This is a genomic window from Metapseudomonas boanensis (genome assembly GCF_042232855.1).
Classification (GTDB): Bacteria; Pseudomonadota; Gammaproteobacteria; order Pseudomonadales; family Pseudomonadaceae; genus Metapseudomonas; species Metapseudomonas boanensis.
The window spans coordinates 4,886,617-4,943,067 of the sequence record NZ_CP113889.1; the positions used below are offsets into that span (position 1 = coordinate 4,886,617).

52 protein-coding genes and 4 pseudogenes (2 of these 56 cut by a window edge) are annotated in these 56,451 nt (G+C 63.7%); 26 read left to right on the top strand and 30 right to left on the bottom strand.

Features of this window, described 5'->3' with window-relative positions:
• The 10 genes from OXH74_RS22815 to msuE form a co-directional block, all read right to left on the bottom strand.
• Positions 1–144: the beginning of an LLM class flavin-dependent oxidoreductase gene (locus OXH74_RS22815; RefSeq protein ID WP_375738991.1), read on the bottom strand. 1,230 nt of this gene lie to the left of the window's left edge; 144 of the gene's 1,374 nt are visible here — the first part of the coding sequence; it begins with the start codon at positions 142–144; the stop codon falls past the left edge of the window.
• A 9-nt stretch (positions 145–153) separates the two neighbouring features.
• Positions 154–1,377 carry an SfnB family sulfur acquisition oxidoreductase gene (locus OXH74_RS22820; protein WP_375738992.1) on the bottom strand — a complete coding sequence of 408 codons (1,224 nt, stop codon included), beginning with the start codon at positions 1,375–1,377 and terminating at the stop codon, positions 154–156.
• Between the two features lie 178 nt (positions 1,378–1,555).
• Positions 1,556–2,302, bottom strand: coding sequence for an ABC transporter ATP-binding protein (locus OXH74_RS22825; protein ID WP_375738993.1), 747 nt, complete (start codon positions 2,300–2,302; stop codon positions 1,556–1,558).
• Positions 2,303–2,357: 55 nt separating this feature from the next.
• Positions 2,358–3,683 carry an ABC transporter substrate-binding protein gene (locus tag OXH74_RS22830; protein WP_375738994.1) on the bottom strand — a complete coding sequence of 442 codons (1,326 nt, stop codon included), beginning with the start codon at positions 3,681–3,683 and terminating at the stop codon, positions 2,358–2,360.
• Between the two features lie 60 nt (positions 3,684–3,743).
• On the bottom strand, positions 3,744–4,811 hold the full coding sequence (locus OXH74_RS22835; RefSeq protein ID WP_375738995.1) for a branched-chain amino acid ABC transporter permease: 1,068 nt from the start codon (positions 4,809–4,811) through the stop codon (positions 3,744–3,746).
• 12 nt (positions 4,812–4,823) lie between these two features.
• Positions 4,824–5,705 (bottom strand): branched-chain amino acid ABC transporter permease, encoded by an 882-nt coding sequence (locus OXH74_RS22840; RefSeq protein ID WP_375738996.1) that lies wholly within the window; start codon positions 5,703–5,705, stop codon positions 4,824–4,826.
• 72 nt (positions 5,706–5,777) lie between these two features.
• Positions 5,778–6,551, bottom strand: a complete 774-nt coding sequence (locus OXH74_RS22845) for an ABC transporter ATP-binding protein (RefSeq protein ID WP_375738997.1) — start codon at positions 6,549–6,551, stop codon at positions 5,778–5,780.
• A 10-nt stretch (positions 6,552–6,561) separates the two neighbouring features.
• On the bottom strand, positions 6,562–7,692 hold the full coding sequence (locus OXH74_RS22850) for an AMP-binding protein (protein WP_375738998.1): 1,131 nt from the start codon (positions 7,690–7,692) through the stop codon (positions 6,562–6,564).
• A 10-nt stretch (positions 7,693–7,702) separates the two neighbouring features.
• Complete coding sequence (sfnG, locus tag OXH74_RS22855; protein WP_375741667.1) at positions 7,703–8,803, bottom strand: dimethylsulfone monooxygenase SfnG; 1,101 nt, start codon at positions 8,801–8,803, stop codon at positions 7,703–7,705.
• A gap of 21 nt (positions 8,804–8,824) precedes the next feature.
• Positions 8,825–9,379, bottom strand: coding sequence for an FMN reductase (gene msuE / locus OXH74_RS22860; protein WP_044875258.1), 555 nt, complete (start codon positions 9,377–9,379; stop codon positions 8,825–8,827).
• Between the two features lie 369 nt (positions 9,380–9,748).
• Between msuE and OXH74_RS22865 the strand changes: the two genes are divergently transcribed.
• The 4 genes from OXH74_RS22865 (at position 9,749) to OXH74_RS22880 (ending at position 14,373) form a co-directional block, all read left to right on the top strand.
• Positions 9,749–10,990 (top strand): acyl-CoA dehydrogenase family protein, encoded by a 1,242-nt coding sequence (locus OXH74_RS22865; RefSeq protein WP_375738999.1) that lies wholly within the window; start codon positions 9,749–9,751, stop codon positions 10,988–10,990.
• Between the two features lie 298 nt (positions 10,991–11,288).
• Positions 11,289–12,110 (top strand): transporter substrate-binding domain-containing protein, encoded by an 822-nt coding sequence (locus OXH74_RS22870; RefSeq protein ID WP_375739000.1) that lies wholly within the window; start codon positions 11,289–11,291, stop codon positions 12,108–12,110.
• Positions 12,107–12,943, top strand: coding sequence for an amino acid ABC transporter permease (locus tag OXH74_RS22875; protein WP_375739001.1), 837 nt, complete (start codon positions 12,107–12,109; stop codon positions 12,941–12,943). Before OXH74_RS22870 ends, OXH74_RS22875 begins: the two co-directional genes overlap by 4 nt.
• Positions 12,944–12,996: 53 nt before the next feature.
• Entirely contained in the window at positions 12,997–14,373 is a 1,377-nt protein-coding gene (locus OXH74_RS22880; protein WP_375739002.1) for an LLM class flavin-dependent oxidoreductase, read from the top strand.
• Between the two features lie 324 nt (positions 14,374–14,697).
• Here OXH74_RS22880 and OXH74_RS22885 read toward each other — a convergent pair.
• Positions 14,698–16,085 (bottom strand): annotated as a pseudogene (locus tag OXH74_RS22885) (IS4 family transposase).
• Positions 16,086–16,307: 222 nt separating this feature from the next.
• Between OXH74_RS22885 and OXH74_RS22890 the strand changes: the two are divergent.
• Together OXH74_RS22890 and OXH74_RS22895 are read left to right on the top strand one after the other, a co-directional pair.
• A pseudogene (locus OXH74_RS22890) lies at positions 16,308–17,053 on the top strand (transposase); the annotation flags it as partial.
• Positions 17,054–17,311: 258 nt separating this feature from the next.
• Positions 17,312–17,707, top strand: a complete 396-nt coding sequence (locus tag OXH74_RS22895) for a hypothetical protein (protein ID WP_375739003.1) — start codon at positions 17,312–17,314, stop codon at positions 17,705–17,707.
• A 416-nt stretch (positions 17,708–18,123) separates the two neighbouring features.
• Here OXH74_RS22895 and OXH74_RS22900 read toward each other — a convergent pair whose 3' ends face one another.
• Complete coding sequence (locus tag OXH74_RS22900) at positions 18,124–18,438, bottom strand: hypothetical protein (protein ID WP_375739004.1); 315 nt, start codon at positions 18,436–18,438, stop codon at positions 18,124–18,126.
• Positions 18,439–18,722: 284 nt separating this feature from the next.
• On the opposite strand from OXH74_RS22900, the gene OXH74_RS22905 reads away from it, so the two are divergent.
• Both OXH74_RS22905 and OXH74_RS22910 read left to right on the top strand, forming a co-directional pair.
• Positions 18,723–20,483, top strand: coding sequence for a SulP family inorganic anion transporter (locus OXH74_RS22905; RefSeq protein WP_375739005.1), 1,761 nt, complete (start codon positions 18,723–18,725; stop codon positions 20,481–20,483).
• A 102-nt stretch (positions 20,484–20,585) separates the two neighbouring features.
• A complete protein-coding gene (locus tag OXH74_RS22910; protein WP_375739006.1) occupies positions 20,586–21,296 on the top strand; it encodes an rRNA pseudouridine synthase in 711 nt (236 codons plus the stop codon).
• Between the two features lie 111 nt (positions 21,297–21,407).
• On the opposite strand, the gene OXH74_RS22915 is transcribed toward OXH74_RS22910, so the two are convergent.
• Positions 21,408–21,764 carry a BON domain-containing protein gene (locus OXH74_RS22915; protein WP_215375160.1) on the bottom strand — a complete coding sequence of 119 codons (357 nt, stop codon included), beginning with the start codon at positions 21,762–21,764 and terminating at the stop codon, positions 21,408–21,410.
• A gap of 510 nt (positions 21,765–22,274) precedes the next feature.
• Positions 22,275–23,126, bottom strand: coding sequence for a CAP domain-containing protein (locus tag OXH74_RS22920; RefSeq protein WP_215375157.1), 852 nt, complete (start codon positions 23,124–23,126; stop codon positions 22,275–22,277).
• A 326-nt stretch (positions 23,127–23,452) separates the two neighbouring features.
• On the opposite strand from OXH74_RS22920, the gene OXH74_RS22925 reads away from it, so the two are divergent.
• Positions 23,453–25,405 carry an alkaline phosphatase D family protein gene (locus OXH74_RS22925; protein ID WP_375739007.1) on the top strand — a complete coding sequence of 651 codons (1,953 nt, stop codon included), beginning with the start codon at positions 23,453–23,455 and terminating at the stop codon, positions 25,403–25,405.
• 10 nt (positions 25,406–25,415) lie between these two features.
• On the opposite strand, the gene OXH74_RS22930 is transcribed toward OXH74_RS22925, so the two are convergent.
• Genes OXH74_RS22930 through OXH74_RS22940 form a run of 3 tightly spaced genes read right to left on the bottom strand, consistent with a single transcriptional unit; the run spans position 25,416 to position 29,626 of the window.
• On the bottom strand, positions 25,416–26,492 hold the full coding sequence (locus OXH74_RS22930; protein WP_375739008.1) for a lipocalin-like domain-containing protein: 1,077 nt from the start codon (positions 26,490–26,492) through the stop codon (positions 25,416–25,418).
• Positions 26,482–28,956, bottom strand: a complete 2,475-nt coding sequence (locus OXH74_RS22935; RefSeq protein ID WP_375739009.1) for an FtsX-like permease family protein — start codon at positions 28,954–28,956, stop codon at positions 26,482–26,484. Before OXH74_RS22935 ends, OXH74_RS22930 begins: the two co-directional genes overlap by 11 nt.
• 1 nt (position 28,957) lies before the next feature.
• Positions 28,958–29,626 (bottom strand): ABC transporter ATP-binding protein, encoded by a 669-nt coding sequence (locus OXH74_RS22940; protein WP_375739010.1) that lies wholly within the window; start codon positions 29,624–29,626, stop codon positions 28,958–28,960.
• Positions 29,627–29,791: 165 nt separating this feature from the next.
• Between OXH74_RS22940 and OXH74_RS22945 the strand changes: the two genes are divergently transcribed.
• The gene (locus OXH74_RS22945) at positions 29,792–30,496 is read left to right on the top strand and encodes a DUF2459 domain-containing protein (protein ID WP_375739011.1); all 705 of its coding nucleotides are present in this window, start codon (positions 29,792–29,794) and stop codon (positions 30,494–30,496) included.
• A gap of 62 nt (positions 30,497–30,558) precedes the next feature.
• Here OXH74_RS22945 and OXH74_RS22950 read toward each other — a convergent pair whose 3' ends face one another.
• Both OXH74_RS22950 and OXH74_RS22955 read right to left on the bottom strand, forming a co-directional pair.
• Positions 30,559–31,035, bottom strand: coding sequence for a YbhB/YbcL family Raf kinase inhibitor-like protein (locus OXH74_RS22950; protein WP_375739012.1), 477 nt, complete (start codon positions 31,033–31,035; stop codon positions 30,559–30,561).
• 139 nt (positions 31,036–31,174) lie between these two features.
• Positions 31,175–32,095, bottom strand: coding sequence for a LysR substrate-binding domain-containing protein (locus tag OXH74_RS22955; RefSeq protein WP_375739013.1), 921 nt, complete (start codon positions 32,093–32,095; stop codon positions 31,175–31,177).
• Between the two features lie 136 nt (positions 32,096–32,231).
• Between OXH74_RS22955 and OXH74_RS22960 the strand changes: the two genes are divergently transcribed.
• The 9 genes and pseudogenes from OXH74_RS22960 (at position 32,232) to OXH74_RS23000 (ending at position 38,018) form a co-directional block, all read left to right on the top strand.
• A complete protein-coding gene (locus OXH74_RS22960) occupies positions 32,232–32,963 on the top strand; it encodes an SDR family NAD(P)-dependent oxidoreductase (protein ID WP_375739014.1) in 732 nt (243 codons plus the stop codon).
• A gap of 53 nt (positions 32,964–33,016) precedes the next feature.
• Positions 33,017–33,223 (top strand): 4-oxalocrotonate tautomerase family protein, encoded by a 207-nt coding sequence (locus OXH74_RS22965; protein WP_215375130.1) that lies wholly within the window; start codon positions 33,017–33,019, stop codon positions 33,221–33,223.
• Between the two features lie 10 nt (positions 33,224–33,233).
• A pseudogene (locus tag OXH74_RS22970) lies at positions 33,234–33,479 on the top strand (alpha/beta fold hydrolase); the annotation flags it as partial.
• A 263-nt stretch (positions 33,480–33,742) separates the two neighbouring features.
• Positions 33,743–34,447, top strand: coding sequence for a YebC/PmpR family DNA-binding transcriptional regulator (locus OXH74_RS22975; RefSeq protein WP_215375124.1), 705 nt, complete (start codon positions 33,743–33,745; stop codon positions 34,445–34,447).
• Positions 34,425–34,676 (top strand): hypothetical protein, encoded by a 252-nt coding sequence (locus tag OXH74_RS22980; RefSeq protein WP_375739015.1) that lies wholly within the window; start codon positions 34,425–34,427, stop codon positions 34,674–34,676. Before OXH74_RS22975 ends, OXH74_RS22980 begins: the two co-directional genes overlap by 23 nt.
• A gap of 333 nt (positions 34,677–35,009) precedes the next feature.
• Entirely contained in the window at positions 35,010–35,429 is a 420-nt protein-coding gene (locus OXH74_RS22985; protein ID WP_215375118.1) for a rubrerythrin family protein, read from the top strand.
• Positions 35,430–35,513: 84 nt separating this feature from the next.
• Entirely contained in the window at positions 35,514–36,857 is a 1,344-nt protein-coding gene (locus OXH74_RS22990) for a (Fe-S)-binding protein (RefSeq protein WP_375739016.1), read from the top strand.
• A 17-nt stretch (positions 36,858–36,874) separates the two neighbouring features.
• On the top strand, positions 36,875–37,456 hold the full coding sequence (locus OXH74_RS22995; protein ID WP_375739017.1) for a DUF3501 family protein: 582 nt from the start codon (positions 36,875–36,877) through the stop codon (positions 37,454–37,456).
• Between the two features lie 70 nt (positions 37,457–37,526).
• Positions 37,527–38,018, top strand: a complete 492-nt coding sequence (locus OXH74_RS23000; protein WP_375741668.1) for a thiol-disulfide oxidoreductase DCC family protein — start codon at positions 37,527–37,529, stop codon at positions 38,016–38,018.
• A gap of 42 nt (positions 38,019–38,060) precedes the next feature.
• On the opposite strand, the gene OXH74_RS23005 is transcribed toward OXH74_RS23000, so the two are convergent.
• A complete protein-coding gene (locus OXH74_RS23005; protein WP_375739018.1) occupies positions 38,061–39,617 on the bottom strand; it encodes an alkaline phosphatase D family protein in 1,557 nt (518 codons plus the stop codon).
• Positions 39,618–39,848: 231 nt separating this feature from the next.
• On the opposite strand from OXH74_RS23005, the gene OXH74_RS23010 reads away from it, so the two are divergent.
• Positions 39,849–40,280 carry a group II truncated hemoglobin gene (locus tag OXH74_RS23010; RefSeq protein ID WP_375739019.1) on the top strand — a complete coding sequence of 144 codons (432 nt, stop codon included), beginning with the start codon at positions 39,849–39,851 and terminating at the stop codon, positions 40,278–40,280.
• A 95-nt stretch (positions 40,281–40,375) separates the two neighbouring features.
• The gene (locus tag OXH74_RS23015; RefSeq protein WP_375739020.1) at positions 40,376–41,353 is read left to right on the top strand and encodes a GGDEF domain-containing protein; all 978 of its coding nucleotides are present in this window, start codon (positions 40,376–40,378) and stop codon (positions 41,351–41,353) included.
• A 44-nt stretch (positions 41,354–41,397) separates the two neighbouring features.
• On the opposite strand, the gene OXH74_RS23020 is transcribed toward OXH74_RS23015, so the two are convergent.
• A complete protein-coding gene (locus tag OXH74_RS23020) occupies positions 41,398–42,243 on the bottom strand; it encodes a nitrilase family protein (RefSeq protein WP_375739021.1) in 846 nt (281 codons plus the stop codon).
• A gap of 144 nt (positions 42,244–42,387) precedes the next feature.
• Entirely contained in the window at positions 42,388–43,887 is a 1,500-nt protein-coding gene (locus tag OXH74_RS23025; RefSeq protein WP_375739022.1) for a purine-cytosine permease family protein, read from the bottom strand.
• 339 nt (positions 43,888–44,226) lie between these two features.
• Between OXH74_RS23025 and OXH74_RS23030 the strand changes: the two genes are divergently transcribed.
• Positions 44,227–45,129 (top strand): LysR family transcriptional regulator, encoded by a 903-nt coding sequence (locus tag OXH74_RS23030; RefSeq protein ID WP_375739023.1) that lies wholly within the window; start codon positions 44,227–44,229, stop codon positions 45,127–45,129.
• Between the two features lie 138 nt (positions 45,130–45,267).
• Here the strand turns inward: OXH74_RS23030 and OXH74_RS23035 are convergent, their stop codons facing one another.
• The gene (locus OXH74_RS23035) at positions 45,268–46,305 is read right to left on the bottom strand and encodes an MFS transporter (RefSeq protein ID WP_375739024.1); all 1,038 of its coding nucleotides are present in this window, start codon (positions 46,303–46,305) and stop codon (positions 45,268–45,270) included.
• Between OXH74_RS23035 and OXH74_RS23040 the strand changes: the two are divergent.
• A pseudogene (locus OXH74_RS23040) lies at positions 46,258–47,061 on the top strand (LysR substrate-binding domain-containing protein); the annotation flags it as partial. The gene OXH74_RS23035 and the pseudogene OXH74_RS23040 sit on opposite strands and share 48 nt — an antisense overlap.
• A 150-nt stretch (positions 47,062–47,211) precedes the next feature.
• Here the strand turns inward: OXH74_RS23040 and OXH74_RS23045 are convergent.
• The gene (locus tag OXH74_RS23045; RefSeq protein ID WP_375739025.1) at positions 47,212–48,006 is read right to left on the bottom strand and encodes an alpha/beta fold hydrolase; all 795 of its coding nucleotides are present in this window, start codon (positions 48,004–48,006) and stop codon (positions 47,212–47,214) included.
• 339 nt (positions 48,007–48,345) lie between these two features.
• On the opposite strand from OXH74_RS23045, the gene OXH74_RS23050 reads away from it, so the two are divergent.
• The 3 genes from OXH74_RS23050 to OXH74_RS23060 all read left to right on the top strand — a co-directional run bounded on the left by OXH74_RS23050 (position 48,346) and on the right by OXH74_RS23060 (position 50,676).
• Positions 48,346–48,747, top strand: coding sequence for a hypothetical protein (locus tag OXH74_RS23050; RefSeq protein WP_375739026.1), 402 nt, complete (start codon positions 48,346–48,348; stop codon positions 48,745–48,747).
• Positions 48,748–48,910: 163 nt separating this feature from the next.
• The gene (locus OXH74_RS23055; RefSeq protein ID WP_375739027.1) at positions 48,911–49,783 is read left to right on the top strand and encodes a GNAT family N-acetyltransferase; all 873 of its coding nucleotides are present in this window, start codon (positions 48,911–48,913) and stop codon (positions 49,781–49,783) included.
• On the top strand, positions 49,783–50,676 hold the full coding sequence (locus tag OXH74_RS23060; RefSeq protein ID WP_375739028.1) for a polysaccharide deacetylase family protein: 894 nt from the start codon (positions 49,783–49,785) through the stop codon (positions 50,674–50,676). Before OXH74_RS23055 ends, OXH74_RS23060 begins: the two co-directional genes overlap by 1 nt.
• Positions 50,677–50,843: 167 nt before the next feature.
• On the opposite strand, the gene OXH74_RS23065 is transcribed toward OXH74_RS23060, so the two are convergent.
• The 6 genes from OXH74_RS23065 to OXH74_RS23090 all read right to left on the bottom strand — a co-directional run.
• Positions 50,844–51,878, bottom strand: a complete 1,035-nt coding sequence (locus OXH74_RS23065; protein ID WP_375739029.1) for a GlxA family transcriptional regulator — start codon at positions 51,876–51,878, stop codon at positions 50,844–50,846.
• Between the two features lie 622 nt (positions 51,879–52,500).
• Complete coding sequence (locus tag OXH74_RS23070) at positions 52,501–52,929, bottom strand: nuclear transport factor 2 family protein (protein WP_375739030.1); 429 nt, start codon at positions 52,927–52,929, stop codon at positions 52,501–52,503.
• 204 nt (positions 52,930–53,133) lie between these two features.
• Positions 53,134–53,637 carry a GNAT family N-acetyltransferase gene (locus OXH74_RS23075; RefSeq protein ID WP_375739031.1) on the bottom strand — a complete coding sequence of 168 codons (504 nt, stop codon included), beginning with the start codon at positions 53,635–53,637 and terminating at the stop codon, positions 53,134–53,136.
• Positions 53,638–53,915: 278 nt separating this feature from the next.
• Positions 53,916–54,971, bottom strand: coding sequence for a 3-keto-5-aminohexanoate cleavage protein (locus OXH74_RS23080; protein ID WP_375739032.1), 1,056 nt, complete (start codon positions 54,969–54,971; stop codon positions 53,916–53,918).
• 51 nt (positions 54,972–55,022) lie between these two features.
• Positions 55,023–55,871 (bottom strand): TauD/TfdA family dioxygenase, encoded by an 849-nt coding sequence (locus OXH74_RS23085; RefSeq protein ID WP_215375026.1) that lies wholly within the window; start codon positions 55,869–55,871, stop codon positions 55,023–55,025.
• Between the two features lie 321 nt (positions 55,872–56,192).
• Positions 56,193–56,451 carry the 3' end of a TIGR04211 family SH3 domain-containing protein gene (locus OXH74_RS23090; protein ID WP_375739033.1) on the bottom strand. The gene runs 410 nt beyond the window's last position, so only the last 259 of its 669 coding nucleotides appear in the window; its start codon lies off the right edge, out of view; it ends in the stop codon at positions 56,193–56,195.

The window sequence follows — 56,451 nt, forward strand, 5'->3', positions numbered from 1 at the left end:
GCGTTCCAGGGTCTTGGCCAGGTCGATCCAGTAGTGGATGTCGGTGTAGCGCGTGGCCTGATCGCGCGGGTGCCGCCACAGGCCGGGGGACAGGTGGCCGACGGTGTTCATGGCGAAGGCGTTGAGGCGAATCTGCTTGGACATGGCGCGGCCTCAGTTCCAGTCGTGGCGCGCCGGCTTGACGCCGTTCAGGGCCCAGTTACCGACCAGGTGATACTTCCAGCGCACCGGGTCGTGCAGGGTATGCACCCGGGCATTGCGCCAGTGGCGGTCGAAGTTGTGCTTGGCCAGCGAGGAGCGAGTGCCACCCAGCTCGAACAGACGGTTACTGGCCTCGATGGCCACCTCGGTGGTCAGAACCTTGGCCTTGGCCACGGCCACCGAAGCGGCGGCCACGTTGTCCTCGTCCGGCGCCGGCTTGGCCGCGTCGAGCACCCGGCCGGCGCGCTCCAGCAGCGCCTCGGCAGCCTCCTGGCGGATCTCCAGAGAACCTATCTGGATAATGGTCAGCGGGTCCTCGTTGGCCTTCTCCACCCCGGCGTCGATCCACGGGCGAGCGTGTTCGCGGACGAATGTGATGGTGTCGTCCAGCGCCGCGCGGCCGATGCCAGCGTCGATGGCGGCGGTGGTTAGCTGGGCGAAGGGACCGGCCAGGGTTGGGCTCTCGTAAGAGCGGTAGCTGGGAAACAGATTGAAGGCCGGCACGCGCAGGCCGTCGAGCAGCACGGTGCCGCTGGAAGTGGTCCGCTGGCCGATGCTGTCCCAGTCGTCGACCACCACCAGCCCCTGGGTACCACGCGGGACGAAGGCCAGCTGGGCGTGATCCTGGTCATCCAGGGCCAGCACACCGAGCCAGTGGGCGTAGAGCGAGCCGGTGCAGTAGCCCTTGCGGCCGTCGATGCGGTAGTGGTCGCCCTCCGCCACCAGGCGGGTGCGGATGTCCGCCACGTGCTTGCCGCCGGTCTCCGAGAGGGCGTTGGCGAAGCGGTTGCCCTTGAGCACCAGATCGAAGAAGAAGCGCTTCTGCGCCTCGGTGCCCTGCAGGCGGATGTCCTCCAGCAGGCAGTAGTGGTTCTGCGGAATCTGCCCGAGCGACGGATCGGCCGCCGAGACAATGGCGATCACCTGGGCCAGGGTGGCGAAGGACACCTCAGCGCCACCATACTCGCGCGGCACCGTGATACCCCACAGTCCGCTATTGGAGAAGGCGTCGACCACGTCCGCCGGCACCTCGCGGTGGCGGTCGCGCTCAGCGGCGCCTTCACGCAGCAGCGCAGCAACGCGATGGGCGACGGCGATGGCCTCGGCATCGTCGCGAATGATCTGAGCATCCGGCTGGCGGATGTCGTAGTGGGCGGATACAGCGGGAGTGGACATGGGTTCCTCAAAATTGTCAGTGCAAAGCACCAGGACCATCGCACAACCCATGCCACAACATTTATTCCTTTAAATTCAAATACTTAACAAAGAAAAGAGAGATCGAACTGTCTGCCGTCGGACAGCAGAATGTTGGACAGGTGTCGGCCCAGCAACAGTTGTCTGGTGGGCACATGACTCAGGCCCGGCGCACGGCACCCAGGTAAAAGTCGTGCAGGTCGCCACGGGCAGCCAACTCCCCGGCCGGGCCCTGGTCGACCACCCGACCACTTTCCAGCACATAGGCGTGGTGGGCATGGCGCAAGGCGACATCGATGTTCTGCTCGGCCACCAGGAAGCTCACGCCGTCACGCCGGTTCAGCTCGCCGACTATGTCGAAGATCTCCTCGACGATCTGGGGCGCCAGGCCCATCGAGGGCTCGTCCAGCAGCACCAGGCGTGGCCGCGCGATCAGCGCTCGACCTATGGCCACCATCTGCTGTTCGCCGCCTGAGGTATAGCCGGCCAAGCTCCTGCGCCGGGTCTTCAGGCGTGGGAACCAGTCGTAGATGCGCGCAAGCTCCTCGCGCAACTCGCCGCGCCCGATGCGCGGCCGGGCAAAGGCACCGGTGAGCAGGTTCTCCTCCACCGTCAGATGGGCGAAGCAGTGGCGGCCCTCCAGCACCTGCACCAGACCGGCGGACGCCAGCGCCTGGGGCGCCGAACGGGTGACGTCGCGGCCCTGGTAGCGGATGGCGCCGCGCACCACTTCACCGCGCTCGGCCCGTACCAGGCCGGCTATGGCCTTGAGCGTGGTGCTCTTCCCGGCGCCGTTGGCGCCGAGCAGGGCCACCACCTGGCCCTCCCTGACCGTCAGGGAAACGCCACGCACGGCGAGTATCACCTGCTCGTATAGCACTTCGATGTCATCGACCTGCAGGATCATGTCGGACTCCCTTGGCGGAAGACCGGGGCGGACGCCCCGGCCGGAACGGCGAGCATCAGCCCTGCTGGCTGCAGTCGCGCGGGGTGATGCCCTTTTCCTGGGCGTACTTGTGCGAGGACGCCTCGATGATCGGCCGCAGCAGCGCGCGGTCGGCCTGCACCCAGTCACTGATCAGGTTCCACTTCTGCCCATCCCACTGCTGGAAGCGCACCGCACCGCCGCCCTCGTGGTCGGAGCAGGACAGCTGCAGCGGCTGCACCAGGCCCTTGGCGCCCAGCGCCTGCAGGCGCGCGTCGTCCAGGCGCAGGTTCTCGAAGCCCCAGCGCACCTGCTCGCCGGTCAGAGGCTGCTTGCCGAACTTCTCCTGGGCGATGCGCACGGCCTCGACGTTGAGGATGCCGTTGACCACCCCAAGGTTGTAGTAGACGGTGCCGAAGCGCTTGGGATCGGCCAGGTCGCCCTGGCCCTTGTCCACCACCTGCTGCTGGATGCCCTGCAATACCGGGAAGGAAGTGCCGGACGGGTGGGTGGTGATGGCGATGAAGCCTTTGGCGGCGGCGCCCGCCGGGGCGGCATCCTCCTCCGAGTTGCTCCAGATGTTGCCGATGATGTGGTCAGCCGGGTAGCCGACCTTCTGCGCAGTCTTCAGCGCCACCGGGTTCATCACGCCCCAGCCACGCAGGATCACCCAGTCCGGCTTGATCCGGCGGATGTTCAGCCATTGCGACTGCTGCTCGTTGCCCGGGTGCGGCACCTCCAGCAGGGTCAGCTCGAAGCCGTACTTGTCAGCCAGGGTCTGCAGCACCTCGTTGGTTTCCTTGCCGTAGGGCGAGCCGTGGTAGAGGGTGACGATCTTCTTGCCCTGGAGCTGGTCGAGCCCGCCGCTCTTCTCGCCAATCCAATTGACGATGGCCGAGACCTCGGAATAGGGGTTGAGCTGCAGCGGGAAGGCGTAGGGGAACACACTGCCGTCGGTGGAATCGGTGCGCCCGTGGTTGATGGTGATCAGCGGCAGCTTGTCGGCGGTGGAGCGCTCCAGAGTGGCATAGGCGATACCCACCGAAAGCGGGTTGGTGGCGGCCGCCGGAGCGCCGTTCTGGCCCGTCTTCAGGCGCTCGTAGCACTCCACACCCTTCTCCACCACGTACTCGGTCTCGCACTCGCTCCAGGTCAGCTTGACCCCGTTCACCCCGCCGTTGGCGTTGACGTACTTGAGGTAGTCGATGAATCCGCCGAAAAAGCCGGTGCCACCGGCGGCATAGGGGCCGACCCGGTAACTCTGCAGCGGGAAGTACTGCTCGCTGGCCGCCTGGACGGTGAAGGCGGCGGCAGAGAGACCGAGCGCCAGGGCCAGGCCGCCGGCGAAAGTGCGTTTGTTCATCGTGCTAGTCCTTGTCGAAATCACTTGGCATGTGTGCGGGCCTTGGCCCATGGGGTTCGCTCAGTAGCGCAGCGGCCAGAGCCGTGCGCGCTCGCGGAATCTCTGCCAGAGGCGCGCGAGGCCCTCCGGCTCCTTGATCAGGAAGAGGATGATCAGCGTGCCGAAGACGATCTTCTGCAGGTTCTCCAGCTGGCCGGCGTCTATCAGCCCGGCCGGCAGCAGCGCGGCGAGATTCGACAGCAGCAGCGGGAACAGCACGATGAAGGCCGCGCCGAGGAAGTTGCCGAGGATGCTGCCCAGGCCGCCGATGATGATGATGAACAGGATCTGGAAGGAGCGACTGAGGTCGAAGCCGTGCGGCTCCACCGTGCCCAGGTAGGTGAAGGCCCACAGGGCGCCGGCCACGCCGAGGAAGAAGCCGCTGATGGCAAAGGCCAGTAGCTTGGTCTTGAGCAGCGGGATGCCGATCACCGCGGCGGCGGTATCCATGTCGCGCACCGCCATCCAGTTTCGCCCCAACTCGCTGCGCACCAGGTTGCCGCCGAACCAGAACAGCGCCAGCACCACGCCGAGGGTGAACAGGTAGCGCCCGGCCGGCGTTCCGAAGTCCAGACCCGCCATCCGCAGCGGCGGTGCGCTGATCACCCCGGAGGAGTTGTAGTTGGAGAACCAGCCGAACCTGGTCAGCGCCCACTGCACGAAGAACTGCGCGGCCAGGGTCGACACCAGCAGGTAGAAGCCCTTGATGCGCAGGCTCGGCAGACCGAAAACGATGGCCACCAGGGCCGCCATCAGACCGCCGAGGAGGATGCTGAGCAGCAGCGGCAGGCCTGGCACACGCAGCTCGAAGTTGTAGGTGGCGAAAGCGCCGACCGCCATGAAGGCCGCCGAACCCAGCGACAGCTGGCCGGCGTAGCCGGTCAGCAAGTTCAGCCCGAGCCCGGCCAGGGACAGCACCAGGAAGGGAATCAGGATGGCGTTGAACCAGTAGTCGCTGCCGAGCAACGGCACGCCGATGAAGGCGAATGCCAGCAGCGCGGCGAGGCCGATGCGGTCCTGACGCAGGCGAAAGAATCGGCGGTCGTCGGCATAGCGCACGCTGAACTGGCCGGCTTCGTTGTAGAGCATTGCATCGTCTCCTTACACACGCTCGATGGCGCGTTCGCCGAATAGCCCCGCCGGGCGCACCAGCAGGAACAGCAGGGCCAGCACATAGGGGAACCAGTTCTCGATGCCGCCACCGATGTAGGGTCCGAGATAGACCTCGGCGAGCTTCTCCGAGGCGCCGATCAGCAAGCCGCCGACTATGGCGCCGGTAATCGAGGTGAAGCCGCCGATGATCAGCACCGGCAGCGCCTTGAGCACCACCAGAGACAGCGAGAACTGCACGCCCAGGCGGGCGCCCCATAGCAGCCCGGCCACCAGGCCGACGAACCCAGCCACCGCCCACACCACCACCCATACCCGCTGCAGGCGGATGCCCACCGCCTGGGCGGCCAGCGGGTCATCGGCCACGGCGCGTAGCGCCAGGCCGATGCGAGTGCGGTTGAACAGCAACGACAGGGTGACCACCAGCAACGCGGCGGTGGCCGCGGCGAAGAGGTCGAACTGCGACAGCAGCATGCCGCCCAGCTCCAACGGCGCATCGCTGATGCCCAGCTCCAGGCCGTGCACCTGGGCGCCCCACAGCGCTTGGGCGGCGCCCTCGATGACGTAGGACAGGCCGAGGGTAGCCATGAACAGGGTGATAGGTGAGCGATTGACCAGCGGCCGCAGTACCGCCCGCTCGATCAGCAGGGCAAGCGCCACCATGCTCGCAAGGGTGATGGCGAAGGCGAGCCAGAACGACGCGCCGCGCTCCAGCAGGCTGACGAAGGTCAACGCGGCGAACAGCACCATGGCGCCCTGGGCGAAGTTGAACAGCCCGCTGGCCTTGTAGATCAGTACGAAGCCGATTGCGACCAGGGAGTACATCACCCCGGCCATCAAGCCGCCTATCAGTACCTCGAAGAAGAATTCCATGCGTGCGTTTCCTGTTTCCGGGCATGCCGCTCCCCTACCCGCTCCATGAAAGCGGTCGGTGACGCGGCGGGGTCAGTGGCGAGTGCCGAGGTAGGCGGCTATCACCTCGGGGTTCTGGCGTACGTCGTCGGGCGGGCCGTCGCCGATCTTGCGGCCATAGTCGAGCACCACCACGTGGTCGGAGATGCTCATCACCACGCCGATGTCGTGCTCGATCAACACCACGGTGGTGCCGAACTCGCGGTTGATGTCGAGGATGAAGCGGCTCATCTCCGCCTTCTCCTCGGTATTCATCCCGGCCATGGGCTCGTCCAGCAGCAACAGGCGCGGTTCGGCGGCCAGGGCGCGGCCCAGTTCGACGCGCTTCTGCAGGCCGTAGGGCAACTTGCCGACTATGGCGTCGCGCCAGGGCTGGATGCGCAGGAAGGCCAGCACCCGCTCCGCCGCCTCGCGCTGGTGGTCGTCCTCGCCTGGCGCGCGCCCAACGCGCAACGCCTGTTCCAGCCAGCTGGCGCGGCGCTTGAGGTTGCGCCCGGTGAGCAGGTTGTCGAGCACACTCATGCCCTTGAACAGCGCGATGTTCTGGAAGGTACGGGCGATGCCGCGACGGGCCGCGTCGTGCGGGCGCATGGCCCGGCGCGCCTGGCCGGCGAAGCGGATCACTCCGTTCTGCGGCTGGTAGACGCCATTGATCACGTTGAGCAGGGAACTCTTGCCAGCGCCGTTGGGGCCGATCAGCGCGCAGATCTCACCCTCGGCCACGGCGAAGCTGATGTCGCTGATCGCCCTGACGCCCTTGAAGGCCAGCGAGATGTTCTGCAGTTCCAACAGTGTCGTGCCGCTCACGCCGTGCTCCTCATGCCAGTTGTGGCTGACCTGATGGCCAGCCGGTGACGTCCCGCCCGCGTACTGGGTGCCAGCGCTCCGCCGCCGGCCAATTGCGCACCTCGATCCCGAGCCTGGTGAAGAAGCGCCGCGTCTCTTCGTCCAGCGGTGCGCCCACCAGCAGCGCCACGCGGGTGCGGGAAAAGCCCAGCACGTCGCGCAAGGGCCGGCGCACCAATGGCTGGCCGAGCAGACTGCTCAGGGCTCCGCCGTCCGGCTCCAGCGCCCAGTCCACCAGGCGCCGACGCAGGCTGCCGGGCAACGGCAGGCGCTGGCGCACCAGTTCATGCAGGCGGCCGTAGGTCTCGCGAGTACCGAGAACCAGGCTCGGGCCCAGCTCGCGACGGTCCTGGTCGCGGGTCTCCAGGCGCTCGGGGAAATTCAGACGGAAGCCGGCCAGCAGCCAGGGCGCGAGCAGGTAACGGGCCTGACCGCTGGCGGCGAAGGCACGTGCAGCCAAGGCGTCCTCGCGCTCCGAGAGGCGTTCACCCCGCACCAGCCGCTCGCCCTCCTGCAGCAGCTCGGCATGGCTGAAGCTCTGCTGCTCCACGCCCGCAACACGCTGGCGGTAGAACGCGAAGGCGATGTCCTCGGCACATACCGGTGGCGCGCCGTACTCGGCCTCGGCGGCCAGCAGCCGGCCATAATCCAGGGCCCCGCCGCGCACCTGCGGATCGACCAGGCCACGGCCATCGGCATAGGCCAGCCAGGTCGGCGCCAGATCGCTCTGGCGCACGCGCAGGACTTCCTCCAGCCCCTCGGCGAAGACGAAATCCGCACCCGCCTGGCGCAGTGCGGTGGCCTGCCCGGCCGCCTCCTCCAGCGGATCGAACGGCGCCGCCGTACCACCCAGCCACTGTGCCGCCAAGGCAGCCAACAGCGCCTCCGGGCGCGGCCGACTGAGGATTGCCAGTTGCGCGCCGGGGCCGAAACCTGCGGCGCGCAGCGCGCCGGCCAGGGCCAGCACCTCGGCCTGCACCTGGGCCCAGTTGCGCACCTGCCAGACGCCCAGGCGCTTGTGGCGCAAGGCGATACCGGTCGGGCGCTCACGGGCCTGGTGGGCCAGCCAGGCCGGTAGCGTGGTTGGGGTCGCGTCGCTCATCGCCGTTGCCTCAGGCCACCGCCTTCTCTGCGTGCTTCTCGGCCTCCAGCTCACGCACCAGCGGCAGCACGTGCTGGCCGAAGTACTCGACCTCCTCCTGGAAGTGCAGGAAGCCGGAGAGGATCAGGTCCACGCCCACCGCCTTGAGCGCGACGATGCGCTCGGCGATCTGCCGCGGGGTGCCGATCAGGTTGGTCTTGAAGCCGTCGTTGTACTGCACCAGGTCCTCGAAGCTGGACTTGGCCCAGTTGCCCTCGCGCTCGGGGCTGGCCGCGCCGGCGTTCTTCACCTCGGCCCCGAAGGCATTGACCGCCTCCGGATTGGCCTTGTCGATGATCTCCTGCAGCACGGCGCGGGCTTGCTCCTCGCTGTCACGGGCGATGATGAAAGCGTTCACCCCGATCTTCACCGAGTGGCCGTTGGCCGCGGCCTTGGCGCGGATGTCGTCGACCTGGGCCTTGATGCCCTCCACCGTGTTGCCGTTGGTGAAGTACCAGTCCGATACCCGCGAGGCCATGTCGCGCGCGGCGCGAGAGCTACCACCCTGGAAGATCTCCGGATGCGGCTGCTGCAGCGGCTTGGGTTTGAGCGTGTAGTCGCGGAAGCGGTAGAAGTCGCCGTTGAAGCTGAAGTTGTCCTGGGTCCAGATGCCCTTCAGTGCGCGGATGAACTCCTCGGAGCGGCGATAGCGCTCGTCGTGCTCCAGCCAGGGCTCGCCAATGGCATGGAACTCTCCCTTGAACCAGCCGGACACCACGTTGATCGCGATGCGGCCGTTGGTGAGCTGGTCGATGGTAGCCAACTGCTTGGCGGCCAGCGCCGGATTCCATGGGCCGGGCAGGATGGCGGCGATCACCTTGAGCTTCTCAGTGGCGGCCAGCAGCGCGTGACTGATGGCCACCGACTCGTGCTGGAACTCGGCGCCGTAACCGGCGGTGAAGCGGATCTGCGACAGCGCGTAGTCGAAGCCGGAACGCTCGGCGATCTGTGCCAGCTTGCGGTTGTAGTCAACGTCCCAGCTGGTGCGCTGTTCAATGTTGCTGACCACCAGACCGCCGCTGACATTGGGCACCCAGTAGGCGAATTTGATTGGTTGTTGGCTCATCTCTATGGCTCCTGTGGTGCTTGGAATTCAGGCCGCGCGAACGGCCGGGCTGCGAAAGAAGGCTTCGACCGGGTCGAGCGTTCGCTCGATGCGCTCGAACTGAGCCGCATCGTCGAGGCGGTAATCGGTGAAAGCTTCGGGGGTGGCGTACAGCCCGTACGGCAGGGTGTGCGCCTGAAAGAACGCGAACAACGGGCGCAGTTGGTGATCGATCACCAGCGCGTGACGCTCGCCGCCGCCGGTGGCGGCCAATAGCACCGGCACGCCTTTGAGGGCCTGGTAATCCACCAGGTCGAAGAAGTGCTTGAACAGGCCGGTGTAGGACGCGCGATAGACGGGGCTGCCGGCGATGATCAGGTCAGCGTTTTCCACGGCACGCAGGTGCGGCAGCAACTCCGAGGAGGCACTGTCGCGCTCCAGCGAGCCGGCCAGCACGCTGCCCAGTTGGGCGATGCGCACCCAGTGCAGGTCGATCGCCAGGCGCACCTGCAGGCGCTCTACCAGCGCCTGCAACAGGGCATGGGTACGCGATGGATCGCGCAGGCTGCCCGACACCACGACCACCTTGATTGCTTGACTCATCTCGACCTCTCGCCCATGGCGCTGCATTGCTTTGCAGAGGTCAGAGCAGCAACCGTGCCAAAGGGAAAACTCCTTTCAAATCATCGTGATAGGAGAAATCGCCAGAGAGGGTCCGATGCTCGGTGACTAACAACCTGCTGAACCACTGTTGCTAAGCCAACAGCTTTGCGCACCGGCCACCGGGAGAAATCGTCCGGGCAGCTGTCTGCAGGGCAACAGCCACCCAGCAACCTGCCCCACCAGCCACAGCTGGCCACAGCGGCCGGGCATCCCAATATGAGCGCAAGCCATTGATATACATGGCCTTTCATCGAAGGGCACGAAGATTGCCCCGGCCATAGGGTCAGCCGCCCACCAAGGAGAACCGCGATGACCGCCCAGCAGCACCTGCCCCAGCTTTCCACCGGCACCGACTACGAGTCGCTAGCCACCCGGTTTCGTCCGATCTTCGCCCGCATCGCCGAGGGTGCGCTGGAGCGCGAGCGCACCCGCAGCCTGCCCCACGAACCCATCCGTTGGCTCAAGGAGGCCGGCTTCGGTGCCGTGCGCGTGCCGCGCGAGCACGGCGGCGCCAGCGCCTCGCTGCCGCAGCTGATCCAACTGCTGATTGAGCTGGCCGAGGCCGACTCCAACATCCCGCAGGCCCTGCGTGGCCACTTCGCCTTCGTCGAGGACCGCCTCAACGCCCATGCCGAGGCCAATCAGGACACCTGGTTCAAGCGTTTCGTCGCCGGCGAGTTGGTCGGCAACGCCTGGACCGAAGTCGGCAACGTGAAGATCGGCGAGGTCATCACCCGTGTCTCTCGCCAGGGCGAACGCTGGCTGGTCAACGGCACCAAGTACTACAGCACCGGCAGCATCTTCGCCGACTGGATCGACCTCTACGCCCAGCTCGACGACACCGGCGAAGACGTGATTGCCGCGCTGCGCACCGACCAGCCGGGCGTGCAGCAGAGCGACGACTGGGACGGCTTCGGCCAGCGCACCACCGGCAGCGGCACCTCGCGCTTCGTCGATGCCGAAGTGGCCGCGGAGAACATCATCCCATTCGCCAGCCGCTTCAAGTACCAGACCGCGTTCTACCAGTTGGTGCTGCTGGCCGTACTGGCCGGCACCGGCCGCGCCGCGGTGCGTGACGTGGCCGAGCAGGTACGCCTGCGCACTCGGGTGTTCAGCCATGGCAGCGCCAGCTCGGTTGACCGCGACCCACAGGTGCAGCAGGTGGTCGGCAAGGCCTCCGCCCAGGCCTACGCTGCCGAGGCCACCGCCGTGCGTGCGGCAAAAGCCGCGCAGTGGGCCTACGAGGCGCGCTTTGAAGGAAATGCCGAGGACGAGCGCCAGGCCAACATCGCCGCTGAGCTGGAGTCGGCCCAGGGCCAGGTGGTGATCGCCGAACTGGTGCTGCGCCTGACCAGCGACCTGTTCAATGCGCTCAGCGCCTCGGCCACTAGCACCGGCAAGCTGCTCGACCGCCACTGGCGCAACGCCCGCACCGCCGCCTCCCACAATCCGCTGATCTACAAGGAGCGAATCATCGGCGACTGGGAGATCAACCGCAGCGAACCACCCTACGTCTGGCAGATCGGCGGCGGCGCCAAGCAGGCGAGCTGATATTGCTGGCCCTTGCAGGCGGTTCTGTCACCGGGAACTTCCCTGGCTGACAAGAACTGCCTGCAAACAAGGCTTGCGCATCTTGCTGCTGCCCCAGCAACGCAACAGGACTACCACGGCCCCGAAGCCCTGACCGGCAACGCCCCATCCCCTTCAGACACGCCTTCAGCCAAGCTTCACAGCACGGGCGATATAGCCGGCGGGCAGTCATTTATTCCAATAGATTATTATTAAGTAATTTTTTATTACCATTTAATCGAACGAGTGCTCAATCAACCTCGCCTATACAGGAGTTCCCTTGAAAATCCGTTCCTTGCTGCAACTCGGTTTTGCCCTTCTCACTGCCAGTTCCATCAGCTTCGCCGGCCAGACACTTGATCGCATCCAGAGCAAGGGCGAACTGGTGGGGGTGCTTATGGAGAACTATCCGCCCTTCTCTTTCCTCAACGAGCAGAACCAGTTGGACGGGTTCGATGTGGATGTGGCCAAGGCAGTGGCTGATCGCCTGGGCGTGAAGCTGAAGCTGGAAACCCCGTCTTGGGACGTGATCGCCGCTGGCCATTGGAACGGCCGCTACGACGTCTGCATTTGCTCCATGACCCCGAGCCAGGCCCGTGCCCAGGTGTTCAATTTCCCGGTGAAGTACTACGAGTCGCCTGCCGTCGTCGTGGTCAACGCGAAGGACTCCCGTATCGGCTCCGGCAAGGACCTGTCCGGCAAAAAGGTCGGCGTGATCAGTGCTTCCACCTACGAGAGCTACTTGCGCAAGGATCTGGTCATCGAAGGCGCCGAGGACAAGCCGCTGAGCTACCCCTTCGATCAGGTGGAAATCGCCCCCTACGACAATGAAACCGTGGCCTTCCAGGACCTGGCGCTCGGTACCGGTATACGCCTGGACGCGATGGTCACCAACCTGGTGACCGCCCGCGAGCGCATCGCCCAGGACCCGCGCTTCAAGATCGCCGGCGACACGCTCTACGGCGAACCCAACGTGGTGGCCACGGAGAAAGGTGATCCGGAGTGGGATGCCAAAGTCACCCAGGTGATCGGCGAGCTCCGCCAGGACGGCACCCTGGCGCGCATCTCCAACAGGTGGATCGGCGCAGACATCACCCAATGACTGCCTTCGAGCCCCAACTCCCGCCACGGATCGTGGCGGGCCCCAGCCTGATCGAGCGGCTGTTTGGTTTCCGCACCCGGCTGTACCTGACCTGGGCGGTGATGCTCACGCTGTGCGTGGCGTTCTTCCTGGGCTTCGACTTGAAGTTCTCGGTGATCGTCGACAAGTGGCGCAACCTGACCGGCCTGACCCTCGCCCCTAACGGCTTTCTCCAGGGCGCGGCACTGACGCTGTTCCTCAGCCTTTGCTCCATCGCCTGCTCCTTGGTCCTGGGCTTCGTCGCCGCGCTGGCGCGACTTTCCAGCAGCGCCGTGGCCTTCGGTATCTCCACCTTCTACGCCTCGTTCTTCCGAGGCACACCGCTGTTGATCCAGATCCTGCTGATCTACCTCGGTCTGCCGCAGCTGGGCGTGGTGCCGGGCGCCATCACGGCGGGCATCCTCGCCCTGTCGCTGAACTATGGCGCCTACCTCAGCGAGATCTTCCGCGCCGGCATCATCGGTGTGGCGCCGGGTCAGCGAGAAGCCGCCGCCGCTCTGGGCATGAGTGCGCCCCTGACCTTCTGGCGCATCGTCCTGCCCCAGGCCATGCGCACCATCATCCCGCCCACCACCAACCAGTTCATTTCCATGCTCAAGGACTCGTCCCTGGTATCGGTGATGGGAGTCTGGGAAGTGATGTTCCTCGCCCAGTCCTACGGCCGCTCCTCATACCGCTATATCGAGATGCTCACCGCTGCCGCGGTCATCTATTGGCTGCTGTCGATTGCCCTGGAACTGATCCAGGCCCGTCTGGAACGCCACTACAGCAAGGCCTATACCGAACGCCGCTGATCTTTCCCGAGGGCCCGCAATCGGGCCCGATCCGAATACCTCAAGGAATGACCATGTCCGATCCCAAGCCCCTTCTCTTTTCCCTCTACGAACAGGCGAGTGTCGGCTGCGGCGGTGCGCCCAGCCTCTGGACCCACCCGGCCGACGAGCGCCTGCGCATCAATACCCTGGACTTCTGGTCGAACCAGGCGCGCATCGCCGAGCAGGCCAACCTCGACCTGTTCTTCTTCGCCGATGTATTAGGGCTCTACGACGTCTACGGCGGCTCCGCCGATGCCGCCCTGAAGTGGGCCGTGGAGGCCCCGGCCAACGACCCCTTGCTGCACATCCCGGCCCTGGCCGCGCAAACTCGCCACCTGGCCTTTGGCGTGACTGTCAGCACCACCTACGAACACCCTTTCAGCCATGCGCGGCGCTTCAGCACCCTGGACCACCTGACCGGTGGGCGTATCGGCTGGAACATCGTCACCTCCTACCTGTCCAGCGCTGCCCACAACTTCGGCCTGGACCAGATGATCCGTCACGGCGACCGCTACGAGCGCGCCGAGGAGTTCCTCGACGTGGTCTACAAGCTCTGGGAAGGCAGTTGGGCGGACGACGCGGTTGTGGCCGACAAGTCCGGACTGCGATACGCCCGAGGCGACCGTGTCCGCCGTATCGACCACGAAGGAGCTCACTATCGGGTGGCTGGCCCCCATGTCTGCGCGCCCTCTCCACAGCGCTCGCCGGTGCTGATCCAGGCGGGCTGGTCCGAGCGCGGACGGCAGTTCGCCGCCAAGCACGCCGAACTGGTGTTCGTCGCCAAATCGAACCCCGAGGAAATCCGCGCCGGCCTGACCGATATCCGCAACCTGGCCGAAGCCCGTGGCCGCGCCCGCGACGATGTAAAGTCCCTGACCGTGCTGCGGATCGTCACCGCCCCCACCGCTATCGAGGCCCAGCGCAAATACGACGAACTGCAGAGCAACTACCACCTCAATGCCCAACTGGTGAGTTACGCCGGCGATACCGGCATCGACATCGACCGCTACGCCGACAACGAGCCCCTGACCACCCAGACCGAGGGCCTGACCTCTTACGTGATGCGCCCGGACGGCAGCGGCAAGCCGTTGACCGCTGGCGAGGTGCGCCAGCGCTTCGCCCGGGTAACCCGAGGCAGTGACCTGATCCTGGTAGGCACGCCTGCGCAAGTCGCCGACCGCATTGAGGAGCACGCGCGGATTTCCGGTACCGACGGCTACATGCTCAACCCGCTGGTGAGTCCCGGCACCCTGGAGGATTTTGCCGAACTGGTGGTGCCCGAGCTGATCAAGCGTGGCCTTTACCGCACCGAGGCGCCGCGAGGGTCGTTCCGTTCGCGACTACGAGAGGACAGTTCTGACCGCTTGCCGGACAGCGCCTACGGCGCGACTTTCCGTTTTGATCGCTGAAAACCGGCGGCGTACCCGCCGCAGTCGGTAGTCGATGCCCTGTTCCAGCCCCAGACCCAGACGCCGGCTGGCATACGCCTGAGCATATGACTATGAACGCGCGTGACTAGCGGTAAGTGAGTTAATGCGCTGCCCGAGGTGGTACGGGCAAGCCGGGTATTGGTCTCGGGCACTGGCAGAATTACCGCCCCCTCTCTGAGAGCCCGGGGGCTCTGGCAGACTGATTCGGGTCCGCTCCTGGCCGATAGCCGCCTGTCACTCATGGCAGCGCCCGGCCATGAGGGGGCATCAGAGTAGGAAAAACAGATCTGTCTCGAATGGCACTTACTTAGCCCTTTTGGGATGACCGCTCCGTTGTATTTCGGCGCGAGCCGAGTGGCGTGTGCGGGTCAGTAGGGGATAGGGTTTCGGCCTTCGTTTGAGCGCGTGGCTCCACCCGTCCGGCACGGTTGCCGACGCGTTGCTGAGCGACCAGGAGCAAGAGGCCATTCAGGTTTTCGGATTGGCTCGCCGCCTCAGCAAATGGCCGCCACGCCAGCCAGAGCTGGAGGCTGTGCTTGAAGCTCAGTTCGCGTGGCAAGCAGTCGGCCAAGGAGGCCGATTGCGCCATGATCAACCGGATCAGGTTGTGCGCCAGCAGGTACACCCAGAGCTCCTTGATGGCCATAGCCGGGGTTTTGCAGCTCAGCATCTCGAGCCCCATCGTGGCCTTGAGATTGCGCAGGTCCAACTCGACGTGCCAGCGGCTTCTGAACAGGGTCTTCAAGGCGGCCTTGGGGGTTTGGCCGGTGCAACGCAGGGTCGTGACCAGAATCTTGTCCCCCGCTTTCAACTCCCGAACTTCCAGCCGGTCAGGTACTTGCTCGTAATACGCAACGCTCATCCACGCCGGCCGTTTTCGGGGCTTTTCCAAGGCAATCAGGTGATCCCGCGTACCCAGGCGCTTGCCGCGTCGAAAGTCGGTACTGCGTCGGCGTGCGCCATATTGCTCGAACACCCCAGCGATACCGCGGCGTTGCAGCTCGCACAGCAAAAAGTAGGTTGCGTAGTAGGCATCGCCGACCAGGACATCGCCGGCATTCAGGGTATCGAGCATCGACCGCAGCAGGGTCTGCTCATCGCCCCCCCTTGCCCCGAAAACGCCCCAGTGCCGCGTTCAGTACCGCACCACTGGACAGGCAGACAATTCCTACCAGCCGGCAAATCGGAAAGCCCAGCCCCGCCTTCTGCCCACGCGATTGAGGATAGGCCGCCTGGTTGGCGGCCGTATCGGGCATCGCGACTGTCGTGCCATCCACAAGCCGCACGGGGCGGCCCATCCATTGCCAGGTCTGGGCCGCATAGGTGCTGATCAGGCGGCCGGTCGTGCGGACCAGAGCGGACACCATCTCCATGGGAAGCCGCTGACGCGCCCGACAGTAGCCACCGGTGTGCGTGCTGCACGGTTTCAAGCCTCCGAGCAGTTGCTTGATGGCCAGGTCATTGACGGCCTTCTGGCAGGAGCGATCGGCGCTTAAGGCCTGTGCCATGAACATCGACAGCGTCTCCGTTGGCGGGAACAGACGCTCGCGATGATCCGGCAGCAAGGACTCGACGCAGTCGAACAACTCGGGGCTGGTCAGCAGATTGAAGAAGGCGTAGGCATCGGTATTCGACGCTTGTCGGCGGGTGCGCTGCTGTTGATGAACGATGGCTTGACGCCTAGGATTCATGTGGGCTGCTCCTTGGGCTCGGTGTGTGTTCGCAACTATCACCGTAGACCAGGAGCAGCCTTTCTTTTTCCAATCAATCAGTTAGCCCTAAGTAAGTGCCATTCGGGACAGATCTATTTTTCCTACTCTAATCTCCCCTTTTGGCCGATTCTGCTGAAAAAGTAGCTGCCACCCGAAGCCACCGGCAGAATCACGCGCTCAGCGAGCATGGGTGCAGGCAGCATGATGGGGCGGATACCGGGGGGACAAGCAGCGCCTGTTCTACTCGTTCAATCTGGACGAGCACATCCCGCCGCAACACCTCCTGCGCAGCATCGACCAGTGCCTGGACCTCAGTGATCTGCGCGCCCACTTGGCCGACTTCTATAGCCCCATCAGGCGCCCGTCGATTGATCCGGAGTTGATGGTGCGCATGCGGGTCGTCGGTTACTGCTATGGCATTCGTTCTGAGCGACGGCTATGCGAAGAGGTGCACCTCAACCTGGCCTATCGCTGGTTCTGCCGGCTGGGGTTGGAAGATGAAGTGCCCAATCACTCGACCTTCTCGAAGAATCGCCACGGCCGCTTCCGTGACAGCGGCCTGTTCCGCTGGTTGTTCAATGAGGTGCTGCGGCGCTGCATGGCGGCTGGGCTGGTCAAGGGTGCAGGCTTCGCCGTCGACGCCAGCATCATCAAGGCGGATGCCAGCCGGCAACGTGGGGTGGCGGGAGATGAGGTCGACTGGCGCGGTGGCCGCCGCGCGAGGTGGCCCGGCCTACTTTGCCCACGCCACCAACTACCTGATCGACACCGCGCACGGCGTGAGCCTGGATGTGGAAGCCACCCCGGCGCATCGCACCGCCGAAGTCGAGTCGACCCAAACGATGGTGGAGCGCGTCGAAGCGCAATTCGACCTCACCCCGGAACGCCTGATCGGCGATACCGCCTATGGCACTGCTCCGATGCTGGCCTGGCTGGTCGAAGAGAAGGCCTGACGCAATCCGGCGTGGCGTCGACCAATCCCTGGATTTCATCCGCACTAAAGAACATGCAATGGAACAGTTCGAAGGCCGCACGTCGGGTCGCTGCCGGGTGATCTGGGCAGAATGCGGCGCTGTACTAGACTGCACCCTTGCTGCGCCGGCAGACCTGCCTGGCTGCAGTTCCGATCGTGGCATCACCAATCCCGCATCTAGTCATTCGCTGGCCAGGAGGGCCAACGTCCAAGGTGGAGAGCAAGCGTACTCATGCCATACCGAAAGCGTCTGATGGTCGCTACCGCAACGGTGGCGGCCGGCCTCATGTCCAACGCCCATGCCAGCGAATCGGCTATTCAGGCGTATTGCCTGGAGAAGTGGAGCGGCGAGGCCATGCGTGCCTATTGCCAGGAAGAACAGCGCGAAGCGGCCGAGGCCATTGCCAGCTACGGCGGCCCGGTACGCAGTCGCTGCGAGTCCGAATGGCGCGCCGATTTCCATATGGTCCTGTTCTGCATCAAAGAACAGCAACGCCTGTCCCATGCCGCCGTCGCCGATGCGGCACGGGACGAGACAACAACCCGCTGCGCACATGAATGGCCACACACATACAACCTGCAAGCGCTCTGTATCACGGAGCGGCCGGTGGACAGCGCTGCGAACTGAATTCCACCGGGCAAGAAAACATCCTGCATGTCCTCGCGAGTACCTGCACGGCATCTAGCGTCGCCGCGTCGAACGCCTGGGCCACGTTCTCTCCGTTGGCACAGTCCCGTGGCAGTGGCGCAGTTGGGAACACCTGATCCGCGACGACCTCGACCACCCATCTACGGCGTGAGTCCGGCTTGTAGCCACCGACCAACGTACCGCAGTAGCTGCAGCGACTATTCAGCTAATCTGGGGGTAGCGTTATGCATTGCCACCGATGCCTGCCCATCAGTAAACCCAATCGTCCGCTCATACCGTCGCACCAGGCCATTTCGGGATAGACGCCCTACCTTCTGGTTACTAATGAACGCCCAGCAAGGCCAGCCCACCGGAGTCATGCCATGACAATAGAAAACGATGAGCTAAACCTCGAATCACTCAGCCTGGAACCGATAGAGCCGGCCGAAGCGACTCCGTCTTCCCGTGGACCAGCCAAATTCCAGATCGATACCCGTGTGGCGGGTGATCGGCGCAAGTCCGATGATCGCCGCCAGACGATCCGGTTCGAAAAGGACCGTAGGCAAGGGGATCGACGGGCGAAGAGCGACCCGTGGGACCGTCGGGTTGATCTCTGACTCGCTGGCAGCGAGGACAGCCTGGCAACTTGCGACGGTGAAAACCGCTTCGTGGCTTTTCACCCCTACAAGTGATTTGAGTTGCGTAGTGCGGATCACGCTTTCTTGGTTCATCCCCCCGTTTTTTCGGGACTGGGGCCCGTCGCTGACGGCTCAAGGAAAAGTCATGTCGAGCTTGACATGCATGCATGACGGACAATTCTGGCTTCTTTACCGTAAACCTGGATCAACGCCGCGATGATCTGCTGGTTCGGGACGGGCTGTAGCAGCCCATCGGGTGGGAAATGATAACGACCAAGAGAGATGAGTTGCGCTCCGGTCATGTCGTGACCCTGACGGAGCCGACGTTGTGATCTGCATGCAGACCGGATGGCCCAATGCCGAAAAGCGATGATCCCATGACTGAAGAATCGGCGGCGGCAACAAATCGTGCAGCCAGCGCTCCGGTTCGTGGCTGGCGGGCGGCCTTCCCTCCGGCTCAGTGGCTCCCTGCGTACCGGGCGCGATGGCTTCCGAGAGACGCCATTGCTGGTGTTACCCTCGCGGCCTACGGCATTCCGGTATCCCTCGCCTACGCCCTGCTGGCGGGTCTTCCGCCGCAATACGGCATCTACTGCTATATGGTCGGTGGCCTGTTTTATGCCCTGTTTGGCTCTTCTCGCCAACTGGCCATCGGCCCTACATCCGCGATCTCGATGCTCATTGGCGTCACGGTCGCGGACATGGCGGGGGGCGATCCGGGACGCTGGGCCGATATTGCGGCGCTAACCGCGCTGGTCATTGCCGCCATGTGCGCGCTGGCTTGGCTGCTGCGCCTGAGTTCCCTGGTCAACTTCATCAGCGAAACCATTCTGCTTGGCTTCAAGGCTGGCGCAGCGCTGACCATTGCGATGACTCAGCTGCCCAAGCTGTTTGGGGTCCAGGGGGGCGGGGACCATTTCTTCGAGCGCATCATCGCCCTGGCCAGCCAGCTACCCGATACGAACCTCGCCGTGCTGGCGTTTGGCATCGCGGTCATTACCGTGCTGCTGCTCGGGGAAAGATTTCTGCCGGGCCGTCCGGTGGCTCTGGTTGTAGTGGCAATATCGATCATCGCCTTGTCGGTGACGCCGCTGCGCAACCTTGGCTTCACGGTTGTCGGTGCATTGCCGACCGGTTTGCCCGACTTCCACGCCCCCCAGTTGCGGTTGAAGGATGTGGACGGGGTGATTCCCCTGGCGTTCGCTTGCATGCTACTGGCCTACGTGGAAAGCGTTTCTGCGGCCCGTGCCCTGGCCCAAGCCCATGGCCAGGAAATCGATCCGCGTCAGGAGCTGCTCGGCCTGGGGGCAGCCAATCTGGGAGCGGGCTTGTTCCAGGCCTATCCGGTGGCCGGTGGTCTGTCCCAGTCCTCAGTGAATGACAAAGCCGGTGCCAGGACGCCTCTGGCATTGGTCTTCGCCTCGGTCACCATCGCTGTATGCCTGATGTTTCTGACGGGTTTGCTGGCCAACCTGCCCAATGTGGTACTCGCGGGCATCGTCCTGGTGGCCGTCAAAGGCTTGATCAACATTCGTGAACTGCTCCACGTCTGGCGCGTGAGTCGCTTCGAATTCAGCGTATCGATGGTGGCCTTCGCCGCCGTCCTGCTGCTGGGTATTCTCAAAGGGGTGATCCTGGCGGTCGTGGTGTCGCTCCTGCTGCTGATACGGCGCGGCGCTCGCCCCCATGTGGCGTTCCTCGGGCAGATCCCCGGCAGCCGGAGTTATTCCGACATGGATCGCAATCCGGACAACCTGGCCATACCAGGTGTGCTGGTGTTCCGCGTCGACGCGTCGTTGCTCTATTTCAACGTCGAGCACGTGCGCGATGTGCTCTGGCAGAAAATCCGCTCCACTCCTGGCCCGCTGAAACTGGTGGTCTGCGACCTGTCCTCGTCCCCCTACATCGACTTGGCGGGCGTGCGCATGTTTGAGGCCTTGCACGGGGAACTGCAGGCCGTGGGGATACGCTTGCGACCGGTCGCGGCCCATGCGGAGGTACGGGATATGTTGCGGGCCGAAGGACTGGAGGAACGCTTCGGCTACTTCGGTCGCAAGCTCTCCGTGGCCGATGTCATCGACGAGTTCCAGGGCAAGGCCGCAACTGAAGCCCCTCCAGATTTGCCTGAGCCTGCGTAATCCGGCCGAACATGCCTCGTCATGGTTATACGGGCAGACTCTTGGGAACGGGCCGGGCAAAGGGTTTACCATGGCGGCCTTTCTCACTCTGTGGCTGTACCCATGACCGACCCAATCCGCTTGTCCAAACGTGTTATCGAGCTGACCGGCTGTTCGCGCCGCGAGGCGGAGCTGTATATCGAGGGCGGCTGGGTGACGGTCGATGGCGTGGTGGTGGATCAGCCCCAGTTCAAGGTGGTGGATCAGGCGGTGGCCTTGTTGCCCGGCGCCACGCCTACTCCGCTGGAGCCAATGACACTGCTGCTGAACCAGCCGGCCGGCCTTACGTTCGAGGCGGCCCAGCGGCTGCTGACACTGGCGAGCCACTGGCCGCAAGACCGCGCCGAGGTGCGTCCGCTCAACAGCCACTTCTCGCGCCTGACCACCGCCCTGCCGCTCCAGTCGCAGGCCAGTGGCCTGCTGGTGCTCACCCAGGACTGGCGCACGCTGCGCAAGCTCAACGAAGACGTCGCCAAGCTGGAGCAGGAGTATGTGGTTGAAGTCAGCGGCACGCTGGCGGAGAACGGCCTGGAGCGACTCAGGCGCGGAATCAAGGTCAAGGGGGAGGAGCTGCCGCCGGTCAAGGCCAGCTGGCAGAACGAAACCAACCTGCGTTTCCCCCTGAAGAATCCCCGGCCAGGTTTGGTCGCCGCCCTGTGCGCCGCCGTTAACCTGCAGGTTGTCACCATGAAGCGCATCCGCATCGGCGGCGTTCCCATGGGCAAGATTCCTGCCGGCCAATGGCGTTACCTGGCGCCGGGTGAGCGATTCTGAGGCTGAGCGCGCTCGTGGGCCGCGATCAAACCGTTTGGCTATCCGGTCCAGGAATCCGGGAGGGTGCATCCGAGCGACGATCCACCCTCGTACGCCAATGTCACTCGATCGTCATCGCCATTCATCGTCCGACTTTGCTGACGATTGCGGCCGATTCTCGACGCTTTCCTCTGCATTGGGCGCTTCAGGGAAGCTCCCAGGAGGGACCATATGGGTCTGCAGATCGCTGGCATCGATGTCGATGACACCGTGAATCGAGCGGGCCAGGCTTATAGCCTGTTCACACTGTTTATGGGTCTTGACGCGGCCGCTCAACGCCACCATGCCCGCGTGGGTTTTGACGTTGATATGCTCGCTGCGGGTCTGTTCGGAAAATGCCAGGGTCGACTTGACCTTCGCGGTAATCCACGCGTCGTGAACAGCCATCCCGAGATCATGCGAGTAATGCTGGAAGGAGTGCATTTTCATGGCAGGATCCTCTCTTGCAGAATCAGAAGTGCATTCCGTGCCACCTACTGTGCAGCCCTTTGGGCGAGCGCCGCGGATACCTGATGCGCGTTGCTGCATCCACCAAGAAGACATGCACACAGATCGATTATAGTGCGGCCGCCTGCGGGCCGTGCGCCGCGCCTTGCTCCACCCCGCGACGCCAGCCAACCAGCCAGTCATCGTGTCCAGCTACGGGCCAAGGCCGACCAGCTGGATCGCACCATCCAACGGCTTTGTGCGATACGTGACGGTCTCCGTCATGCAGCATCCTGCCCAGAATCCAGCCACCTTGAATGTCCCAAGCTCCAGCGGCTGATGAGTATCGCTGCCAAGTCAATAGCCAAGGGCAGAAGCCCCAGGCATCCGCTCAAGTAACCGTAGAGAGACAGACGCCGGCAGGCGCTCTGTGGACGCGAATTCATTCACGATGAACCGCGCAGCGGGCCTGCAGGCCAGGCAGGCTTGGTCTCGACCTCCGAGTCCAGGTGCCTAAGGCGCCCCGAACAGCGCCGTCCAGTAGATCCCCGCATCACTCTTTGGATCGACCGCATAGGCCGCGCCCAGCTCAAGGAACTTCGGGTTCATCAGGTTGGCGCAGTGGCCAGGGCTGGCCAGCCAGCCGTCGACCACCTTGCGAGCGGTGTCCCGCCCGGCGGCGATGTTCTCGCCGATCGTCTGCCCGGTATAGCCCGCGAGCTCCGCCCGGTCGCCTGGGGTGCGGCCATCGCGGTCCCGGTGGCCGAAGAAGTTACCGTTGGCCATCGCCCGGGTATGGGCCTCGGCCGTCGTTGCCAGGGTGGCGTTCCAGGCCAGCGGAGACGCAACGGCGAAGGGCTGTGCGCCGCACTGGCGCGACTGCGCGCGTGCGGCGTTGATCAGTTCGAGTAGCTTCTGCCCTTCCGCCTGCCAGTCACCCAGGCCCGCAGCCATCAGTGGACGCGCCAGCACGATGCGCCAGCTTTCCCCCTGGCGGCTCACACCGATATCGACGAACTGTGGGTCCAGCACGACCTGGCAGAAGCTCTCCTGCAGCGCCTTCATGGCCGCCCGCGCATCGCGCGGCCCCGCCAGGCTGATCGCCTGCACGTTGACCAGCGGATACGCCGCGCGCCCAAGTGCCTCCTGCAGGTCACCGCCACCACTGGCAGGCAGGACCAGACGCGGATCGGAGGCCAGCGGTGGCAGTTCCTCGGAGGCCTGTCCCGCGCAGCGCTGGACCTGGCTGCGGTAGGCGTTTATCGACTCGACCAGCTGCGCTTCTTCGGCCGCCACGGCCGTAGCGGCAATCACCAGTCCCAGCGACAACGTGGCAAAACGCCCAACGAATGACATAACGCGCATGGAAGTCTCCCTCGACCTGACTGCGTCCATGATGCTCGATTCCGCCCCCTTCTGTGCAACGCCGTGGCACATCGAACGGAAATTTGTTTGGCGAACTCTGTGGGGCCAGCCCGGGGCCGTGGCCCGGATGCAATCCGCGATGTCCGTGCGGCTGCATTCGCTGCAGCGACTTACAAGGGGAACGCCGAATTCTTACTCGCAAATGGGCGCCGTTCGCGAGCAAGCTCGCTCCTACAAAGTTGTGCATCCCCCGTTGGGTTCGGTTCAGGTATCGACGTCAGACGCGATATCCTGATGTGCTCGTTCGATCATGGTCCATTGTCCCGATGTCCCCAGTTCTGCCGTCCGCCCAGGAAAGCCTCCCTCCCGTCCTCGCCGGCCCCATGCTGCGCCGGCTCGAAGCCCGGCGCGTGGTGCTCTGGCTGGTGGGCTCCCGTGAGCTGGCGCTGAATCTGCGGTTTTGCTTCGATGGCCACAGCACCGAGCACCGGCTCGAAGGTGATGCCTGCCGAGTGATTCCCTTGGGCCAGCACGCCTTCCTGCACCTGATCGACCTGCATCTGGACGCCCCCCTGCCCTGCGACCAACAGATCGACTATGACCTGCGTCTCGGCGACCTGGGCATCGCCCATTGGGCGCCACACCTGACCTATGGAGCCGCCCGGCAGCCCAGCTTCGTGCTGCGTTCGCGCATCGACCAGTTGCTCCACGGCTCCTGCCGCAAGCCCCACCATCCCTCTGCAGAGGGCCTGCTCTGCGCCGACCACCTGCTGGCCGCCGGCCCGGTACCGGAACAACGCCCTGCCCTGCTGATGATGAGCGGCGACCAGGTCTATGCCGACGATGTAGCCGGCCCCATGCTGCGGGCCATCCACCAGTTGATCGCGCGTTTGGGGCTATTCGGCGAGCGCCTGGAGGGCGCCGTGGTGAGCGACAGCGCGGTGCTCTATGGCCACCCGGCAAGCTACTACCACCGCGCCGACCTGCTGCCCGCCCTGGAGAGCAACGAAACCCTGCGCGAACGCTTTTTCGGCGGCGCGAGGAAGCCCATCTTCACCAGCAGCAACGCCGACAACCACCTGGTGACGCTGGCCGAGGTGCTGGCCATGTACCTGCTGGTCTGGTCGCCGGTGCCCTGGACCCTGATCGAGCCGCAAGTGCCATCGCTCGGGACCAAGGAGGAGGAGCGCTACCGACTGGAGCAGGAACGGATCGACGCCTTCCGGGCCGGCCTTGCCGGCACTGCGCGGGTCTTCGCGCACTTGCCGACGCTCATGATATTCGACGACCACGACATCACCGACGACTGGAACCTCTCCGCCCAGTGGGAGCAGACCGCCTATGGCCACCCCTTCTCCAAGCGCATCATCGGCAACGCCCTGCTGGCCTACATGCTCTGCCAGGGCTGGGGCAACAACCCGGATGCATTCACCGAAGTGCTGGACAAGGCCCAGTCGCTGGCCGCCACCGCCGAGGCCGACCACCACTTCGACAGCCGCGCGCTGGATGAACTGATCGACGAACTGCTGGTCTTCAACCGCTGGCATTACGTAATGCCCACCACGCCGGCGCTGGTGGTGCTCGACACCCGTACCCGGCGCTGGCGCAGCGAAATCAACCTGAAGCGGCCCTCCGGCCTGCTGGACTGGGAGGCCCTGACCGAGCTGCAGCACGAATTGCTGGACCAACCCTCGGCCATCATCGTCTCCCCCGCCCCCATCTTCGGGGTCAAGCTGATTGAGACGGTGCAACGGGTATTCAGCTGGTTCGGCCATCCGCTGCTGGTGGACGCGGAGAACTGGATGGCCCACCGCGGCGCGGCCCAGGTGATCCTCAACATCTTCCGCCACTCGCGAACGCCGGGTTGCTACGTGGTCCTCTCGGGTGACGTGCACTACTCCTTCGTCTACGAGGTGTCGATCCGCCACCGCAAACAGGGCCCGAAGATCTGGCAGATCACCAGCAGCGGCGTGAAGAACGAATTCCCCCGGCGGCTGCTGGATATCTTCGACCGCCTGAACCGCTGGCTCTATGCACCGCGCTCGCCGCTCAACTGGCTGACCAAGCGGCGCCGCATGCAGGTGGTGCCGCGCACTCCGGAGCACAGCAAGGCCGGCGAGCGGCTATGGAACTCCGCAGGTCTCGGCCAGGTGTTCTTCGACACCCAAGGCCGGCCAACGCGCATTTTCCAGCTGAATGCCGATGGCTCCGCGCCTACCGAGTTCCTCGAGGACCGCGACGAGTTGGCCGCTGAACATCCAATGGCGCGGCAAATCTGATTCCCCCGTCTCAATACCCGGTCATCTCCAGGTAGCCCACCCCTTGATGGCTACCGCTGAATCGAACCGGTCCCTCCCAATAGGGGAATTGCGTATCCATCCATGCATTTTCCTGAACAGACGTGGCGGTGATTTCGAATCCCTCGCTCGGGATGCGCAGCGACCATCGGGTCGGTAACTGGCGACCGGCGACCCGGCTTTGCTGGACGGGGGTCAGGACGATGTCCTGGTCATCCAGCACGCGGGACTCGCCTGTGGCGCTGATCCAGGTGCCAGCGCGATAGTGCTTGCCGTCGGCCTGGCGTAGCTGGAACAGCATGAGCTTTTCGCCGCTGTCCAGATGCAGCGAGAACCAGTCCCAGCCCTGTTGGTCGGGCGCCAGGGGCTGGCTGCTCCATTCACGATCCAGCCAGGCCAGGCCCTTGACCTGGTAGATATTGCCCTCCAGCCGAATTGTGCCGCGCGCCTGGAAGAAGGGCTGGCTGTAGTAGTAGGAGGCCTGCCCCTGTCCGGATTTGCGACTGAAGCCCTGCTCGCCGTGCAAAACCAATGGGCTGCTGCTGGCGAGCTGCAGCCGATAGTCGAAGGTACCGCCCTTGGCGTACAACTCCAGGTCGCCCAGCCCTGCGTTTGCCGCAGTTTGGCTGCTTAAGCGCCAATCATCGATCCAGGCCTTGAAGGGCGAAGCCTCGACGCCGGCCTGGCCAATTCCACCTCGGGCGAAGCGCTCCGCCGAGCGATGACCACCGGGACCGGTCAGTCCGGCATGGCCCATCCACAGGTTCTGGTTGCTCCAGCCCGGCTCAGTCGAGCCTGGCTGCAAGGCGTTGCGGAACAGGGTCCATTGCACGCCCCATGTGCGACCTTGCTCATCTTCCAGGTTGGCCGTCACGTACCACCATTCGATGCGGTAATCCGGGTGCGCGCCGTGATCGGCCGGGAAGCTGAAGGCCCTGCCCGGCGTCACCTGGGCAAACTGCGCTGCAGCGCTGCCGAGCCCGGCAAACCCTTGCTCCGAGGGTGGCTCAGCATCGCAAGCAGCCAGCAGCAGCCCCGTGAATAGCGCCACGCGCAAGCTAGGGCTCATGGGTAAAGGTCCTCAGCAACTCGGCCGGGGTGCAGCGGCCGAGTTTCCACAGCGGCCAGGCAGCCGCCAGTAGTGTGACGAGCAGGGCCATGCCCGATAGCTGCAGCAACTGCCAGGGAAAGACATGCAATGGCAGACGCCAGCCGAATGCCCGCACGTTGATCACCGCCACCAGACACCAGGCCAGGAGCAGCCCCAGCGGAACCGCAAGCAACAGCGTGAGCAGGGCCAGCAGCAGGGTCTGGCCGAGACTGAGCATTGCCAGCTGCCGCCGCCCCACTCCCAGCGCCCAGAGCGGCGCGAGTTGGTTGAGGCGTGCCTGACCGAGGGTCAGCAGACTGATGAACAGCGCCACACCGGCAACCCCAAGGGTCAGGCTGTTCAATGCGGCGGTCGCGGCGAAGGTGCGCTCGAAGACCCGGCTCGACCACGCCTTGAGCTCGCTCTGGTCGATGAGCCGGCTGCTGTCCAGGCCGAACGCCATCTGTACGGCCTGCATCAGCGCTGGCACCTCCGCGGCAGGCAGGTGCAGGCTGTAATTGCGCGGGCTGAGCCCTGGCCAGTGACGCAACAGGCCCTGCGCATTGACCAGCAGGTGACCCTTCGGGTTGCCGTAGTCGGCATAGATGCCGGCGACTTCCAGTGCCCATTCTCCCTGCGGGGTGGCCAGGCTCACCCGATCCCCCAGATGCAGGTTGAGGCGGCGCGCAAGTTGCTCGCTGAGCATCAGGGCCTCCTGCCGTGCCAACCGGTCCCAGGCATCGTGGCTGGCGCTCAGCAATGGCCAGCGGTCGCGGTAAATCGGGTGATCGAGTATGCCGCTCAACTGTGCTGGCCAACCCTCCAACCGCAGGTCGAGCCGCCAGCTCGGCAGTACCGCGCGGATCTGCGGCTGACGGATCAGCCAGTCACCAATCGCAGCCGCCTGCTGAGCGTCGCGAGGGGTCAGATAGATCTCGGCGAACAGGCGCTGGTCGAGCCAGCCGCCAAAAGTCTTGCGAAAACCCTCGGTCATGCTGCCGACGCCGATATTCGCCGCCAGCGCCAGCAGCAAGGCCATCAACGCCAACGTCAGGCCGGGCAGTTGCTGCCGGCTGTCGGCAATGAACCATTGCGCCAGCGGCCCGCGACAGCGAGGCAAAAGAGCTTCCAGCAGCAGGTTCAGGCACAACGGTAAACACAAGGCAGCGGCCAGCAGTATGACGGCGAGCAGGACTAAACCGGCGAACAGGCTGTCGCCTGCGCCGAGCGCGATCAGCGCCAGCACGCCTAGCACCCCGGCCAGGAAGGCCTCACGACGCAGCCAGAGAGCCTGGGCACGATGCCACGCCTCGGGCTGAGCCAAGGCCAGCAGCGGCAGCCGCGCGGCCTTGACCAGGCTGCTGATTCCAGCGAGCGAGGCGCCCAGCAGGCTGATGGCCACCCCGCCCAGCCACCAGGACGGGCCGAGGCTGAGCTGGCCGGCGACCTCGGCGCCATACAGTCCCCGCAGACTGGCCACCACATCAGGCAGGAGCAGGCTGGCCAACCCGTAACCGCTGAGCACGCCGGCCAAACCGCCAAGCAGGGCCAGAGCGCCAAGTTCCAGAGCCAGGGCACCGAGCAGCAGGCGCAGGCTCACCCCACAGGCACGCAACGTGCGCAATAAAGCGCGTCGCTGCTCCAGAGCCAGTCCGATAGCGGCATGCACGATGAACAACCCCACGACAAAAGCCAGCAGGCCAAGTGCGGTGAGGTTGAGATGAAAACTCTCGGTGAGCCTGCCCAGGTCGGCTGCCTCGTCACGCCGGGTGAGTACGAGGTGTTCGGCCAGATGTGGCGGCAGGTGCGGGTCGCTGCGGACGAATTCGCCCGTCAGCAGCAGCGCTGAGAGCTTTTCCGGGGCATCGAGCAGCCGCTGGGCCACGCCGATGTCCACCATCAGCACGCCGGGCGCCACTTGTGGGCGCACCTCCAGTGGTGGCAAGACCTGCCCGGACTCGCTCAGCGGCCGTGCACCGGCGACCAGCCCCAGGTCCGCCAAGGTATCGGCGGCGATCCAGGTACGCCCCGGCAGGCCGAGAAAGGCTGCAAGGTCCAGGGTGTCGAGCGCTTGCCCGGCCAGTGCAGCGCCGCTCGGCAAGGTCAGGGGATCGATGCCGATCAGTTGCAGGCGTTGCTCACCCTGCCCTTGCAGCCGCAACCGGCTCTGCAGAATTGGCGATACCGGCCAGCCGGCCTGGCGCAACTCGATAAAGGTTCGCTGGGCAATCAATCCACCGTTGCTAGCACCAAGCAGGTATTGCTCATCTCCGAACAACTGACTCGCCCTGGCATAGCTTTCCCGTGCCTGGCTGTTCAGGGCCTGCACGCCAGTCCACAGGCTGGTAGCCAGCCAAAGGCCGGTCAGCACACCGAAGAATTGCACGGGGTGCCGGCGCCAATGACTGAGCAAGCTGTGCAGCGTCCAGTAGAACACCCGCATGTCAGGCCTCGTTCCGCTCCAGCAAATGGCCGTCATGCAAGGTCACCTGCCGCTCCAGATGCGCCGCCATACGCGGGCTGTGGGTCACCATCAGCAGGCTGGTCGCACTGCCGGCGAGCAGTTCCAGCAGCAGCCCCAGCACCTCGTCACTGGTGGCCTCGTCGAGGCTGCCGGTGGGCTCGTCGGCCAAGAGCAGGGGCGGCCTGGCCGCCAATGCGCGTCCCAGGGCGACTCGTTGCTGCTGCCCGCATGAGAGTTGCTCGGGATAGCGCTCGAGCAGATCGCCGAGGCCCAGCCGCTGGACCAGTTCAGCCTGCCAGCTCGGATCATCACGCCCGGCCAGGCGCGCCTGGAAAGCCAGGTTGTCTTCGATGCGCAGGCTGGGAATCAGGTTGAACTGTTGGAACACCAGGCCGATCCCGGTGCGCCGCCAGGCCGCCAACTGGCGCTCATCGAGCGCGGCCAATTCGCGTCCGCCAATGCAGATGCTGCCAGCATCGAATCGATCGAGTCCGGCGACCAGGTGCAGCAAGGTGCTCTTGCCGCTGCCGGACTCACCCATCAGCGCAAGACTGTGCCCCCTCTCCAGCTCGAGGTCGATGCCCCGCAGCACTGCCAGCGGCCCTTGGGGCGTCGGGTAGCTTTTGCATAGACCCTGGATTTTCAGCATCGGCGAGGAGCCTTCGAGGGGGACGGGGATGTCCTTCCAGCTTAGAACCTGGCTCGGATTTGCTGGGTGTCGAGCCACGGCGACGTTGGCCTGGCCCGGCAGGCAGGCTTCGCTTCCCAGCAGGTGATCGACAGCTGCGCGAACGCCGAAGTGGTTTATGTTTGAGTGACTCGCCCACCGAGCCTGCAAATCGTGCCCGTGCTGATCGCCCTGTCACTGCTTCTCCTGCTCATCGGTTGCACCGCCACGCAACCGGGCAAGGCGTCGTCCTCCGAAAACTGCGCGCTGATGCGGACGTTCCATGTGGTGAATCACGGCTGGCATACCGGGATAGTGGTCGCCAGTGGTGACCTGATTCGCCAATTGCCTGAACTTGGCAAGGACTTCAGCGGCGACGATTTCATTGAGCTGGGTTGGGGCGATGAAGGCTTCTACCGGGTGCCGCAGGCAGGTGTGGCTCAGGCGCTGAGGGCCGTGTCCTGGTCGGGCGGCAGCGTACTGCACGCGGTTCAGGTGCCAGGCGAACCAGGTGGCTACTTCCCTAGCGACAGGGTGGTCGCACTGGCGGTCAGCCAGGATGGCTATCAACGCTTGCTGACCCATCTTGCCGCGAGCTTCGCACGCAGCCCTCAAGGCGCTGTGCAGATGCTAGGTCCGGGTCTTTATGGCAGCAGCCGCTTTTACCAGGCTCGCGGCCGCTACTCGCTCTTCAACAACTGCAATACCTGGGTCGCCGAGACGGTGGCGATCAGCGGAGTTCCCATGTCGTCGACTCCAGTCCTGACGGCCGAGGGCGTCATGTCCCAGGTGCAACAGGCATCCGTGGCGAACGGCGCCTGTCGGCTCGAGAAGCCCCCAGGCACTCGCTGACAAGAGGGGACCGACGTGCACCCCTTCGGAGTTTCTGAAAGCGGGCGACGCCGGACCGCCACCTAATGATGTCGCTGGTAACGGCCGACCAGATCCGTCTGGGCCAGGATGTGCCCCTTCATCGACTGTTCCAGCATCACCTTGGTTGGGTGGCGCAGATCGGCGAGCACCTTATCCAGGGCATACAGCTTGTGGAAGTAGCGGTGATTGCCGACCGGAGGGCAAGGACCGCCGTAACCCGTTCGCTGCCAGTCATTGAGCCCCTGCAAGGTGCCAGCCGGCAGGTCTGCATCCGCCACCGCCGCAGGCAGGCTGCCCGCGGTTGGCGGCAGGTTGTACAGCAGCCAGTGGACCCACGTCATTTTCGGCTTTGCGGGATCGGGTGCGTCCGGGTCGTCGACTATCAGCACCAGGCTCTTGGTGCCGACCGGCGGCTTCGTCCAACTCAGGGGAGGTGAAATATTCCGACCGTCGCAGCTATGCACGGCGGGGATCGCCTCGTTGTGAGCGAACGCTGTGGAGCTGAGCCTGAAGGTCATGGCCGTATCTCCTGAGTTGCCAGGTTGATTGAGCGCAATCGCGACAGGCGGCTTTGCAGGTCGGCCGTGCCCGAACACTCCATAGAATAATAGTGGTCCGGCGGCGGCTGCCCAGGAAAACCGCTGGCGCTGGGACCTTTCAGGCCCCCCAGCCTTTGCGCTTTTCCATCAGGAACTCGATGAACGCGCGCAGGCGCAGCGGCACATGGCGCCCGTGGGGATAGAGCAAGGTATAGGGCCGGGAGCGGCCTGCGTAGGATTGCAGCACCTCCACCAAGGAGCCATCCGCCAGTTCCCGTTCGACGATGAAGCGGTAGGTCTGGAACAGACCGGCACCGTACTTGGCCAACGTCACGCCACCCAGCACGTCGTCCGAGCAAACATAGGCTCCTTCGCCAAGGATTTCGCAAGGCGCTCCGCTGTCCGTGAACAGCCAGGAGATGCGCCGGCCACTGCTGGGTAGCTCGAACTGGATGCATTCGTGCCGTGCCAGGTCGTCGAGGTGCTGCGGCACGCCGGCACTCGCCAGGTATTCGGGCGTTGCCACCACAACCAGCGAGGCATCTTCCAGGTGCCGTGCGATCAGCCCGGAATCCGGTTGGGCACGCACGCGGATAGCCATGTCGTAGCCTTCATCGACGAAGTCGATGTTGCGGTTGCTCAGGTTGATATCCACTTTCACCTGCGGGCAGCGACGCCGGAACTCGGGCAACAGCGGCAGGATGCGGTAGTGCCCGTAGGTGGTGGGAAGGCTGATGCGCAGGGTGCCGGTAGGTTCCTGCTGCTGGCCCATCAACTCACGCTCGGCTTCGAGCATCTGATTCAGCGCACTGCGGCACTGCTGGTGATAGGCACGCCCACCTTCAGTCAGACGGATACTGCGCGTGGTGCGGACAAACAGCCGGGCCCCGAGACGCTCCTCCAGCCGTGACACCGAACGGCTCACCGCTGCAGGCGTCACCCCGGCGGCCAGGGCGGCGCCGGTGAAGCTGCCGATCTCCGCCGCCAGGCAGAACAGCTCAATGCTGCCCAGCAGCACATCGTCGAATTGGCGCCGCATGATTGATTACACCACGTATCAAGTGAAGTGCCTTGCACCGTATTTATCAACACCCGACGCACAAATAAAGTCCTGTCCAACAGCACGAGACTCGCCGCTGCCCAATTCACCCAATCTTCAGCACAGGACTATCGCCATGAACAACAGAACCGTCGTCATCACCGGCGCCTCTAGCGGCATCGGTTTCGGCCTGGCCAAGGCCTATCTCGCTCGGGGCTTCAATGTAGTTGGCAATGCGCGCTCCGCCGAGCGTCTGGCGGAAGCCGCCGAACAGCTGGGCGGCGCCGACCGCTTCCTCGGCGTGGCTGGAGACATCGCCCAACCGGATACCGCGGTGGAGCTGATCAAACGCGCCGTCGAGCGTTTCGGCAAGGTCGATGTGCTGGTCAACAACGCAGGCTTCTTCCTGCCCAAGCCCTTCATCGACTACAGCGTCGACGATCTGGAGAGCCTGCTGGCGACCAACCTCAAGGGCGTGGTGTACGTCTCGCAGGCCGCCGCCCGCCACATGATCGAGCGGCGTCAGGGGCACATCATCAACATCACCGCCAGCATCGCGCTGCAGCCGAACCTTGCCGTGCCGGCCGCGCTGCAGGTGCTGATCAAGGGCGGCCTGAACCAGGCGACCCGCGCCCTGGCGCTGGAGCTGTCGCCGTTCAACATCAAGGTGAACGCGGTAGCGCCAGGGATCATCGATACGCCCATGCACGATCCGGCAGCACGCGACTTCCTCAATGGTCTGCAACCCGCCGGCCGCGTGGGTCGTATCGAAGAAATCGCCGATGCCGTGCTTTATTTGTCCGATGCCGACTTCACCACGGGCGCGGTCCTGCCGGTCGATGGCGGAATGAGCGTCGGTAAGTGGTAACCCTTACGGGAGGCCAGCGCGCCTCCCGTTCCACCCCCTGAAGGAGAACGAACATGCCTTTCGTCAATGTGCGCATCACCCGCGACGGTGTCACCCGCGAGCAGAAGGCCCAGGTGATCCGCGAGATCACCGACACACTGCAACGCGTGCTGGGCAAACGCCCGGACCTGACCCACATCGTGATCGAGGAGGTCGACACGGATAACTGGGGCTACGCCGGCATGACTACCACCGAGTACCGACAGCGAACGTCCGAGTGACCTGCTATTCCTGACGCGCTACCCAGGGTTCCAGACGCTCTTGCGCAACACACAGGTGCCGTCGCTGATGATCTGGAGCAAACACGACCCATTCTTCATCCCGCCGGGAGCCGAGGCGTTCAAGCGCGATAACTTGACCGCTGTCGTCGAACTGCTGGACACCGGTCACTTCGCCCTCGAAACCCATGTGGACTGCATTGCGACGTGGATCCGGGAAGTCATCGGCAAGGCACTGGCCGGACGCCATGGCGGCTGAGCGCCTCGGGAGCGCTCGGCCGCGCTTGGCTCTGGCGGTCCCGGCGAGTATCGAGCCCGGATTGAAAGGGCTTGAAACACGACCCGGTCGGACTTGATCGCTTCCAGGGCATTCTGCGGACGATCCATCCCAGGATTCGAGCCTGGACGACGACCTACGCTTTCCCTGGCTGGCAGCCTCCCCCACACGCCCAGTAGAATCCCCGACCTATTTGCGAGCGGGGCGAAGCCCGCTCCCCATTCCCAACCAGCGAGTGAACCGCCATGGGCGCCCAGTGGAAAGCTAAACCAAAAGAAGCAGCCGCCAATGCCAGAGGAAAGATCTTCGGCAAACTGGTGAAAGAAATCATGATTGCTGCGCGTAACGGCGCCGATCCTGACATGAACCCCAAGCTGCGTCTGGCCGTGCACCAGGCGAAGAAAGCCTCGATGCCAAAGGACACCTTGGAGCGCGCCATCAAGAAAGGCGCGGGGCTGTCCGGCGAGGTAGTCAACTACGAGCGCACCCTATATGAAGGTTTTGCCCCGCACCGCGTGCCGGTGATCGTCGAGTGCCTGACCGACAACCTCAACCGCACCGTTGCCGAAATCCGTGTGCTGTTCCGCAAGGGCCAGCTGGGCACCTCCGGCTCGGTGTCGTGGGACTTCGACCACCTGGGCATGATCGAAGCCGAACCGACCGGTGCGGACGCTGATGTGGAACTCGCGGCCATCGAGGCCGGCGCCCAGGATTTCGAAGCCGGAGAGGAAGGCAGCGCGCTGTTCTACACCGAACCGACCGACCTCGACGCCGTGTGCAAGGCGCTGCCGGAGTTCGGCTTCACCGTGCAGTCGGCCAACCTCGGCTACAAGGCGAAGAACCCGGTCAGCCTCTCCGGCGCCGAGCTGGCGGAAGTCGAAGCCTTCCTCGAAGCGCTGGATGGCCACGATGACGTGCAGAACATCTATGTCGGCCTGCAAGCCAACTGATCCCAGGAGCCGCCGGCAGTTCCACCAAGAGCATGCCGAACAGGCTCGCGCCGAAGCGCTGCGCCTGTTGGAGCAGCGCGAAGCCCTGGGCGCGCGCTGGCTGGCTTGGGTCGCCACCGAGCTGTACCACCTCAAGCCGCCCGAATTCGCCAACATGGTGCGCCGCGAGCTGGAGCGCCTGAGCGCCGCCCATCGCCAGTTCGGGGATGCCTCGCAGCACGTGCATTGATACACGGCAAGATTGCAACATAGCGCCCTGACATAGGTTGGTGCTGAGCTTGCGCAAGCCCAGTGTGTGAACCGTAGGGACCCCAAACAGAAGCGTGGGTGACGCAAGCCCTACATTGCTGGCCTTCGCTCTGCCCAGCACCAACCTGGGCTGTGCCCGGCCAACAATCCGTTGACCGGGCCGAACCATCCGTCGCCGCTTATAGCGGAATTCAATTAAGCCAATCCAAATAATCTATCTAACACCCTCGAATAGCGGATTAGCCTTAATACGGTCACGACCGCAAGGCCGTCTCCTGCACTTCCATCTCAGCCCCACGCACGAGGTGATGTCATGAGCATGCTGAAAGGTTCCAAGACCGAGCAAAACCTGAAGGACGCCTTCGCCGGCGAATCCATGGCCAACCGCCGCTACCTCTACTTCGCTGCCAAGGCGGATGTTGAGGGCTACAACGATGTTTCCGCGGTATTCCGCTCCACGGCCGAAGGCGAAACCGGCCATGCCCATGGCCACCTCGAATACCTGGAGCAATGCGGCGACCCCGCTACCGGCCTGCCCTTTGGCGGGACCGACCTGAATCTCAAGACGGCCATCGCTGGCGAAACCCACGAGTACACCGATATGTACCCGGGCATGGCCAAGGTCGCGCGCGATGAAGGTTTCGAAGAGGTCGCCGACTGGTTCGAGACCTTGGCCAAGGCCGAGCGCTCCCACGCCAATCGCTTCCAGAAGGCGCTGAACGAGTTGGGCTGACGGTCTCTTGCCGGCGACCCCGCCGGGGTCGCTTAGGCAGTGCATGCCCTGAACAGGGCACCGCCGACAATCGGGGAGACGCACATGGCCAACCCAATCGACAGCACCCGCGAAGGCAACCTGGAGGCCCCAACCCGCCATCCGCTGGGCTGGGAAGCCCCGGAATTCTGGGACCACTCGGCTCTGGAGGCCGAGCAGGAGCGCATATTCGACATCTGCCACGGCTGCCGCCGCTGCGTCAGCCTGTGCCATGCCTTCCCTACGCTGTTCGACCTGGTCGACAGCTCCGACACCCTGGAGGTCGATGGTGTCGCCAAGGCTGACTACAAGAAGGTCACCGAGCAGTGCTACCTCTGCGACCTCTGCTACCAGACCAAGTGCCCCTATACGCCACCACATCCATGGAACGTGGATTTCCCGCACCTGATGCTGCGCGGCAAGGCGGTGGAATTCCGCGAGCACGGTGCGTCGCTCTCGGCACGAATTCTCTCCAACACACGGGCCGTTGGCCGGGTGGCATCGGTACCAGTGGTGGTACAGACGGTCAATGCCGTCAACCGCAACCCGACCGCGCGCAAGCTGCTGGAAAAAACCATGGATGTGGATGCCCGAGCGCGGGTGCCGACCTATCACTCACCCAGCGCGCGCAAGCGGCTGAAGACCCTCGACGGGGCCGGCACCCCGCAGCCAGCAGGCCGCACGCGAGGCAAGGTCGCCCTCTTCACCACCTGCTATTGCGACCACTCCGCCCCCGGCGTGGTCGAAGACCTGGCCGCGGTGCTGAAGCACAATGCGATCCCGACCCGCCTGGTGGAACGGGAAAGCTGCTGCGGCATGCCCAAGCTGGAGCTGGGCGATCTGGAAACCGTGCGCAAGTACAAGGAGTACAACATTCCCGTGCTGGCCAGGATGGCGCGCGAAGGTTGGGACTTCATCGCGGCCATGCCCTCCTGCGTGCTGATGTTCAAGCAGGAACTGCCGCTGATGTTCCCCGACGATGAGGACGTGGCCCTGGTGCAGCAGCGTTTCTTCGATCCCTTCGAATATCTGCACGAACGTCACCGCGCAGGCCTGCTGAAAACCGACTTCAAAACAGCGCTCGGCAAGGTCGCCTGGCAGGTCGCGTGCCACCAGCGCGTGCAGAAGATCGGCCCGAAAACCCGGGAGATATTGCAATTGGTGCCGGGCACCGAAGTCGTCACCCTCGAGCGCTGCTCCGGCCACGACGGCACTTACGGCGTCAAGCACAAGAGCTATGCACTCTCACGTAAGCTGGCCCGGCCGGTCGAGAAGTTGGTGGCACAGACCCAGCCTGAACACTTCACCAGCGACTGCCCGATGGCTGGCGGCCACATCGCCCATGGCCTCGGAGACAAACCTGCGGCAGAGCACCCTCTGTGCCTGCTGCGCAAGGCCTATGGCATCTGACCGATGAGCCCGAGCCCATGAGACCGCTTGCCCGAGAAGACCTGCTCACCCTGGAAAGCTATGCCCAGCAGCGGACGGAGTTCCGCGCCCGCGTGATGGCGCACAAGAAGGCGCGCACGGTGCACATTGGCGACCACCTGACGTTGATCTTCGAGGACCGCCTGAGCATCCAGTACCAGGTGCAGGAGATGCTGCGCATAGAGCGGTTGTTCGAGCCCGACGCCATTCAGGATGAACTCGACGCCTATAACCCGCTGATCCCCAGCGGCAGTGATCTCAGGGCCACCCTGCTGCTGGAATATCCCGACGTGGAGCAACGCAAGCGCGAACTGATGCGCTTGCGCGACATCGAGCATGCGTTCCAGCTATCCATCGATGGCTTTCCACCCGTGCTCGCGATCGCCGACGAGGACCTGCCACGCAGCAATGAGGAAAAGACCGCTGCCGTGCACTTCCTGCGCTTCCCGCTGGCAGCCACGCAGATAGCCGCGTGGAGGGCGGGCGCAACGGTAACGCTGGCCTCGACCCTGCCCGCGCTGCCCGTGCAAGTGGTGCTGAGCCGTGAGCAATGGCTGGCGTTGGCGGCGGATTTTGATTGACGGTCACGCCCTGGTGAAGGGCACCACCCTATGTGTTGATCTCCGCTCCTGGACGAAGGAAACCATCGCCATGCACCTGCCCCCGCATCTCAAGGAAGGAGACAAGGTCGTGCTGTTTGACGGTGTCTGCAAACTCTGCAATGGCTGGAGCCAGTTCCTGATCCGCCATGACACCGCTGGCACCCTGAAACTGTGCAGTGTTCAGTCGCCCGAAGGGCAGGCAATCCTGGCCTGGTTCGGTTTGCCGACCGATCACTTCCCCACGATGCTCTTCGTCGCTGGGGCCCGCGCCTTTGACAGGAGCGACGCCGTCCTGTACGTCGTGCGCGAACTGCCCTCCCCTTGGCGCTACGCGCATTGGCTGAAAGTCATTCCCCAAGGGATTCGGGATTGGTGCTACGACCGCATCGCGCTCAACCGCTATCGGTTATTCGGACGATACGACCGATGCATCGTGCCGTCGCCAGAGCATCGGAACAGGTTTATCGGGCATGGGCAGCAGCCCGCGGGCGGTGGCAATAGTGGACGTACGGGTGGGACGGGCAGCGAAGCAGCCCCGTAGGACGGTTGGGCTGCGCCCGGCTGAGCGCAGCGATACCTATCGTCAGCCGATCGGATCGATCACCTGAGTAACCAGGTGCTCGGAACCCTCGATATGCCAGTTGGCCCATAGACGATTCTTGCCGTTCTCATCCGGCTCGATGGCGAGCCAGTTCCGCGCAGGAATCAGATACCGACCGCGCGTCCCGAGCGGCACCATCGATCCCGTTACCCGATAGCTGATCTGCTCCTGGGCCGCGCCGAGCGACTCCAGGAAGTACACCCCGAGAGCCGGCGGGGATGGATGGACGATCCCGGTCGAAATGAGCTGGAAGATCACGCCTGCGCCGTCGGTTCGATGCTGCGCCAGTTGCGACTCGATGATGCAAGCGCCTGCCACGTGTACATCACCCGACAACAGCGTCACCTTGCAGCCGCCGGGGGCGCTTGCATAGTCGAGCAGGCGCATGATCAGGCGCTTGCGCTCGTCCCGGTGCGGGAGGCTGCGCCAGTGGTCGCGCAGGTCGTCCTCGAGTTCCTGCTGCCCGGGGATGAGGTCCAGCGCCTTCTCCGCCGCCTGCAAGTCCAGGTAGCCGACCGGAATGCTGGTCATCACCAGCAGGTGCTTGTGCTGCTTCACACCATCGAGCCAGGCGTAGATGGCCTTCCAGCTGTCGAAGGAAATGATCTGGGTGGGCTTGGCGGTCGGCGCCTTGAGGTCCGGGTGGCGCTCGCTGCGAAGGTCAGGGACCAGGATGGACAGGCCACCCAGGTCCTTGAAACCCAGGTGGAAGCCATCGGCAACACCTGGAATGGCACAGGGGTGGGCTTCCGCCGATGGTTTGAGGTGGGGATGGGTCTGGATGAGCTGCTGCTGGAAGATCCTGAAATACCGCTTCGCCGTCGCAAACAGCCCCTGGAACACCGGGCTGGAGTGTAGCGCCTCCGGGTAGGAGCCCCAGCCGTCAATGATGTCGTGGTCGTCCCACATCATGATCGTTGGGACCCTGCTGAACATCAGCGCAGGCTCGGGCTGCTTCCAGCGGTCCAGATAAAGCCTGGTGAAGAACCGATCGAGATCGGCTTCCATCTGCTTGGTGTACTGGGCCTTGGCACGCTCGGCGAGGGACTTGCGAAACCAGGTCTTCATCGACGGCACGGTCACCCGCATCTCGTCGCTGTAGATCTGGTCACCGCCCATCAACAGGAGGTGGTACGGCTTGGCCTCGTGCACCGAAGCCATGTGCTCCCAGCGCTCGAAATTCCTGTCGACCTTCTCCATGTACTTCGGGTCGGAAAAGCCATTGCAGGAGGCATAGGCCAAGCGTGGCGCTTGCCCTTTGCGCGGCACCGTGAAGCTCGCGACGCCACCATCGATATCGATCCGGAAGGTCGCTTCCTGGGCCGCAGGCGTGGCTTTTAAGTCGACACGCCACACTCGATACAAGGGATTGAGCAGCGGAATGTCAGCGATGGGGATCGGTTTTCCCGCGGTAATCCCGACGGGCTTTTTCACCACCGGCGTGGCGGCGTTCCTGTCGGTCACCACCAGGGCCGAGACGTTGTAATCAGGGGCTGAATGACCGCGAAACTGCAGGATGGGGCCGAGTACAAGGCTCACGAGCTGTCCTCCTTGACGATTGTTATGTGCAGCGCACGCTCGACCTCCCGGTCGCACCACGCTGACTTCAGGCAACGCCTATCAGACTTCCGAATTGGCGGCGGGTTCTGGCACAAGGTCCTGGGCATCCGTGCGGATACCCCATCTCACCCTCGCCAAGTGACGAAGGGTTAGCCGTGCCCTTGGCGCTGCCACGCTAGAATGCGGCTTTTCCGGCTGAGAATCCGTGTTGTGAGCAGCAATCCTCCCTATGGTGTTGGCGATGCCTCTTACCAGGCCGCCGGTGGTATCGACGGCCTGCGCCGCCTGGTCGATGACTTCTACCGTCTGATGGACGAGTTGCCCGAGGCGGCGGCACTGCGCGGCATGCATCCGCAGAGCCTGGAGCAATCCCGCGACAAGCTGGCCTGTTTTCTCAGCGGCTGGCTGGGCGGTCCGAAGCTGTTCAGCGAGAAGTACGGTTCCATCGCCATCCCGTCGTTCCATGCGCAGTGGCCTATCGATGAAGCCCGCAGTGGCATGTGGCTGGACTGCATGGAGCGGGCCATTGCCCTGCAGGATTACTCGCCGGACTTCGCCGAATACCTGCTGGCGCAGTTGCGCGTGCCGGCAGAGCGAATCGTCCAGGCCAGTCGCAATCGCCACGGGTCGGGCCTGGCCTGACTCCCGTCGGCAGCGGCTGCGAACGCCGAAGTCTGTTGGTATAAGGGTCGGGCATCGCCCCAGGTCATGAGCAAATCAGCCAGTACGGGACAACCATGAAAGACGAAGTCGAAACCAATAACGCGGTCTACAAGACTCTGCTGGAGTCGACCAAGGCGATTCCATGGAAGATCGACTGGAAAACCATGACCTTCACCTATATCGGGCCGCAGATTGAAACGCTCCTGGGCTGGAGCCGGTCAAGTTGGGTGAGCGTGAACGACTGGGCAGAACGGATGCACCCCGAGGACCGGGAGAAGGTCGTGGCCTTCTGCGTGGCCCAGTCCCAGGCGGGCACCGACCATGAGGCGGACTACCGCGCACTGACGGCCGCCGGTGACTACGTCTGGATTCGCGACGTGGTGCATGTGATACGCCATCCCGACGGCGAGGTCGAGGCCCTGATCGGCTTCATGTTCGACATCAGCGAGCGCAAGAAGGCCGAAGAGGAGCTGATCCGCCTGCAAAAGCAACTCGAGGAATACTCCTACAAGGATGGCCTGACCGGCGTAGCCAACCGGCGCATGTTCGATTCGGTGCTGGACGTGGAGTGGGCCAACGCCCGACGGACACACCAGCCGCTGTCGCTGATCCTGTTGGATATCGACTATTTCAAGCAATACAACGACCACTACGGCCATATCCAGGGTGATGACTGCCTGAAGAGCGTTGGCCAACTGCTCACGGCTGCTGCTTCCCGGCCGCGGGACCTCATAGGCCGGTTCGGCGGTGAGGAGTTCGTGCTGATCCTGCCGGAGACGGATGGCGCTGCAGCGAGGCAGGTGGCCGAACATTGCCGCAAGCTGATTCACGAGCAGTGCATCCCGCACTCGAACTCCGACGTGGCCTCGCTGCTGACCATCAGCCTGGGCGTCGGGACCATCATTCCCCAGCAACACGACCAGCCTCTTGCGTTTATCGAGGCGGTGGACAAGCTGCTGTACCGGGCCAAGCAGACCGGACGGAACCGCGTCGAGGCCGCACAGTGGGGCATCGAGGATGCTGTGGAGGTGCGGAGCACCAAGCCTGCGTAGCCCGGATCTCAAGCTGGCCTGCAACGTCGAAAACCCAACACCTGCTATGCCAGCAACCCACCTGCGCTGTAGAGCTCAGGACGACGATCCTCATGTAGATGGTTGTTGTCGCTGATGCGCTTGTTGCGCGCATCGACGAGGTTCAGCGTGGCCATCAGGATCTGCTCACCCGCGGTGCCGGCTGGCCCCACCAGCGGGTAACCGTCCGGGTCGACGATCACCGATCCCTGCACCCAGTTCACCCCTCGCTCCAGCCCATGCCGATCACAGGCCGCGATGAACATGCGGTTCACCGAAGCATTGGCCTGGACTCTCACAACTTCGGCCGGGCGCTCGATTGACGGACGCGGACCATCCGGCCAGTTGACCGGCGCACAGAGCAATTGAGCACCGGCGAGCGCCGCTATGCGCACCCATTCGGGGAACTCCAGGTCGTAGCAGATCATCACGCCGATTCGCCCGTATTCGGTATCGACCACCGGCGGTGATGCTGTCCCGGGGGTGAAAATCGCATTCTCCCCATCCCAGAGGTGCGTCTTGCGATACAGGGCCCGCAGGCCCTGGCTATCGACCAGTGCAGCGCTGTTGGCAACGCGGCACTCGTCCAGGCGCTCGCAGAAGCCGCCGACGATGACTATATCCAGCTCGCGTGCCAGCGCCTCCCATAGCCGCACGGTCGGCCCATCGGTCGATTCGGACAGCGCCAGCGCCTCGGCCAGGTCATGGAACAGATAGCCGCTCTGCACCAGCTCCGGTAACACCACGACCTGCGCGCCCTTCAGCGCCGCCGAACGAATCACCCGCTCGGTCATCCTGCGGTTGTAGGCGAGATCGCCCAACTTCGGCGCCACCTGACAGCACGCCACCACACTCTTTCTTGATGCATTCAATGGGCTGTACTCCCTTGTTCATGCCTATGGCCAGCGACTGCGTTCATGGCCAGCAGGTCCCGTGTGCTCCAGCGACAGACGCAAAGCTTCCGGCCCGACTCTCCCCGCCAGGGGGAAGCCGAGCCTCCACCTAACGGGATGAAGTCAATGCTCCTGCCCCTTGCAAGGGTGGGCAATGGAGACGATGCCTCGCTCCGTGATGGCGTCGATGACACGCTGCTCGTGCTCCAGGTCGATGGAGCGGCTGAGGATGAAATAGGTCAGACCGGATACCAGCAGCCCGACCAGCCAAGCGATGTCCACGCCGTCCAGCAGTCGGGCCAGCGGCCCCACGAAAACCTCCTCCCCGGCCGAGGCATTGAAAATGTAGAAGAACGGGATCATACAGACGAAGCCCACCAGGTACGCCGCGATGCCGCGTACCTGCCACGCGCCGTAGATACCCTTGGGCGTGAAGAAATGGGGAATCGCATAACGCCCTTTGCGCACGAAGAAGTAATCCACCAGGTTGACGGCGGTCCAGGGCACCAGGAAGTACAGCAGCAACATCAGGAAGGTATTCAGGATGGCAATGCCGCTGCCCTGGATCGATAGCACGCAGATCAGCAGAACGACGCTGATGGCAACGATGGACAGCACTCGCGCCCGCGGCGTCGGTGAAATTTTCCGGAACGAGTCGACCCCGGTCAGCAACGTCAGCATGGCGCTGTAGCTGTTGAGGGCGATGATCGGGATGAAGCCCGCGACAGACACCAGCACCAGCACATGGCCCAGGCCGGGAATCAGCGAGGAGCCCACCTGGTCGAGCGCCACCAGGGCATCAGCCGCCTTCAGCTGCTGCGCGAGCCAGGCCCCGAGACCGATCATCCATGCCCCCGACAATGATGCCCCCAGAAACACCGCCGTAATCAGTTTGACCCGGCTGGTGTCCTTCGGCAGGTAACGCGAATAGTCAGACACGTAGGGGGCATAGGAGATGTTGTAGCTGGCGGCGATGGCGAACTGGGTGGCGAACGCTACCCAGTTGAACCCGAGGCTGGTATCCGCGGCGGCCTGGCCCTGGCCCGCCCCGAACATCAGGGCAATCGTCACCAGCGCATAGAGAGGCAATGTCACCATCAGCGCCCACTTGAAGGCCTTGTGCATCAGGTCGTGGCCGTAGATCGACAGCAGCGCCCCGACGGCCACCACTGTGCCCCCGACAACGATCGGGTCCAGGCCGAAGACGTTCTCGAGGCCGTCGATGATCAGCGAGACATTAACCACGTTGAAGCCAACGAACACAAACATCGTTGCCATCAACGCCAGCACCACACCTCGGTAGCCGAACTGCGCACGCGACTGGATCATTTGCGGCAGCCCCATCTCGGGCCCCTGGGAGCCGTGGAAGGCCATGAAGAGGGTGCCGAACATGATGCCTAATGCACCTGCCAGGGTGGTCCACAGGGCCGAAAGACCCAGGGTTGGACCTACGAAGCCAATGGAGATCGTAAAGAAATGGAAGTTGCCCAGGAACCAGAACGGCCCCTGGCTGCTGAGCTTGGCATGTCGCTCGGACTCCGGGATGTAATCGATCGAACGGCCTTCGATGGCCAATCCACCAGTGGCTTCGACGGCGTTGGCGGGGATGTTGGACCCTGACATACGATTCTCCTTCGCTCTGAATCGAGATGGGTAATTGTTGTTGTGATGCTGTCAGTGGGTTGGACGAAAAACTTCGCCGGTCTCGTGCATCAAGCAGAAGCCTTGGCAAACATCGACTCCATCCATGTTTGGCGAGAGGTGCAGCCGAAACGATGTGGCAAGCGCTCACGGACACCACCTATCATTGCCGGCCTGCAGTGAACCTCCTTCTCACGGCCCGTGGGACTTCACACGAGTTCCGACCAGGGCTCACTGTAGGGGGCCAGGCAGGGTCTTAAAATATTGCAGCCTAACTGTTCACATAGATGTCCATCTATGTGACGAGCAATCGAGGGCAACATGCTGGGGAACGTATCCGAGCTGGATATCCGCTTGATCAAGGTCTTTCTCGCCGTTGTCGAGGCTGGCGGAATCTCAGCCGCACAAACGGCGCTCAACACCACGCAGCCCACCATCAGTGCTCAACTGGCCTCATTGGAGACTCGGGTGGGTTTTCGCCTCTGCCAGCGCGGTCGGGCGGGATTCGCGCTCACGCCGAAGGGCAGCCAGTTCCTCGATGCCGCTCGCCGGCTGCTGGCCGCAGCCGAGGGATTCAGGCTCGAGGTCCAGCACATCAACCGCACGCTCTCGGGCACCCTCAACATCGGCTTGCTCGGCCAGATCGACCCGGTTGCCAACAAGAAGATCGCCCTGGCCATCGCCCGCCTGCGCGCCCGGCACGAAGGGTTGTACTTCCAGTTCACCGAGCTGTCGTCATCGTTCCTCGAAGAGAAGATCATCAACGGTCACCTGGACCTTGCCATCGGCTACTTCTGGCGACGGCTCGACACCCTCGACTACTTCTCACTGTTCAAGGAAACCCAGATTGCCTATTGCAGCCCCTCACACCCGCTATTCGACCGGGCCGGGTCGCTCAGCGCCGAGGACGTAGCCGAGCACGAATGGGTCTGGCCCAGCCACCCGCTGCCGGAAATGCCGGCGCCCACCTCGATCGAGCGTCTGACCGCCCTGACGGACAGCATGGACGGGGCCGCCCTGCTGATTCTCTCTGGCCAGCATCTGGGCTTTCTGCCGCAGCACTACGCGGCCAAGCACGTGGATCTGGATCAGCTACACGCACTGAACCCGGAGCAGCTCCGCTATGAGGTCTGCTTCCATGCAGCGGTGCGGCGCGCTACCCGCCAGAGTGACCTGGTGAGTGCTTTTCTCGCCGAGTTGATGGAGATGTTTGGCGTGAATTGAACCCAGGGCCGGGCACACACCTCCATCGCTCTGACCCCATCGCCTCCTAGCGCTGTCTGCACGCTTGAGCGAGGGGACGGGAGGCCAACCCTTGCCGGCTCGCACGCAAGGGTTGGCCCGCCATACCGCTTCTGCCGCTCAGCTCGCCCCGCGAAGCGGCTCCACCGCTTCGGCGCTGCCGAGCGAGCGACGGCCCGGTTGATACCAGAGGAACGCCAGGATGGCGGCAGCGCCTACCACGCCCGGTACGGCGAAGGCCAGGAAGCTGGCCTGGATCGGCAACGCCGTCGCATGCAAGGCACCACCCAGCAACGGACCGATGATGGCCCCGATTCGCCCAATGCCCATGGCCCAGCCAAGGCCCGTGGAGCGGATATGGGCCGGATAGAACTGCACCGTGCAGGCGTTGGCCAGGATCTGCGTGCCAATGGTGCTGGCCCCGGCGATGCCGATCAGCAGGTAGAGCACCGGCAGCGGCGACTTCAGCGCCAGCAGGCTGAGCGCCAGGGCACCCGTGACGAAGAACGCCAGCAGCACCCGCCCGAGGGCGATTCGATCGCCGAGCCAGCCGCCACCGATGGCGCCGAAGATGGCCCCGAAGTTCAGCACCAGCAGGAAGGCCAGGCTGGAGTTCAGCCCATAGCCGGCGGCATTCATCAGTTTGGGTAGCCAGGAGCTCAAGGCGTACACCATCAACAGGCAACAAAAGAATGCCAGCCAGAGCATGAGCGTGTTCACCGCCCTGCCCTCCTGGAACAACTGCAGGATGGACACCTTGCTCGCCTGTCCCTCGGCCAGGCTCAGTTGGTCATCCGGCTGGGGCAGATAATCCGGCGCAGCGTGGCACAACAGCTGCTGGGCACGGCTCACCTGCCCATCGCGCAGCAGGAAGTTCAGGGACTCCGGCAACTGCCGCACCAGCAACGGCAGCACCAGCAGCGGGACCAGCGCCACGAAGAACACTGCCCGCCAGCCCCAGACCGGCATCAGCAGAATCCCCAGGCCGGCCGACAGCATGCCGCCAATCGAGTAGCCGCTGAACATGATCGCCACCAGGGTGCTGCGTATCTTCCGTGGCGCGTACTCGTTCATCAGCGCGACCACGTTCGGCATTACACCACCAATGCCGAGCCCGCCGTCAGCAACGCCCTCAAACGCCTGCGCACTGTGCTGCAAGACGAAATCTTCGTGTGCACTTACCAGGGCATGGAGCCCACACCTTATGCCGCACAACTGGCCGAGCCCGTCGCCCTTGCCATGCACACGCTGCGCGGCGCCCTGAACCGGCAGGACCACTTCGACCCGCATACCAGCGAGCGCACCTTCACCCTGGCGATGACCGATATCGGTGAAATCTACTTCATGCCCAGGCTGATGGACGCCCTCACCCGCCTGGCGCCGAAATGCGTGATCAGCACCGTGCGCGACAGCTCCCTGAGCCTGGTCGAAGCCCTGCAGAACGGCACCGTCAATCTAGCCGTTGGCCTACTGCCCTACCTGCAGGCGGGATTCTTCCAGCGCCGGCTGCTCCACCACCGCTACGTGTGCATGTGCCGCAAGGACCACCCGGCCACCCGCGAGCCCCTGACCCTGGAACGCTTCTGCGCCTACGGCCATGTGCGCGTTATCTCCGCCAACACCGGGCACGGTGAAGTCGACGCCCACATGGCCCGGATCGGTATCCAGCGCGATATCCGCCTGGAAGTGCCGCACTTCGTCGCAGTCGGCCACATCCTCCAGCGCACCGACCTCCTCGCCACCGTGCCCGAACGTTTCGCCGCCTGCTGCGAAGAGCCGTTCGGCCTCACCTCCCTGCCCCACCCGGTGGCCCTGCCGGAAATCGCCATCAACCTTTTCTGGCACGCGAAGTACCACAAGGACCCGGCGAATCGCTGGTTGAGGCAATTGATGTTCGACCTGTTTTCCGATTGATCGCCAGCGACATCCAGCCCGTTCGAGCAAGAGCCGCACTGGACACCATCCCTTCGCAGGGTTGGCTTCGGCCAACCGGCGCTTTCCATCGCGGGCAAAAGAACGGAGCGCTTCTGCCCTGATTCCGGAAGTTCCGAAACGCCGTCCCCATCACTGCAGGAAACGGCTGACTGCGCCGATTACACGCTCCGACATCTCCCGATGGGGAACATGATGGCAGCCGACCAGGGTGAGTGTTTCTGCGCGCCCCTTGGCCAGTCCGGCAATCCGCTCGGGGTGTTGCAGCGACCCGAACTCGTCCTGATCGCCATGAATCACCAGCAAGGGGCATTCGATGGGTGCCAGGTTCTCCGCGAGCGACCACGCGGCGAAGGCGTCGGCGAGCCAGGTTTCCGTCCAGGCCTCCAACACCCAGCGGGCCTTGTCACCGTGATACTTCTGCAGACGCTCCAGTTGGCCGGGTTTACGGAATTCGTCCTTGGCACCCCGGATACCTTGCAGCGTCCTGTCTTCCACGAAGGCCTGCGCCGACTCGGTTATCAGCGCCTGGCAATGCGTTGGATACCGGGCGGCACAGTTGACCGCCATCGCTCCGCCAACACTATGGCCAAAGGCAATGAAACGCTGGATGCCCAGGCTCGACAGCAGGAGGGGGAAAAAGCGCTCCGCCTCATCGCGGATAAAGTCCACCGACCACTCCCCCGGATGGGGATCCGAACGCCCGAAACCGAGTCGGTCGTACGCGATCACCTCCCTCCCGGTCGCCGCCGACAGTCGCCCAGGGAAATCCCGCCAGAGCTCAACGCAACCCAGCGAGTCGTGGAGCAGGATGATCGGCGCCTCATCCGCAGCCTCGCCCGCGGCATCGGGCTGCCATCGGCGTACGAACAGTTTCCCGAAGGGGCTTTGAATCCAGTGATCCTCATGGGGGCTGGTGGAAAGCATGACGCTCCTCGAAGCAGTTGGCTGAATCGCGCGTTCAGGCAATTGGCGAATATGGGGGGCTGGCCAGAGTGATCCGCCAATAGTCAGGGCCGCAACGGCTGTAGCTTGCGAAGGTAACAATCGAGTTGGCGGTGGTCGAGATCGGGAGGAAACGGCCAGAAGCACCCTATATGGTCGAAGGCGCATTCATGGGTGCCACCCAACGACCTATCTCGGCGTCTCTTGCACACATGTTTCCGCCGGCAATGCATTGTTCGGCAACTTCCGCCGCGTACCAGATTGGTACCGCACGGGGGGATATGTTCGCGCCGGGTTCTGAGATGGCTATGATCGTAGTCCATGAAACCCTCATTCCCGATCCGCCAACCCTGCCCACCCGGAGTCTGCGACTGCGGGCTTGAGCCACTCCTGGAGACGCCCGGCGCCGATCTGCGCATCCTGCGCCTGACTCGCCAGGAGGAAAGGCGCTTGCTCGACCGACTGGAAAATATCGAGAGCCTGGCCGACCTCCAGCATATGCAACGCCGGATGTACGAACAGCTGGGAATCAGCCTGGAAATCGCTCCGGGCTTCAACGAAGTGCGCAGCATGCGCGGCATCGCTATCCACATCGACGAATTGCCGGGGCTCTGTCGCAAGACCCGCCAATCGATTCCGGCGGCGATTCGCCGGGGCTTGGAAAAGCATCCGGAGATTGCCTACAGGCTGCTCGATGCCCACGACCTTTTGCGCGATGCCTGAGGTGTCGCCTGCCTGCAACTGCCTGGATCGGTACTCAAGTTGCCGCTATACCGAAAAGATCCGAACCGGACAGGGCCCTGATTTTCCGGACTGCGCGCCCCCGTGTCCCCTGCCCCGGAGTATCGATCGTGGATCGCGACTAGCGTCTGAGGAAAACATGGCAGTGTCGAATCAGCTCGTCATACGCAACATGACCCGCCCCGAGCTGGATGAACTCGTCGGCTGGGCTGCCCGGGAGGGTTGGAATCCCGGCCTTCACGATGCCGAACTGTTCTGGGCAACGGACCCTGAAGCATTCATCGCGGCGGACCTTGAAGGCGAGTTGATCGGCGGCGGTGCCATCACTTCCTACAACGGCGAATTCGGCTTCATGGGCTTCTTCATCGTGCGGCCCGAATATCGCGGAAAGGGTCTCGGCAATACCCTCTGGCACGCCCGCCGCAATCGGCTCCTCGCCCGCCTGCACCCAGGTGCGAGCATCGGCATGGACGGTGTCTTCGCGATGCAGGACTACTATGCCAAGGGTGGTTTCGTCTTCTCCCACCGCAACATGCGCTTCCGTGCCGACATTCCGCAACGCTGGGTGACCCCGCGGATTGGCGACCAGGACATCGTCCCGCTGGCGGCTTTTCCCTTCGATCAGGTTCTCGATTACGACCGCACTTGTTTTCCCGCCCCACGCCCGGCCTTCCTGAGCGGCTGGATAACCCAACCCGATGCACTTGCCCTCGGTTGCCGGCGCGACGGGAGGCTAAGCGGCTATGGCGTGATACGGCGTTGCCGGGAGGGTTGCAAGATCGGCCCGTTGTTCGCCGATGACGCCCTGGCGGCCAACGCCCTCTACTCGCAGCTGGCAGGGTTCGCGGCAGGCGGCCCCCTGTTCCTCGACGCCCCGGAGAACAACCCTGCCGCGATGGAGCTTGTGCGCCAAGAGGGAATGATCGAAGTCTTCGGCTGCGCGCGCATGTATCTCGGCCCGCCTCCGGCTCTCGCGCACGAGCGGGTCTTCGGCGTCACAACCTTCGAGCTGGGCTGATGTCCACGCGCGACCTGGTCGGTTACGGCGGTTGCCCACCCCATCCACGATGGCCGGGTGAGGCCCGCGTTGCCATTCAGTTCGTGCTCAACATCGAGGAAGGTGCGGAGTCGTGCATCCTCAATGGCGATGCCCAGTCAGAAGCTTATCTCCACGAGCTGCCGGGCCGCCCGCCGCGCCAGGGAGAACGGGACCTGAGCGTCGAGGGCATGTACGAATACGGGTCCCGCGCAGGCGTGTGGCGCATCCTCGAACTGTTCAGCGCCCGAGGCCTACCGCTGACCGCCTTCGCCGTCGGCCGGGCACTGGAACTCAATCCGCAGATCGGTCATGCACTCTGCGCAGCCGGCCACGAGATCGCCGGGCATGGCTACCGTTGGCTGGACTATCGCGCCATCCCTGAAGATGAAGAGCGACACCACATACGCCTTACCCTCGACCTGATCGAGCAGATCTGTGGCACGCGCCCCGTGGGCTGGTACACGGGCCGAGTCAGTCAGAACACTCGCCGCCTGTTGCGCGAGGAAGGCGGGCTGCTCTACAGCTCGGACGCCTACAACGATGACCTGCCCTATTGGCTCCCCGGCTCGCCCGCACACCTGGTGATTCCGTACACGCTGGTCAACAACGACGCCCGCTATCTGCTGCCGAACGGTTTTCCCTCCGGGGAGGACTTCTGCCGGCTGCTCAAGGACGCTTTCGACTTCCTCTGGCACGAAGGGGCGCGCCACCCGAAGATGATGAGCGTCGGCCTGCACGGCCGCATCAGCGGTCATCCCGCACGCGCCATGGCGCTGGCGCGCTTTCTCGACTACGTACAAGGCCATGACTCGGTGTGGATCTGCCGACGGGAGGAGATTGCCAGGCACTGGATCGCCGAGTTCCCCGCGTAGGGCTGCTCATCTCCATGGTCGATTTGCCTTGCCAATCACCAGTGTGGCAGCGCCGCGTACTCCATGCTCCGGGCGGTCAAGGCCCGCGTGGCGTCTGCGGACTTGCCGAGAGCTGTCGTGCGTTGAAGGCGGAACGCCGGCGATTCACCTTTCCAACTACGGAATCGTCAGACCTTGAAATGGCTACGCTTGCGGAACATGCCAGGGGCGATATCGAACATTTCGCGGAAGCAGCGCTGAAAATGCGGGAGGGTAACGAATCCGCTCGCCACGGCTATTTCGATCAGGGATTTGTTGGTGTGCTGCAGCAATTGGCGTGCATGCGTCAGTCGCAGTTCCAGGTAATAGCGTGGAGGCGTCGCCTTGACGTGACGTCGGAACAGACGTTCCAGGTGTCGCCTGGAAATACCCACGTAACGAGCGATGTCGTCTATCCCGATAGGATCCTCAATATTGCTGTGCATCAGCTCCAGTGCGAGCTTGAGGGTTTGCGGCAAGGTCGGATCGAAGTCGATCGATACGACTGAAACATCGATGATGTCTTGCTTCTTGTCGCAGCTCAGCACCTCCTCCACGGCATTCAGCAGCTCCTGACCGGCGCTGTGGCGCACCACCTCCAGCATCATGCCCAACGAACTGTTCGCGCCGGCGCAACTGATCCGTTTACGGTCGAGCACATGAGAGTGGTTGGTCACATTTACCTTGGGGAAGAGCTCGGACATCATCGCCCGACCATCGGGGTGAAATGCGCAGTCATGACCATCCAGCAACCCAGCCTCGGCCAGGAAGTAGGCGCCGTTCCACAGGCCGCCCAGCACTGTGCCCGCCGCGTCAGCCGAGCGCAGCTTGGCGCGCAGCAAAGGCTCACCTTCCAGGCGGACGCGATAACCGCCGCACACAACGATGATGTCCTGATGCTTTTCGTCCAGTTCGGCCAGGGAGCAATCGGTGGAAATGGAAATCCCCAGATCGCTCACGACCAGACTGTCCGCCCCGACTACCTGAACCTCGAACACCGGCGTCGAACTCATGAGGTTGGCAGTGACCAGGGCATCTACCGCGCCGGTGAACGCCATCATCGAGAAATGCTCGCGAAGGATGAAAGACACTCGACGTACCGGTGTCGTCAACCCTGCGCGACTGGCCTTGTCCAGATGCGCCAGGTTCTTGCTCTTCAAAACGCTCTCGAAGGAGGTTCTCATGTCTCGACTCACGGGCACTTAGGGTACGAATCGACAATCCCCTTGCTGATACTCGGATATCGGTCCGTAGGCCGGCACCCACGCAAACAGCTTGTCACAGTTGAGACTTCCGGACAGTGCCGCAATCGCCACTTCCATTTCCCGACGCGACGCCGCGCCTGGACTGATGGCGGCCAGCAAGAAGCGGCTGCCCTTTCCTCATGCACCTTAGCAGCGCACTCGCGCCAGTATGTTCGGCTCGTCAAACCCGGCCACCAGATTGACCGTGACTGGCGCAGGAGAGAGATGTGGGAAAGAACGGGCAAGCGTAGCTGGAGTGCTTGCGACAGGCAGGAACGGCATGTGTATTGGGGCGCTGGCGAGTGACCTCCCTCTCTTACAAGGTCCGCAACCGGCCGGACGATGCCTTCGCCGATTCAGATCCCTACCCTCATCAGCCCCCATGCCCATGCCCGCTTTCGACTGTCATGGGCATCACTTGGGCTTGAGCTGCAACGGCATTGACTGGGGCAATGCTAAATGCTGACCGTTTCGATAAAACGTTTCGGCAGATGAGACGCCTCTGGCTGAATGCTTCGCGGCGTCTCCCGTCATTCACAGCGAGCCGTATCCCTCCTCTGCCCTAGGCCTTGGTTGCGGCCAGGTAAGCGCCCAAGCGCTGGCCCATCTCCTGGCCAAGGGCCTGCAGGCCGCTCATGGGGCGGACCATCACCTCGAACTCGACAATCTTTCCATGCTCATCGAAACGGATCATATCGATGCCCTTCAATTCGCGCCCATCGACCCGTGCGCTGAACTCCAGCACCACACTGAGGCCATCGGCCGTGACCAGCTGGCGGTGATAGGTGAAGTCGACGAAGACCTCGATCACCGTATTGAGGATGGTCGAGACCACTGCCGGCCCCGGATACGGGGTGTGCGCCATGGGAGATCGAAACACCACGTTCGCAGCCAGAAGCTCGGGCAGAGCGGCAAGGTCGCGCTGGTTCAGCATGTCGTGCCAACGTTGCAGCGAGGTGGCGGCCAGGGGATGCAGGTTCAGTTCGGACATTAGTACTCCTCTCGATCGTTCTTCTTATGGAGGCCCGCTCGGCGCGAATCGCGGCGCCGATCAGTCTGGTGAGCACGAACAATACGAACCGAAGCACCCAGGCTCAATGATCGAAAATGACAGTTGAATGATCTTGTCGCACAGCTTCCGCCAGGACACATGAAACCCGCCTGGGTGAGCCGAGCACAGGCAACCCTGACCCGTTCAGTGGGTTGCCCGTGTCACCATGAAACTCAACAGCTGTGGATCGTCATCCGGCTCGATGGCCTGCACCGGCCGCGGCAGTTCATCCAGCACCGTGCGCCAGAACGCCAGGGCCGTTTCGTCCTGACGGTAGAAACGCACCAGCCAGGCATCCACCCCGCTCATCAACACCTGCGTGGCCACAGCCCGGCCGATGCCCTGTCGGCGGTACTTCTTCAGGATGAACAAATCTGCCAGCTCCAGGGCGTCGAGCCCTGGCAACTCGCTGCGCTCGATCAGCAGAAAGCCAGCGATGAAGCCGTCAACGAGGATCAGATGAGCACTCCAGTCCGGATCCTGCCAATAGCGCGCCAGATGAGCCTCGTGGATGTAGTAGAGGCCGTTCACCTCCACGTCTTCCTGCTCCCAGTCCGAAGACTCGTAGGCATAGAACTGGTACAGATTGCGGATCAGCTCGACCTGCTCCGGGCCGGTCTGCAGCAACTCAATCGGGGCGCCACTCATGGCTGAGTCTCGCGCCCGGATTGGCAAGGAATGAAGAAATCGGGGATCGAAGGCATGAGAGTCTCGCTGGAGGGAACAAATTGCGAAGGTCCCATTCGGGGCTCGCCGTTTTGCGTGGCGGTATTCTTTACAAAACGAGTTGCCAATGCCATCGGGAAATACGCCCGGCGGGGTCACATGTAAAAAGCCGGCGCCCGCGGCAGACCTAAACCACCGTGCAGGTCCTGTCGCGAGCGTCGGCGATCGCCAGCCAGTCTCAGCCCTGGTCGCTGAGGGAATCAGGCGTGCTGGGTGAAGCCCACCTGTCCTGGCTTGCGGTTCGGCGCGAAGCCGTTCTTGGCCAAGGTCTCATCGGCGTTCTCGTAGAAGGTACCGATCTTGTAGATCTCACGGGCCTCCTGGCCATTGGCGACCTCGCGGCCAAATTCGCGGGAGATGCGCACCAGCTGCTCGATCTGCTCGACGGTAGTGATCTTGGCGGTCTGGCGTTGGTTCCAGATGTTGTCCTCGATGCCGCAGCGCACGTGCAGACCGAGAGCGATGGCCATCATGTTCAGCGGCAGCACGTGGCGCATGCTGGTCTCCACCGTCAGCACCGAACCGTCCGGGCAGGCGCGCACGAAGTTGGCCATGTCGTAGGGGTTCGGCGAGTCGAAGCCACCGCCGATGGCTACCCAGGTGAGGATCAGCGGCACATTGCACACACCCCGGCGCATCATGCGCTCGACGGTATTGAGCTGGGTGATGTTGGCCAGCTGGAAGTGGGTCTGGATGCCCTTGGTGGACAGGCGGCGGATGTGCTCCTCGACCCAGGCCGGGCCGGCCGGGATGGTCATTTCCTGGTAGGCCTTGAGCATCGCCGGGTCTGCCAGCGAGGTGCCGCGGATGTCGGCAACGGTCATCTGCTCGCAGACGTTCATCTGGTTGGTGTTGATGGCAATGGTCACCTGGTCCGGCGTCGGCGTCAGCTCAGCCAGCATGTGACGGGTATCGTCCGACAGCCACTTGGCGACCTCACCCTCGCTCTCGGGGGCGAAGGAGATCGAGCCACCGACCTGGAGGATCATTCCCGGGCAGGCTTCGCGGATACCGGCCAGCAGCTCGTTGAACTTGGACAACCGCTTGGAGCCCTTGCCGTCCTCCTCGCGAACATGGACGTGCAACACGGTGGCACCCGCGTTGTAGCAGTCGACTGCCTTCTGGATCTGCGCCTCCATGCTCACCGGGATGTCTTCCGGGAAATCGGACGGCATCCATTCCGGGCCATAGGGGGCGGCAGTGATGACCAGTTTCTGCATGTTTTCGACAAACAGGGAACCATCGATGAAGTTCATGGTGTGCTCCTCGGATTAGCGGTGTTGTGCTTGTTGTGCTGTTCGGAACGTTTAAAAAGGCTTGTCGCCGACGATGGCCGCGCGCTCCATCTTGCGATGGCAGGACGGGTAATCCATGACCGCGTAGTGCTGAGTGCTGCGGTTGTCCCAGATGGCGATGCTGTTTGGCTTCCAGCGCCAACGAACCTGGTACTCGGGCACGAAGGCCTGGCTCACCAGGTAGCGCAGCAGGTCAGCGGCGCCGGGGTTGGCGTCCTGGCCAAAGCGCACGCGCTCCTTGGTGTGGTAGTTGGTGAAGTGGGTGGTGAAGGCGTTGACGAAGAGGACCTTCTCGCCGGTTTCCGGATGCGTGCGCACCACCGGATGCTCGGCATCGGGGTACTGGGCCTTCATCGCCTGGCGCTTGTCCAGCGGCATAGCGGCGGCGAAGGACGCCTCGAAGCTGTGGTTGGCGCGCAGGTCTTCGATCCGCTGCTTGATCGCCTGCGGCAGGTTTTCATAGGCCAGCGCCATGTTTGCCCACATGGTGTCGCCACCCACCGGCGGGCACTCCACGCAGCGCAGCACGCAGCCCATCGCCGGGGTCTCGCGCCAGGTGCCGTCGGTGTGCCAGGCGTTTTCATAACGGTCGATCGGCTGGTCGGGGCGCTTGTAGATCTGCACCAGGCCCGGTGCCTCCGGGTGAGTCGGCGCCATCGGATGATCCTCCAGCTCGCCGAAGCGTCGGGCGAAGGCCACGTGGTCCGGACGGGAAATGTCCTGATCGCGCAGGAACAGCACCTTGTGCCGCAGCAGCAGTCCCTTGATCTCGTTGAACAGGCCGTCGTCGCGGACGGCATCGGCGAGGTTCACGCCGACTAGTTCAGCCCCGATACTGCAAGTGAGTTGTTCTACGCGCATCTTGTTGTTCTCCTCAGAGCGAAGGTTGTTCGGCCAGGCATTGCGCCGACCGGGTGAGCCGCCAGACAGGGGCTCACCGCGCAGGCCGTGAGGAGGAATCTATGGACGGGTGGGGCTGTCGACCTCTCATTTGGCGACAGCACATTTTCATTTCATGACAAAACCCAGACGCCTTATCTGGGATCTGGCGTGGCGTTGACTTGCGTCAGTTTTTGAGCAGGCATCTGCGAGCAGGTTGGCTTGGCTTTGGGGTACCACACTGCCTGCCCCGGCCCCCTCGATCGGCGTTGCGCCATCAGGGTGAAAAGGAATTCCAGGTCATCAGATCCACTGGTCATTACGCTTGCGCCGCACCCGCAGCAGAGTCGGCAGGAGCAGCCCGGCGAATAGCCCGGCGCCAGCAATGCCTCCGCCGTAAAGCATGTAGCGCATCAGCACCTGCTGGTTCTCTTCGCCCAACTGCGCCTCCAACTCGCGCACCTCGGAGCGGGCCTCGCTCAGCTCGCTGTCTAGCGCCGTGCGCGCCGCCTGCAACTCGTCAATCAGCACCTTGCGCGAATCCAGCGTCTCCTGCATGCCC

Bases quoted from the DNA above. Each gene is read 5' to 3' on its own strand.
- OXH74_RS22820 (WP_375738992.1), bottom strand. From the start codon at position 1,377: ATGTCCACTCCCGCTGTATCCGCCCACTACGACATCCGCCAGCCGGAT.
- OXH74_RS22825 (WP_375738993.1), bottom strand. From the start codon at position 2,302: ATGATCCTGCAGGTCGATGACATCGAAGTGCTATACGAGCAGGTGATA.
- OXH74_RS22830 (WP_375738994.1), bottom strand. From the start codon at position 3,683: ATGAACAAACGCACTTTCGCCGGCGGCCTGGCCCTGGCGCTCGGTCTC.
- OXH74_RS22835 (WP_375738995.1), bottom strand. From the start codon at position 4,811: ATGCTCTACAACGAAGCCGGCCAGTTCAGCGTGCGCTATGCCGACGAC.
- OXH74_RS22840 (WP_375738996.1), bottom strand. From the start codon at position 5,705: ATGGAATTCTTCTTCGAGGTACTGATAGGCGGCTTGATGGCCGGGGTG.
- OXH74_RS22850 (WP_375738998.1), bottom strand. From the start codon at position 7,692: ATGAGCGACGCGACCCCAACCACGCTACCGGCCTGGCTGGCCCACCAG.
- msuE (WP_044875258.1), bottom strand. From the start codon at position 9,379: ATGAGTCAAGCAATCAAGGTGGTCGTGGTGTCGGGCAGCCTGCGCGAT.
- OXH74_RS22865 (WP_375738999.1), top strand. From the start codon at position 9,749: ATGACCGCCCAGCAGCACCTGCCCCAGCTTTCCACCGGCACCGACTAC.
- OXH74_RS22875 (WP_375739001.1), top strand. From the start codon at position 12,107: ATGACTGCCTTCGAGCCCCAACTCCCGCCACGGATCGTGGCGGGCCCC.
- OXH74_RS22880 (WP_375739002.1), top strand. From the start codon at position 12,997: ATGTCCGATCCCAAGCCCCTTCTCTTTTCCCTCTACGAACAGGCGAGT.
- OXH74_RS22895 (WP_375739003.1), top strand. From the start codon at position 17,312: ATGCCATACCGAAAGCGTCTGATGGTCGCTACCGCAACGGTGGCGGCC.
- OXH74_RS22900 (WP_375739004.1), bottom strand. From the start codon at position 18,438: ATGAACCAAGAAAGCGTGATCCGCACTACGCAACTCAAATCACTTGTA.
- OXH74_RS22905 (WP_375739005.1), top strand. From the start codon at position 18,723: ATGACTGAAGAATCGGCGGCGGCAACAAATCGTGCAGCCAGCGCTCCG.
- OXH74_RS22910 (WP_375739006.1), top strand. From the start codon at position 20,586: ATGACCGACCCAATCCGCTTGTCCAAACGTGTTATCGAGCTGACCGGC.
- OXH74_RS22915 (WP_215375160.1), bottom strand. From the start codon at position 21,764: ATGAAAATGCACTCCTTCCAGCATTACTCGCATGATCTCGGGATGGCT.
- OXH74_RS22920 (WP_215375157.1), bottom strand. From the start codon at position 23,126: ATGCGCGTTATGTCATTCGTTGGGCGTTTTGCCACGTTGTCGCTGGGA.
- OXH74_RS22925 (WP_375739007.1), top strand. From the start codon at position 23,453: ATGTCCCCAGTTCTGCCGTCCGCCCAGGAAAGCCTCCCTCCCGTCCTC.
- OXH74_RS22930 (WP_375739008.1), bottom strand. From the start codon at position 26,492: ATGAGCCCTAGCTTGCGCGTGGCGCTATTCACGGGGCTGCTGCTGGCT.
- OXH74_RS22935 (WP_375739009.1), bottom strand. From the start codon at position 28,956: ATGCGGGTGTTCTACTGGACGCTGCACAGCTTGCTCAGTCATTGGCGC.
- OXH74_RS22940 (WP_375739010.1), bottom strand. From the start codon at position 29,626: ATGCTGAAAATCCAGGGTCTATGCAAAAGCTACCCGACGCCCCAAGGG.
- OXH74_RS22950 (WP_375739012.1), bottom strand. From the start codon at position 31,035: ATGACCTTCAGGCTCAGCTCCACAGCGTTCGCTCACAACGAGGCGATC.
- OXH74_RS22955 (WP_375739013.1), bottom strand. From the start codon at position 32,095: ATGCGGCGCCAATTCGACGATGTGCTGCTGGGCAGCATTGAGCTGTTC.
- OXH74_RS22960 (WP_375739014.1), top strand. From the start codon at position 32,232: ATGAACAACAGAACCGTCGTCATCACCGGCGCCTCTAGCGGCATCGGT.
- OXH74_RS22965 (WP_215375130.1), top strand. From the start codon at position 33,017: ATGCCTTTCGTCAATGTGCGCATCACCCGCGACGGTGTCACCCGCGAG.
- OXH74_RS22975 (WP_215375124.1), top strand. From the start codon at position 33,743: ATGGGCGCCCAGTGGAAAGCTAAACCAAAAGAAGCAGCCGCCAATGCC.
- OXH74_RS22980 (WP_375739015.1), top strand. From the start codon at position 34,425: ATGTCGGCCTGCAAGCCAACTGATCCCAGGAGCCGCCGGCAGTTCCAC.
- OXH74_RS22985 (WP_215375118.1), top strand. From the start codon at position 35,010: ATGAGCATGCTGAAAGGTTCCAAGACCGAGCAAAACCTGAAGGACGCC.
- OXH74_RS22990 (WP_375739016.1), top strand. From the start codon at position 35,514: ATGGCCAACCCAATCGACAGCACCCGCGAAGGCAACCTGGAGGCCCCA.
- OXH74_RS22995 (WP_375739017.1), top strand. From the start codon at position 36,875: ATGAGACCGCTTGCCCGAGAAGACCTGCTCACCCTGGAAAGCTATGCC.
- OXH74_RS23000 (WP_375741668.1), top strand. From the start codon at position 37,527: ATGCACCTGCCCCCGCATCTCAAGGAAGGAGACAAGGTCGTGCTGTTT.
- OXH74_RS23015 (WP_375739020.1), top strand. From the start codon at position 40,376: ATGAAAGACGAAGTCGAAACCAATAACGCGGTCTACAAGACTCTGCTG.
- OXH74_RS23025 (WP_375739022.1), bottom strand. From the start codon at position 43,887: ATGTCAGGGTCCAACATCCCCGCCAACGCCGTCGAAGCCACTGGTGGA.
- OXH74_RS23030 (WP_375739023.1), top strand. From the start codon at position 44,227: ATGCTGGGGAACGTATCCGAGCTGGATATCCGCTTGATCAAGGTCTTT.
- OXH74_RS23045 (WP_375739025.1), bottom strand. From the start codon at position 48,006: ATGCTTTCCACCAGCCCCCATGAGGATCACTGGATTCAAAGCCCCTTC.
- OXH74_RS23050 (WP_375739026.1), top strand. From the start codon at position 48,346: ATGAAACCCTCATTCCCGATCCGCCAACCCTGCCCACCCGGAGTCTGC.
- OXH74_RS23060 (WP_375739028.1), top strand. From the start codon at position 49,783: ATGTCCACGCGCGACCTGGTCGGTTACGGCGGTTGCCCACCCCATCCA.
- OXH74_RS23065 (WP_375739029.1), bottom strand. From the start codon at position 51,878: ATGAGAACCTCCTTCGAGAGCGTTTTGAAGAGCAAGAACCTGGCGCAT.
- OXH74_RS23070 (WP_375739030.1), bottom strand. From the start codon at position 52,929: ATGTCCGAACTGAACCTGCATCCCCTGGCCGCCACCTCGCTGCAACGT.
- OXH74_RS23075 (WP_375739031.1), bottom strand. From the start codon at position 53,637: ATGAGTGGCGCCCCGATTGAGTTGCTGCAGACCGGCCCGGAGCAGGTC.
- OXH74_RS23080 (WP_375739032.1), bottom strand. From the start codon at position 54,971: ATGAACTTCATCGATGGTTCCCTGTTTGTCGAAAACATGCAGAAACTG.
- OXH74_RS23085 (WP_215375026.1), bottom strand. From the start codon at position 55,871: ATGCGCGTAGAACAACTCACTTGCAGTATCGGGGCTGAACTAGTCGGC.